We start from the raw sequence: 57,671 nt of genomic DNA on the forward strand, positions 1-57,671 counted from the left end.
TTTGTTAGCATAAGAATGGCACCTCCTTTGAATGATACGTCTATCGTACCGGAGGTGCCTGGCGTTTTATATGCGTTATTTGATTACGGGCTTACTTTTTTCTTACCCATTCCTTACGAATTTCTTAAGTAAATTAAGTAGGAAAATATAAAGCCTAATCCCCATTTTTAAATGAGGAATTAGGCTTTTGATTTACAACATTTATTTCTAACGATGTTTCATCTTTTCTTTAAGATTAAATAAAATTTTTAATCGTCCCGGCCAAATGCTTTCGTCTTAATACTTTTCTTATCCAGAAATTCTTCTATTTTCTTCTGCTCTTTTCCAGTTGCTGCTCCAACATTAGAAATTAGTGATTTAAGATTTACTTTTGGAATAACTCCTTCATTTGCGTCACTCATTACATCATCGAACATAACATTTATTTCATGAAGCATCTCATTTACAGCTGTAATGTACCCACTAATCCTCTTAGACTCTTCTTCATAACCTTCAGGCAATGTATTATTTAAAATATAGTTAGAAAAATTCTCATCATTTTCTTTTGTAAGTTTGCTAATTTTGTCTAACTTTTCTAGTTCTTCTGTAGTGAATTCCTCTTCCTCATCTATATAATCTTGAAATGGTTCTCTAGCATTAAATAATTCTTCAGAGCTATCTAGATATGTTTTGATACTTAATTTTATTTCTTCTTCGTCAATTATACTATTTCGTTTTTCTGAGATAAAAATAACATCCGGAATCTTCACATCCTGTATAGAAAAAACTTCATTCTCTTCCTGATCCTCAATAGTGTCAATATTTTCTCCCTGCGAGCATGCGCTTAATATAAACAGAAATAATAAACTAAAAAACAATTTTTTCATAATAATTTCTTCCCCCTTACAATTGACAAGTATTCTATAATCATACTACTGAAAATAGAATACTACGTTTTCAAGCTAAAACTGTATCCTCTTAAACATAATCGTAAAAATAGTTTTTTCATAAGGAATACTTGAGAGATGGATTTCACCACCTAGTGCCTCTACTAGCCGCTTCGTAATTGTCAATCCAAGTCCACTACCTTGATATATGCGATTTCTCGAATCTTCTAATGTATACATCCGTTCAAATACTTTGTCGATATGTGACTCAGAAATACCTTTTCCCTTATCCCATATATCAATATAGACATTCTTTTCATCACTTCTTAAAGTTATGCCAAGTGTTTTTCCATCATCCCCATATGTAATGGCATTCGAGATTAAGTTATTGAGCACTCTACTTAACACATCAGCATTGCCAAGTGTATAGTATTGATTTTCTGGAATATCGATTTGGACCCTAAATCCTTTTGCTGTAAGTAAATCATAGAATGCTAAAATATTTTGCTGACATACTTCATTCATATTGATTCTCGTTAACTCAAATTTTTTGTCCCCAGATTCTAATTTTGCCAAGTCGAAAAACTTATGAATGAGTTCTATCACTTCATTTGTTTTCGTTTGCACCTTTGTTAGCAATGCTCGTCTTTCTTCCTCACTCAGAGTGTGATCTGTATGCAAAATTTCCATATATCCAAGGACAACTGTCAGCGGCGTTTTTAAATCATGCGATACATTTGCAAGCATCTTGCGCATCGAAATTTCTACTTTTGAATAATCAGCCTGTGTTTTTTGCTTCGCTTCTAATAAAAGATTAATGGCCACTAACAACTTTTGTAATTGTGCATCATCCGTAAACACTAATAATTTTTCACCTGTTTGTTTTTCTACAATATCCTGCAGCTTTTCATATGTATAATTTAAATTCTGACTTTTACTTTTCTGCACGTGATATTGAAAAACAACTACACCTAGCAAGATGATTATGATGATTATTAAAAAAGGTACCATACTATATCACTTCCATCTTATAACCGATTCCCCATAAGGTTTTTATATATTTAGGGTTTGAGGGATCATCTTCAACCTTCTCTCTCAGTCTTCTCATATGAACATTAATGACATTTTCATCGCCATAATATTCTTCATTCCAAATATACTGATAGATTTGTGCTTTCGTAAATACGCGGTTGCAATTTTTTGAAAACAGCTTTAACAACTCAAACTCTTTAGAAGTGAGTTTAATGATCTCGTCTTTTTTCCAAACTGTATAGTTGATTATATCTATTTTCAAATCACCTACTTGAATAATGTCGTCCTGTTTCTGTAATGGCGCTGAATATTTTGTTGAACGACGTATGCCCGCCTTCACCCGCGCAGCTAATTCAATCATCGAAAATGGTTTGCAAATATAATCATCCGCTCCAAGGCCTAATCCAATCGCCTTGTCCACATCTGAATCTTTCGCAGACATCATTAAAATAGGAATAGCACTTTTTTCACGAATCAACTTCACAACTTCTAAGCCATCCATTTTCGGCATCATAATATCCAAAATGATTAAATCAAACGCCCCTTGCCAAAATTTAGTCAGACCAGCCTCGCCATCAGCAGCTGTCTCTACAGTAAAACCCTCTTTTGTTAAATAGGTCGCTACCATTTCTTGAATCGATTCATCATCTTCCACAAGCAAAATTTTAAATTGCATGCTCCGGTCCCCCTAACTTTACATACTTAATTATATCGCAACACTCAAATTATGTAAAAATTAGGTAATAAACCCTTTATATTTCTCACTATCCAGTAGAATGCTGCATATCTAGGCACAAAAAAAGGAAGTCGAATTCACTTCCTTTAGCAACTACCTTAAATTTTATATTTACGGAAAATTGGATTATTACTCTCGTTCGTGATGGATAATAGCAGCAAATTTTTGAGCAGCGATGAAAATGAATTAAATGAGCTATATTACACAAACTAACAATTCACTCACTGTACAAGTTTGGCTAGTGCATACATAACAGGTTGACATAACACCAAGAAAGGTTGTGCCAAATGAAAAAGATATTATTAGTGATAATTATATTGGGGGTTCTATCTTTCAGCTGTCAACTAGATAAGAAATTTAAATCTTCTACCTCCCAATCAAGTGTAACTAAAACGTCTGAAGTAGACAAGATTACAAATAATCACAAAGATTTTGAAGGTGCTACCCTAATTAGTTCTCTAAAAAGTCCATTAGACAAAGTTTTAGAACAATTTCTCTTTGGCACATGGAAAATTGAAAAATTACTTGGATTTAATTATATATACAATGATGCGTCAGAATATCCAAAAGGTCAAAAAATAATTGGTGACGACATTACGATAACGAAAAATTTATTCTCGTCGGAAGGTATTACTAACTATAAATGGTATCAGCATTCCATAAAAAACCCCAAAATCTTTATTAATACAATTTATTCGAATGCCAATGTATTTTTGCTTTATAGTAAAGTCAATCGATTAGAAGGAAACTTAGGACTAAAACCCGCTGATAGAATAAGAGCTATAACCATTACAAACGATAAAAATCATTCATATAATTTCAATTTTTTTATCGTGAACAATGAAAGACTTATTTTACAGCTTGAAGCAACCTATTTTGAGTTGAAAAAGATTAATGAGAATAAGTAACGTTTTTTATTTTTTACTAAACTCTATTAATTCTGCTATGTTGTACTGTTTTTCAATTTGTTGATTTTCATCGTCAGTCCAAGCCACTGTAATTATTGAATTATTAAACGCTTGCTTAATGTCCCCTTGGGATAGTCCTTTTGCATAATAGACAAGTTGATAGGAATATTCCGCAAAATTTTCAGATGTATTATCGAGTGACGAAGCACTTCCATACCAATAACGGTCGATATCATCTATACCATTCAGCACGTTCTTCCAATCATCAAAACTTTCAATTTGTCGAATTGTTACATCATCTGAATGTTCCATATGGAGTGTATATTCAAGTACTTTAAAATCCTCTTGCTTTGGTTCATTTAAATCTTTAGTGGCACCCACATTACTGTATTCATCATCACTAACTGGAGCAATCTTTACTTCAATTTCTATAGTAGGATCTTCATTATTACAGGCGGTCAATAATAGAAAAATGAAACTTGCGAATATCAAACTTAATTTTTTCATACTTCCCCCCATGAATGCGTTGATTTGTGTACTATTTTTTATGTCCCAAAATCCCAATTGAATTAAGAAATTTTTTAGTCAATATAATAATGAGACTACATACGATTGTTCCCCCAATAAACGAGATGCTAAATAAAACTACTGGTGAACCAATAAAACCGACCATCATCATATCGTTATGACTTGTAGCGACATAGCTCCCAAATATATTTAGCTTGGCGAATTTCATTTTCATATATGGCCATCCAAAAGTATACATGAAAATTATTATATGTATTAACAGCGTACAAAAGAATCCTTGTATAATCGTTTTCATTACAAACTCTCCCAGTTAAAGGTCCAAAGAAGGAATCTACTCCTCCCTTGGACCGTTAGTTAAATACTTAAAATACACATTTTTAAAAATTGAAAAATTGAAATTCCGAAATCAGCGCTGAGGAGCACAATTTCCGGTAAAAACAGCTCCACACAGAGGTCTACATTACAAAAAATCTTAATGCATTTAATAAATCATTTTCCCAAACACGCCAGAGATGTTCATCTTGCGTTTCTTTATAGTTCACATTTGCACTGTGTAAAAGAAAGCATTTATACAATTGACGGTTTCTCGTCAAAATATATAACTTTTAGTTTGACATGGGGGTTATAAATTCGTCCTCGTATATACCAACCGTTTGATATACATGCCACCCCGAAAGATTCATGTTCCCTATTCGCCCTATATCCTCTATTGACACAGCAGGAGATTGTAGCATTAAATGCGTCCATCGATCCGGGTTTTCCAATGCGATATTTAAACTAATATTACCTGCTAACGAATCTCCTAATAGCCCTCTTTTTAAAATCACTTCAACCTTTAACCTTTTCTCGAAAGTGGGGATAAATTCGTCGTTCATAAAGCGAATATATTGCGAAAAAAGCGCCCCCTTGCTACTAAATGATGCCCATCTTTCAAACGAATCTCCAGGATGAATGCACACAAACACAAGATGCTGTGCTAATTCAGGATTGTCACGTACTAAATGAAGCATGGCTTGTTCTAAATTTCCCAATTCCAAATAGTCAAATCCGTCCTGAACATATATTATATACGCATTTTTTATATCATTACACATAGTGAGAACTGTATAATGTATCGTTTTATTTAAATGAAGACTAGTGAACAAACTATGACCTTTATTCAACGCATTATGAACCTTTCAAATTCGCCCCACCATTGATAATCCTCTAAATAGATCGTGTCAAATAACATAACCCCATTTGTTTGTTCTTTACATAACTTTACAGCCTTCAGAAATTGCTCGACATTATCTTGATAATCTTTTAAATACAAACTAGCGATAACAGGTATTTGCCCATTAATCACTTCTTTGCTCATTTCAATTGCCCCTTCAACGCTGTACCAATTGGCTGGTCTTTGATTGTTTTTAGCCTCTTCAATCGTGACTTCTGGGTAATAGCAGCCTGTCATAATAAAATCAAATTCCTCTGCATACGCTACTGTGCAGTATGTATCAGAAACCCATTCGAAAGATGGCTGATACGTTTTACTACCCCAGTTGACACCTTCATTGTAATAAAGTGGGTACCACGAACCAACATATATAGTAAAAATTAAATCTGTATTTTTTGTTTTCACTACATTTCTTGCTTTTTTAACGAAATTCTTAATATTATTTGCTCGGAACTCTGCCCATTTAGGGAACAGTTTACCAAAAACGGGTTTTTTATGCTCAACTGTCATAATATCCGTTGGCCAATTTTCTATTTTTTGTTCAATATAAGCTCCAAATTTTTCTTTACTTAAACGGCTAAAATCTCCATAAATATTCGGATAACGGCATCTATCTAATACGATACCATCGATTTCGTAATGATTAATAATTTCTTGAATAATCGTTAATTCATAAGCCTCCACTTCTGGGTGAATTGGATTGACAAAAATGGTCGGATCATTATGATTTTCCAAAGCTGTTGGCATATTAGAAAATGCCTCATCATAGAGAGTAACCCTCCACTCCGGTCTGCTAAATACCATTCCTTCTTTATTTATGCCACTGCCTTCTGAAAACACATCAACATTTGCAATAATCTTTAAACCAGACCCTTTAGCATGTTCAATCATTTCTTGAAGAAAATCTCGGCCTTCCCATCTCTTATATTGTTCATCTTTCATTTCGCTTACATGATAGGCAAATTGACTTGGATAGGTTGTAAATCCATATGGAATTTTCGCATCCACTACTAAATGCGTTATTTTACAATTTTGGGCATGTTCGATTAACTCTTTCATTTTATTAGCATCTAGTAATCTAGTAGCATTCGCTAAAAAATCTACCCATAAAATATTCGATTGTTCCATTTAGTTCTTCCCCCTTATAAGTCAAGTTCCTCTGGCCAATGAAGCTGAATGCCATTAGCATTAAGTAACGTTTGGTACGCTTTCAAATACTTTTGTTCTTGCCTTACCTGATGAGGAGTCACTTGGTTCAACATAGAAAATGCCACTAAATACCCTGCTGATTCACCAATATTCCACTCTGTTGGATGAAGCCTATAGCAGCCATTTGTAATTTGTGTTGTGCCAATATTTTTACAAGCTGGAATTACATTTTTTACGCGGATAGGTAGTAAGGCACCTAACGGGATTTCATAAGGATAGTTTGGTATATAAAAGCTTCGGTTCGTTACCGTCGTATGATGTAGATCTAAATGATAGCTACCAACACCGACACTATCGAAATAGGTGCAAATGCCTTTGTCACCCCTTATTTCCTTACTAACTTCTTGCTCTGTTATTGTATGCATCGCTTTAATTCTTCTCGATTCTCGAATATATGGATACTTTGCTAGCCCATCCTCTGTACCCATAACATCCTTTCGAAGCCTTAAACTAGGAAAACCTTTTCCCCCATCTAATCTTGGCGCCTCTGTTTGAAGCCAGTATAAGAGGGATAAGCTTTGTTGTTTAGCATTTTTTAAGTTCTTCTCCATTTCCTCATTAGAAACATCAATAATTGGCCCTAGAAAATAATCATTTTGCGCCCAATTTATTAGTGATATATCACCCTCATATAGCGCTCCATCAATATTTTTAGTATCCAGTATTCTCCGATATGTAAACAAAGAGGGTATCTGTTGTTCATTGGGGAATAATGTGAATTCCTTTAATTTTGTCGTATCATTTGCATCTACGGCATACCAGCTAAATAAAGGAAGGTGCGAGAACTTTGGTATATAGTTACGCCAAAAATCATATTGCTCTGGCTTTTCAATAACAAAATTTCCACCCTCTATATAATCAACAGCAAAAACATAAGTAAAGGACTGCATATCTTTCGGATTTGATTCTTCTAAAGCATGAGGTTCTCCAGTAATTGATCTAGATTCAGCACCTGTTACATATTCAACCCCTGCAATTGGTAGGACATCACCACATTCAGTTGCATCCAAAAAATAGTGTCCACTCAATTCAATTTTTGCTAACTCATTGACATGTACAACTGTGATGGACTGTACCGTATCTCCGTCCTTTGTTGCCTCTATCGGTTTATAGTTATATAAAATTTTTATTTTCCCGCTATTTACAAAGGGTGCCAGCATATCGGAAATGACATGTAGCGCAACTTTAGGCTCATGTGCCAACCTACTCACCCATCCATTTCCAGGATTCAATAAATCATTTTCTTGTGCTTCCTTAGTGAGTGGATAGTTGTCACGGTAATATTGACGCACCCGATTCCTAAACTCTCGGTACATGCTCGTGCAACCAAAGCTTTCAATCCATCGATGTTCATCTGGCGGTACTCCTTGACTTGTAAGCTGTCCACCTAACCAATCTGTTTCCTCAGTCATAATGACCTGATAGCCCATTTTGGCAACAGCTAATGCTGCCATGCAACCACCAAGTCCTCCACCTATTACGATAACATCCGAATTTTCTTGTTTAATCATATAGAAGCAACCCCTTTATTCACTAGCTTTCTCATTCCCTGCCCCTTTGATATATTCAACAGTCAAGCCAACTTCAAACATTCGGCTCCATGGCATCGTACATTCATTGATTTGTATGCTGTTTTCATCATCGCTTAGATGCTCTTGTATAAATGAGGTCAGTTGTGATTGCACAATATTAGCAACCACACCTTTTTTGCTATCCACACGGAAGTAATTGTAACCAAGCTCAGGTAGTCTGTTATTCGTTACATTATTTCTTACATAGCTACAATATCCCGCATCTTCTACATAGCGCAATGCTAAAAAATTGCGATGGGCTTGTGATTCTCCAAAAATATTGTAAAACATCCCCTGCGCTATGCATGTTCCTAATGAATTTGAACTTGTATTCCAACCTGCATATCCAGCTAATGAGAAAAGAATTTTTTTGTTTTTCATTAGTTTTATAAGTTCTAAGTCTGAACCATTCGCGAAAGCTACATCCGCTACGATACAAGGAATAGCTCGTTTCTTCACTGTGAATTCGAGTTGTTCAACAAAATCAATCAAATTTCGATTCACTTGATAAGTTGTACTTAGGTCCTCTTGACAAGCAGCCTCTAACATTGGCTCTACAGGTGTATTTACAAATAAAACAAGATTCGCATCTTGCATATTTGTAGTCATCAGTCCCCCCGCGGCTACTATTTGATATTTAAGTGTCTCAAATAATGGCCTGTCTTCATATAGTGGCGTAACTGCTGGTCCTTGAAAACTTGAAAATACCGGATAAATCAAAGGTCTCTTGTCTTTAAAAGCATTCAACATTCTTGCGAGTAAAGTGCAACCAACTTCATCCGCACCTGGATACATGTAAACATCTAGTTCTAAATTATGTGTTGCAATAGCTCCTCTTACTGCCTGTTGATCCATAGCGGTCCAACCATAGGGTGCCGAATCATCTTGCGGAATAATAAGGAAATCAATGATTCCCTTGCTTACATATTCAAGTACAAGTTGATTGACACCGACATTAATCTTTCTTCTAGCTAAATAATCCTCAATATGCTCTTTAGGCAATTGACACTTTAATCCTTCACATTCTTTTTTTTCCTCCAATGATGAGAGGTTAGCAGATATTAAATGTGAAAGTTCGCCATACCTAAAGATTTCCTTTCCCCAGTACTCATAGTAATCGGGCTCTTCATCATTACTAGAATACTGAGGACATCTCATAATAAGATTAAAAGCATATATTTTTACTTTTGGGTTACAAGCTTTGATTTTCGAAAGCTTATTTAGTATTTTTTCGCAATTCTCTAACGACAGTTGATGCAGTCTTGAAGGGATAATCCCGCCAAATAATAATGTATCTATTGAAAGAATAAGACCATCTGCATCCACTGACTCCTTATATAACCAATCCCATAGTTGTTCCGTGTCTCCTGGTTTCTTTTTCTCCCCCATTAAATTTAAACTAGGGCGTACGAGATTTACTTCCGTTTGATCAGTTAAAAAGTTTGGAAAAGAATAATTACATGGCCGCTCATCTAATGGAACATAAACAATTTTTTGCATGTATACCCCCGTAATTGACGTTTTTAAAATTAGCAGATCAGCTATCCTTTTATAGCACCTGAAATGCCTTCCATAAAGTATTTTTGAGTTAACAAAAATACGATAATAATCGGAAGAACAGAGATCACTGTCCCAGCAGCTATCCATCCAAAGTTAAAAGAAAACTGTCCATTTAGGGTACTTAAAGCAGAAGCTAATGGATACTTGTCTGTATTCAATACAATAATTGGCCATAAAAAACTGTTCCAACTTGCCATAAATTCGAATAAGGCAACAACAGCAATCGCTGGTTTTATCATCGGCATCATTAGTTGCCACCAAATACGAAATTCAGAGGCACCATCCATCTTTCCAGAGTCCCTAATATCGCTAGGAATCCCCATAAATGCCTGCCTAAATAGAAAGACATTAAAAACGGTTACGAGGCTTGGAAGTACCACACCAGTAAATGTATTGATTAAACCGAGCTTATTTATTGTTAAATAATTGACAACTAGACCCGCAGCGGCAGGGATAATCATCGTAGCAATCAACGCTACAAAAATAATATTCTTCCCTTTAAACTTAAAGATAGCTAATGGATATGCGGTTAAACTACATAATAAAATACTGAATACCACACCAAAAAATGTGATAATGACTGTATTCCATATGTATTTAAGAAAATCCATATACCGCCAAACATCTACATAATTTTTAAAGTCAATAAATGTAGGAAATATAGCAGGTGGAAAAGCAAATACATTTTTTCCAGGCATTAACGAAACACTTAATAACCAAAGGAATGGTCCCATCATCAAAAGAGCAAATAGTGTTAACGGGATATAAATAAGGAATTTATTTTGAATCGCTTTTAGTACTTTTCTATTTTTCATCGCTTTATCCATCAATATGGATTTACACCACCCTTCTTATTAAATAGGAAGATGAAAATACTAAAGAACATAATAATAAAGCTAATAATTAACCCTAATGCGGATGAATAGCCAAATTCAAATACTTCGAATCCTTGTTGGTAAATATAGAGGCTACTCGTTAACGTTTCATTCCCAGGCCCCCCAGATGTTAGGACAAATACTTCATCAAACACACGTATCGCTGACATGAGGGAAATCAATGTGCAGAAAAACACATATGGTTTTAATAAAGGTATGGTGATTTTTCTAATGACTTGGAAGTTGCTTGCCCCATCAATCTTCGCTGCCTCAATGCAGTCTGTAGGAACTGCCTGCAAGCCTGCAAGATAAATCATCATATAATAGCCCAACCCTTTCCACAGGGTAATAAACATTAATGCCCAAAGTGCTGTGTCCTTATCAGATAACCAATTGATTTTTTCATTTAAAATACCAATAGACAGTAGCATGTAGTTCAAAACCCCATTTGAACTCATTAACCATCCCCAAATAATCGAAACCGCAACCATCGAAGTAACGACGGGAATATAAAAGGCAGCTCGGAAAAATTTAATCCCCGCTATTTTTCGATTGACTAATATCGCCATAAGTATCGATAAAATTTGAATAAAAGGAACAATAATCATGTATAACAGCGAATTTTTAACAGATGCAATAAAATTGACATCAGAAAATGCCCGTTTAAAGTTTTCAAAGCCTACAAAACTTGTTTCATCGATCACCGAATAATTTGTAAAGGCTAGAGGGACACTATAAATAATGGGCCAAAAGGTAAAAAGAGCGAGCAATATTAATCCTGGACCCATAAATAACCATGCTGTTTGGACCTCTGAAAATCTACTTAATTTTGCAACTCTTTTCTGTTTCAAAGGGCTCCACTCCTATCGAAAATGGGTAGAAACACATCTACCCATTCATTTTTTCTTCTTTAGCGACTTAAGATATCGTTAATTTCTTTTTCAGCTGCATCCAATTCAGTATTAAGATCTTGATCATTAATATAGATATTTTGCAGGCGCTTATTAAAGGCTTTATTTACATCATTCGCATTTTCAATACCTAGGTAAAAGTCTGACGCTTTATCTAAACTTTCAACAGATGCTGTTTTTGCTTGTCCCTCTAATGTTCCATCGTTTTGATAGAAGAATTCATCCTTCGCAGCTGCTTTCGTTGAAGGCAGCGTATTTGCTACTTTAGAGAAAGCCAATTGATTTGCGTCGTTTGTTACATAGTGTGCAAATGCAGTTGCTGCTTCAGCATTATCAGAAGCATTTGGTACAACTAGATTCATAGAATTCGTAAAACGAATACCTGCTTTTCCAAGTGGTGCTGGCACGGCAATCGTTTTCTTGTATACATCTGGTGAAGCCGTTTTTAATTGATTAATAAATGATGAACTCGAGATCATCATCGCTACTTGCTCACTACCAAATAGTTGAACTTGTTGGGCGAATGCAGGAATATCTTTAGGAATAACCCCATCTTTAATTAGCTCTATATTGCTTTGGATATACGCTTTTACTTCATCATTATTAAATGCAGCTTTTCCTCCTTCAGCCACTTTGAACCCTTCTTCAAGAATAGAGCGCGTTTCCATCGTGAAAACATAACCGAAAGAACCCGTTTTTTCTTGAATTTGTTTCCCCCAGTTAGCCAAATCTGCTTTTGTTTGTGGAGGAGCTTTTATATCTAGTCCAGCTTTTTCTACTAAGTCTGTGTTGATATAAAGCACTGGAATTCCTGTATACCAAGGCAATGCATATGCACCATTATCAACTACTGTAGAATTGTAGATTCCGTCAAAATAGATACTTCGCTGTTCTTCTGTTAATTGTTTATTAAAGTCTGTTAATGCACCTTTTGAAGCCATTTGACTTGCCAATTCAGTATTTAAATTGACAACATCCGGTGCTTGCTTACTCGCAATGCTTGTTAACAATTTATTTTGGATTGCGTCATACGGGAAGTCTTTCCAATCAATTTTTACACCTGGATTCTCTGACTCATAATTAGCTATTAAATCATTAAAGTAATCATTAAATGTCGGTTGAAGAGAAATCGTCCAAAACTCGACAGTCGTTGTTTCCTCCTTCTTTTCTTTCGGAGGATCAACTTCCTTTTCCTTTACAGTTTCTTTTGTATTATTACACGCAGCTAAGGTACCTAAAACTAAAATAAACATCATTGATACAAACAGTAATTTTTTTAGTCCACTCATAACTTTCTCACCCCATTATTTTTATACATTTCTACTAATCCCCCTATATTTTTTAAACACCACTCTAAAGCGCTTACAAGTAAGTGTTACTGTTAAGTTATGCCTTGTTAGGATATTTAATCCATAATTAATCTAGAAATATTTAAAACTCATACTATTCAATTGATATGAAGAATCCTTTTCTATACAACCTCTTTCAAACTTGAGAAAAAAGCTATATAAACTTTAAATACTATGATGGAAGAAGTAATGGTTGAATTAGTCGATGGTGGTCTTCTCATTAAACCAGTTCATAAAATCCCTGATGATTTGCAGAGCAGTTGTTGGCGATTTAATTGAAAAAGGATTCAGCGGACAAAATTTATTGAAGAAATTTAAAGGAGCGACAATTAATACTGGATGGACAACTTTTCGTGCGGTAAATGATGATGACGCTATATAAAAGAAAAAACTTATATTAAACGTGAAGGCGCGATTTCAATGAATGATGCAGTGGTATAAAACAGAAGAACAAATCTTACATCAAGTTGAGCGTGGTGTAATGTTACATGCCATTTTTGTAGGTAATCACCCATTTAGTGATGGCAATGGCCGCACAGCACACCTCTTACTCAACTTAGAATTGATGAAGGATGGATTCCCACAGGTTGATCTAGTAGAAATAATCAAATTTCATCAGGAACTTTATTAAGGAAATACTGGATGGTTTTGGTTAATCAATACGTGTGTTAAAAATATCATTATTACTTTTCCGCGCATTGTTTCAATGCCATCATTTGTTTCTCTAAGCCCTTTTTCATAAATATACGAAATAGAATACTTAAGATTTTTCCTGAAACCGTTTTAGGTGTTACTTCTTCTGCAATATAAAGAATACTGGAATGAGCACTAATTTCTTTAAGGCTATACGAAACATTAATTAAGAAAGAAGGATGATCCATTTGAATACTTAAATTATTATTTTTTGTGTACGCAGTAACTTGCCCTTCATATTCTTGAATACGGTTTCCTTCTTTTAACTTTTGCTTAAACTTAACTCCAACAGGATTACTACTATCAAAATCCGTTACATATTCCGTTCCTTCTAATCCTGTCATCCATTCTTTTTGTTTATCATTATCTTCTAAATATGAGAAAACTACCTCAATAGGGGCTTGTATCTCAATTTGACTTGTTATTAACAATGTTTTGTTCCTCCAATTAGCGGCAGTGATCAAATATATTCTGCACAGGTTGTAAAAATCAATAAAACTTGTGTTCTCTTATTACACATGACTCTTTTTGTCTTTTTGTTTATTTCTAACAAATGTATAAACATTTAAAATGACACCTATAACAAACATGATAATTGCATTTAATGCAATTATCAATATCATAAATGCTCCTGCAAAAGGAATTGTTTCGTCTTCTGATTCTAATTCAAGGCTCAAGATGTCGCCTACTCAAACCTTAAATATATAGAGCCATAGACGATTATCTGAACTAGTAGCGCCATACTAATTGCAGATACCTATATAGCTACTTTTAATCTATTTTAAATCCAAAGATATACACTTCTTCTTTTACACCAGTGCCATATCCCGTTGTTACTATTATGATTAATTTCTTGTTTGACTAAAGCCCCCATTCGTTGAACAAGGGCAATACAATATTTCTTAGTTAACGTACTTCAACTACAAATGTATAGGACAATTCACCATTTGACCATTTTGCTAATACCTCATAGATATATTCACCTTTTGCATTACCTCCATCATTTATTGAGTACGCTTAATCAACAGACTGAGGTTCAATACAAGCGGTTTTGGATATGATACATCTTATAAACATCATTTAACTTGGAGACTTTTTTACAATGCCATATAGTGTCGATGTAGATAAATTTTCTGATGTAAGGAGGCAAACCAATGCATAAAGTTTTCACTATTTTCAAACGTGATGTTCGTAACATCTCGACAAACTGGGTGGCTGCCATCTTAATTGGCGGCTTAATTTTCTTGCCTTCTTTGTACGCATGGCTTAATATTTACGCTTCTTCAGATCCTTATAGCAGGACCGATAAATTACCCGTTGCTATTGTAAACGAAGATAAAGCAGTCGATTTACAAGGTAAACATATTGACACGGGTGCACAAATCGTCTCGGCACTAAAGGAAAATCCATCGATGGAATGGCATTTTGTATCTCGGCAAGAAGCGATGGAAGGTGTTGAATTTGGAGATTATTTTGCCGTCATGATACTTCCCACTAATTTGTCGGAACAACTCGCTTCAGTTGTGTCTGGTGAACCTAAAAAAGCTGAAATCGAATACTATGTAAATGAAAAATTAAACTCCATTGCACCAAAAATCACTGAAAAAGGGGCAACGGTCATTGTCGATAAAGTAAATAGCCAATTCGTTTCTACTGTAAATGGCGTCATATTTGATTTACTGAATACACTTGGTCTTGAATTAGAAAAAAACTTGCCCGATATTAAAAAATTCGAGAATTACGTATTTGACGCTGAAAAAAGCTTACCTGAGATTAATGATTTATTGAAACGCGGATTGAAAGATGCGACAGATGCCCAAGCAATCATTCAACTAGCTGAGGGGAAATTACCACAAGCAAAACAAATTACAGAAGAAGGACTTGGCCAAATCAATAACACTGTTGGCTACCTAACAACTGCCGAAGAAAAACTAGACGAATTATCTCCAAAAATCAAAGCCGATTTAAAAAAAGTCAGTGAAATTTCAAATGAAGCAAATGACTTTTTGAAACAATTACAAGGCATGCAATTAGATTTCACAGAACTTGACAAGGCAAAAAAAGCGCTTGATTATCGGATGACTGAAAGTATCAATACGGTGGATGGCATCAAGCAAGACCTCGTTCAATTGCAAGGTTTAGTGCAACAGCTACCAAAACAGGGGGATAAATCTGATGAAAACCTATCAAATGATGCGGACAAAGAACAGGGAAGTAAAATCGGACCAACACCATCACTCTCTTCACTTAACTTAGCCGGTAAACTAGACGACGCGATTACGAAAACAGATAATCTAAAAAATCTATTACAAGAGGCACAAACGAATGCACGGACAGTAAACGATGCCGTTAATGGAAAAGCAGTTGAATTACATCAAGCTATTGACGATATACAAAATATCGCAGCCAATACATCCGTTGAAATAGATCAATTTATGAAGGAGTATGTCGCTACGATTGAACCAACCGTCAAGAAAGAAATCGCGAATGCTAAAGGAACAATAGGAAAAGCAAAAAAATTACTAGTGGAAATTCAATCTACGTTACCAAAAGTGGGGGAAATTCTTGGCACCTCCAATCATGACTTGACAGAGGCGAAAAAAACGATTGCAAAAGCGATTGCAGAGTATCCTTATATATCTGAAAAAGTGAATCAATTAGCGGCCAAGATTCGAACTATCCAAGGAGAAATTGATATTAATGAAATCATTCAGTTACTGCAAAATGATCCAAATGCCGAAAAAAGTTTCTTTGAAGAACCTATTCAATTAAAGGAAAACAGCTTATTCCCCATTGATAATTACGGGACAGGTATGACCCCATTTTATACTGTGCTTTCTTTATGGGTCGGCTGTCTATTGCTGATTTCATTGCTCTCGACCGATTTGCATGCCGAAGAGTATTCAGCTCGGCAGGTCTATTTCGGTAGGTTGTTAACATTTAGCGTCATCGGACTGTTACAAACACTTATCGTTGTAGGTGGCGTTCTTCTGTTACTCAATGTTCATATACGCGAACCTTTTTGGTTTATCATTTTTGGATTGCTCATTAGCGTTGTGTTTATGTCCATTGTGTACACCCTCGTTTCTGTCTTTGGGGATGTTGGAAAAGCGATGGCGATTGTTATGCTTGTCTTACAAATCGCAGGTTCTGGTGGAACGTATCCAGTGATGCTACTCCCCGATTTTTTCGGAGCAATTAGCCCATTCCTACCGTTCACGTATGCTATTGATATCATGCGTGAATCAACCGGCGGAATCGTTTGGGAACGCGCAGCAAAAGATCTCACTTTTCTCGCGATCTATGCAATCATTTTCATCGCGTTTGGCGCATTACTAAAAGAACGTATAAATAAATGGACTCATCAACTACTGAAAAAATCAAAGGAAGTGGACATTTTTCATTAAAAAGTACCTCTGTAAGCAAACATTTACCCTCATGCGATAGTCTTCAACATTGGTTTGTAAAAATTTATGATATGTACCTTCGGTTATCGTATGGGGAGTATTGTTTGATCAGTAGGAAATCTATATGGATAATATATATTGAATTAAGTGCCTTTTTGAATAACCTGCACCGGATGCAATTAATTTTAACAATACAAATGAAAAAGCTGTGCTGGGAAATCGCAATAAAAATTGGATTTCCCAGCATAGCTTTTTTAATAATCAAACAATCGCTAACTACGCCACCGTTTCACAATTTGGTGGGTTTAAGGTATTGACTAGATCCTTCCATTAAGAAAGCTAGTATTTATGCTTAAGTAGATAGACGGGGTTAATTCCCTCCCTATTTATAAATTGTTGTATAACCATTAATTTATAAACTAACACCAACCTCACAGCCGCTTCACAATGCGTCGAGTGTATAGTGGTAAATGCATGGGTTTTGGTGGGTTTAATTACCCCCGCCAACTTCCATTTTTATGAAGTTTTTAGAGTGCTATAAATAGGTACCCCCATGAAACGTTGCTATTTCAATTTAAGCTAGTGCCATTTTAAATCATTTGTTTTCGCCTTTTGAATGTCATACTTTATTTTTAGAAACTTCAGTCCGAAAATTTTCATTTCATGTAAAGCAGTTAATTGTGTTTCTGTCGTTGCCTGAATTGTAAAATGTTCAGAAAGAGGCAGTTTAATGATAAATTTATGAAAAGCTAAATAAATCCCCGCATCACCTGCAGCTTGAGTCGTTAAATAAAGCTTGCCATCTTCCACATGCAAATATAAAATACCGATCATCGTAGAAAAAGGAAGTGGTAATGCGATGTTCATATATGTATGATCTGTAGTATGCTTCGAATAAATGGCTGTGAAAACTGTTTTCTCATTAATTGTTCGGATCCATGCTCTTGGATTTTCTCTGCTATCCATTGTCGCATCTACTGTAACAATTTTTCCAGTCATCTCAATCTTTCTACTTGATAACGGCAAATTAATTTGTTGCGTTAGCGTGCTGATTCCTTTATAAAACAAAGCAAATGGCCAAAACCACGGCTGCCATCTTACACTTGCAAAAAGTCGATATTCATTCGTATGCTCATAAAAATGCTTAATTGCTTTATGCATCTTCTCAGTGCTTACAAAATCACTCATATCATCCACTAATCCTTGATACGGTTCATTTTTTGTTTTTAGTTGCCCTCTAATTTGACTTACAGGAAACGTAAATGAACACTGGTTTGTCGTTGGTGTATAAATGAGCCAGCCTATAATTGTGAATCCACCAAAAAATAGACAATTCGTAAAGCCATGGAATGTAAGCATATTAGGTATATCGACAATGGATTGCCCTGTAAAACTTCCGTACGCATAAAGAACGGACCAAAGTATTGAAAAGCAAACAGCTGCAATCGAAAGTCGAATCATTCCTCCTTGCAAACGATGAAATTTCGTTCGTAATGTGACAAAAAATAAAACGTAAATCGCAATAATATATAAAATGGCAGATACTATTTCAATCGTAGTGGATAACGTAATGCCAATTGCCATTAAAATCGGTCCTGATGCAATTACAACAACAATCGGTTTGTACAGCTTGCTTGTTGTAACTCGACCAATAAAACCGACAGAAATACATAATAGAAACGCCGAATAGTGAAAATGAATGGCGGTTAACCAAGTAATAAGTGGTGTAAATCCAGTATCAATTCCTGCAATATACGCAAAAAACCAAACACCGCCAATGACTAAATACATCAATCCGATATCAATTACAATTTCAGCTGTATTCGTAAACCCTCGTTGTAAAAAACGGCGCATGCCAATCCAGCTAATCAATGCTGTTGCTACTAAATAAAGCCCTGCCCCAGTAATCGATAGTACCTCGTTTATGTTAAACACGACCAGTGTGACCCCTAGCATTCCAATGGCTATTATTACCTTCTCACTTGTTTTTAACTCGACGATACATTGAAGTAGTAATGGCACAAATAAAAGTTGCGCAACTGTTAAATAAATAAAAAAATCAACATGATTAATCGGTATCAAAGTGATGATAAAAAGACTGATTCCAAGTAATGATAACGGACTATATAGCTTTTTTAAATTGTCCTGCATACATCATAAGCCTCCCTAGCAATGGATTATGAATTGATACATGAATGGTGTATACATCACGTTCATCATCATATGCTTCCTCTACAAGCACTCGCCCTTCCAATAATTTCGGCATAGGTATTTCTAGCTTGCCTAATACAAACCGTTGCACACCTGACCGAATGATTAAACGCCCTTCCTTAGACACCGAAAAATGCAAATCGGAGTAAAACAATGACGGTGATCCTAAATAATCTTTTACAATTTTCTTCTCTGTATCAATCGTCATTTTTGCATCAAATCGACGCACGATATCTCCAAAATAAAATGCTCGCTCCCATTCAACTTCATACTCATTATTCGGTAAAACGGTACATGTGTTGCGAATCGAAAATGGAATTTGTTCACCTGATTCAGGAAATAAGAAATTTACTTTAGTAGCGAGCGAATAAAAAGGCGTTAAAATTTTTGCGCCCGATTGGATTTTTTGCATAATACCCGTTGCTACAAAAGGTTCTTCCAAAGGCAATAAATAGCGTTCTTGTAATTTTGGATGTAGCTTTTGAAAATCATCACCTAATAATTTTTGGTAAATCATTTACTCACCGCGCTTTCTTTTACAGCTCTTGGCAGTTGGAATGTTTTGATGTAATACAAAACCAATAATGGATAATACGAATAAAGCTATATTTAATGTCAACACATTAAAGGGACCTGTTAACGTTGCACTACTTGCTGCAACTGCACTAATCAATAACATTGGAAATAAAGCAATTTGAAGAATGTATAATGGGCGCTTATTTATAGGCATGAGCCAGATTAAACTAAACAGTATTTCGGCAACCCCAATTCCTTGTACCACTAATTGTGCGGCAGTACCTTTTATTCCACTAATCGCTGAAAAAAGGGCGACTTCTTCTGGATGAACAACGATTAATTTAGGGACGAGCCCTTGATAAAACCAAATAAAGAAAAATAATACCGAAATAAGGATCGACAAAAAGAAGCGGCGATACTGAAGTGCTGGCGGTTCTCCCGTATCAATCCATCTCTTTAGTACATCAAAGCTAAGTGCTGTCGCCCACCCTATAAGTGGTCTGAAAACAACGTCTAAAGCCTGCCCTACTTTGCCATATCGTGCATCATAGTCATATTGCGTCAGGAAAGTTAATTGATCCCCCTTTGGTACATACTTCCAGTAACCTTTCCCCTGTACGATTGGCGATATTTTTTGTTCGGTTCCAAAGTGCAATGATGACGTTCTCGAGCCATTCTGTTTATGATGAGTTCCCTTACTTTCACCCCAGCCCTCGACAGAAATAAACGGTATTACATTTGTTTTATATGTAAAAGTTTGTGGTGAATCCTCCGCTTTTTTTGGAATGTAGTTAATTTCCGAAAATCGCAAATCCCACTGCTCGTGTAATTTTGGATTTTGTGTATATTCCCAAACCGTATCAATGGGCGCATTCATATTTATTTCCACATATATGGGTTTTTGTTTCACCTTTAATACCCCATTTCTCAAATTAAATTTTCTCATTTTAGAACCCTAAATTCAACACATCCCCCTCAATTATACCCTCCAGTAAAATCAACTATAAAGCTCGTTATCAAATTTTATATATGAAGCGATTGAACCTTGATATTATTTAAATATGTCTTTATATAAGGATAAAAGTACAAAATCACTCATATTACTTGGTGCTTTTTTAAGCATGACATTGATTGCCTCTATTTTACTGTCCCTCTTTAATCTCTTTCATTAAAAATTACCACTTCGAAAAAAGTATTAGTTGGAGTTATTATTTTAAATGCGCCTCAACTAAATCTGTCAGTCTTTCTTCAGCAAAATAAAAACCATAGAGCGATTTCCCTTTTTCAATTTGAGCGCGGTGTTCAGCTAGCTTTTTTGTCGCCAACGCTTCATTACCAGCTAGCTTTGCAATCATCCATTCACTGCGCTTATAACTAACCGGCTCAACCGGCATCATCATACGATGTAGCTCTCGCAATTGCTCTACCGTTACTCGTCCTTGCATTACCAAATCTAGTTGCTTTACATGCGTTATAAATTGCAACATCATTTTATTTTTCTTCGTCACTGGCAGTGTTTTATAAGCCGCAATCTCTTGCGATGCAGCCTCAAACCCACATGTAAGTAAATCATAATAAAACAGTAAGTAGCTATTGCTTATATTGCCTTCAGCCGCCTGTGCTGTTCTTGTCTGCTCAACTAAATGACTTGACCATGAAGTCGGATGCGCTGGTGACATCATTTCCTTCATTAATAATATCGAGCTAACAAGCTGTTCCTTGTTCGCACCATTTGCGAGTAGATCTAGCATGACACGCCCATCTGATTTAAACCCGCCTTTAAATGGAAGGGCTGTTACAATAAAAATCCCCAAATTCAGAAAACCGAATAACTCTATCCATTGTAAATCAAACAGAAAACCGAAAATAAATAATCCAATACTAACTAAAAGAGAAATAATGGGCCCGCCTGCTGCAAACCAAAAATGCTGACGACTAATTGTTTGTAAATCGTCCGTCTTCGGTGAGCAACTTGCTATACCACCGAAAAATGCCCAGCTTTTATTCGCACTTATTTTGCCGCGCTCAATCGTAATCGGTCCTGCTGTTAAAAAGTTAAATTGATACCCTGCCACAACACCAAATACGACATGCCCTAGCTCATGAATGAAAAACGTTACAATTGCTAGCAAAGCAAATCCACCAATTTCTTGCATGGTCTCTGCCTGATCCGTAAACTGAAGAGCTAGTATAACAAGTGCAAACAAAACAGTTGCACCTAATGGACTTTTCCAAAATTGCATAGCTATTCCCCCTATTGTAATCGTAAACGACGATATGTTAATGCAATATACATACTGATACATGGAACCATTAACATTAAAGAAACTACAAATACCACTTCAAACACTACGCTCATTGCCCCACCTGTGAACAACATCAATACATAAGTAATTACTGTGAAACATACTGTCATCCAAATAGCAGGCATAATCGAATTTTGTAGACGCAACAGCTTTTCCGCCTTCGTTTCCCTGTCCGAATAAATCGGCTCGGTCCCAACTGGTGCCTTAAATAAATGCGTATTATAACTTGTACAAACATGCTCCCAGCCGGCGTACTCAAACATCGCAAAATATTCATCTTCATCGCCTTTTGCTAAATGATGGATGTCGATACTAAAGTCGACTAATTCTGGCTCCCCTTTTTCTAACTCATAGCCCATTCCCCTATAACGCTTGACGTTCCAACCTTTACTAGCAAACTTTTTTAATCGCTTTAAATCACTGTTCTCTGAAAATGCAATGCCACCTGATGTGAAATATTTCGTTTTAGTCATGCGAATCTTCCCCCTGTAGTCCGATTTGTGCAAAGTGAATCATTTTTTGCCGTCGTACCAGATCATGATGTAGCACCGAGCGTCCTTTATCCGTCAATGTGTACACCTTTCGACGCGAATCACTCTCGTCATAGGGCACAATATATTCCTCGCCTATTAACTTTTTAATATTCGTATAAAGCGATGCTGGGCCAATTTTTACTTCGCCCCCTGTTAGCTCTTCAATTTCACTCATTACCGCGTAACCATGCTTCGGCTGTGCAAAAGCTGCCATAATATAAAAAACGGAATCCGTTAGCTGCACGAAAGATTTCATATTTTGTTACCTCCTTATATCACTTTATGATATATCTAAAACTAATATATCACAAAGTGATATAGTGTCAATGAAATTTCTAAATAATTGGATTTAAAACAAATCATGGGATCCCAACAAATAAGGATGGAATAAGATTTCAAAAATTTGATGATAATAATTCACAATTTCATTATGTTCAACCAAACAATATGCTATATAATGGTTCGGTCTGATAGTATAAAATGGTTGTGTATTTAAAATTTCAAAATTTTTTATATGATGGATTCGATTAAATGGATACAATTGCTTTTGAGTTTTTTTGCACCTACAGCAATTTTCCCGCCTGAAAATATAATAGTAAAGTTGGTAATAGCTGTAGAGAAAGACTAGTCAACAGTGGCGTTAATGACGTAGTAATTGATCCGAACGCTGAAGGTTATTTTAGTTCCGTGTGGAGTTGGAGATATGTATGCGGATGGTTCCGATTCGATTAATGGGCATGATTTTAATAAAAATTAGACACTAAAGGATTCAGAAAAACTGGAGGATCTTTTAAAGAAGAAGTTTTAACTTGTTTAGTTGGACATTATTCGCTGCATACTCTTTGCACCCATTATAATGACTAATCCTTCTATACTTTTATAAAACTGAGGAGGATAGGTATATGAAGCAACGCAAATTCCTAATTATGATTTTATCAATTATTTCAGTAATGTGGATAATGCATACACTAACAAAGAATTTTGTAGTTGATCCAAGTTTTCGGGGATTCCTATCAAAAAAAGATGAACTTCTTTCTAATCAAATGCTATGGTTATTGATGATACGAGTTCATATTATTCTTGCGATAATTACACTCCTTACAGGACCTCTCGGAATAATTAAGCGATTACGTTTGAAATTCTTAACATTTCATCGATGGAATGGTCGAGTCTATGTTTTATCTATTGTGTTAAACTTTATTCCCGGTTTATACGTTTCTTTCTTTGCGACAGGTGGCTGGCCAAGTACAATAGGGTTTCTTACCTTAAATACACTATGGCTTATAACAACAATATTCGCTTATATATACATAAAAAGAAAAGACGTCTTACGGCATAGTCAATGGATCACTAGAAGTTTCTTTCTATCCTTTTCCAATATGACTATTTATATCATTGTCGCAATTACACATAGTGGATTAGATCTTTCCTACAGTCTTTCATATACAATCGCTGTATGGCTTTGCTGGATTTTCAATTTAGCAATAGCAGAAATTGTGATTAGAAAAAAATACTTATATGATATTAAATAACTACGAGCCTTTTTAACATTTTAATTTGGAGTAAAAGGTCTCTTAGATCCTTTAAGACCATTAAACATTCCTTAATATTGTTAAAATTGGGGTAATCGTTTTGAAAATATGCTTATCGCTGAAAGTCCGCATTTTCTTGACGCTACCCCTAATTTCTTTCATCCCCCATTTTTCTACCTCTAGATTTAGTGCATAACGCCAATATTTAATACAGTTTATTCTATTTCCTACTTAAAATAAACTGCACTGTTAGTTCAATAACCTCAATGAAAAAGAACGGATTCCACCGCTTGAAATCCGTTCTTCTTTCATTCTTTATATTAGCTCTATCCCGTGACCACTTCACAATGCGTTGAGATAAAAACACCCATAATGGATAATTTTCCACTGTGGGTTATTTCTTATCATTTTTAATATCACGAATAATCCATTGTACTGCCTCTTTTAAATTTGGATACACTGCATTTGCTAATGGATCACTCTCACCTATAAAAACGGTTCTTGTACCTGCTTTTTTACCTGCCTGAATATCCGTATCAGTATCTCCAACCATATATGATTTTTCAAGATCAATTTTGTGTTTTTCTCCTAAATCTAAAATCATTTTGCTATTAGGTTTTCTACATTCACACCCAGCCTTTGGTTTATGCGGACAATAGGCAATCTCATGAATCGTTGCTCCCTTTTTCTCCAGTTCAGCCACCATATAGTCATGAATTTTATGTAACTGCTTTTCCTTCATATAACCTAATCCAATTCCACCTTGATTTGTTACGACAAACACAAAATCAAAATACTCATTTAAACTTTTAATTGCTTCTTCTACACCAGGTAAAAAATAAAATTGATTCGGTTCGTTTACAAATTTCACTCGATCAGTTATTACTTCATTTATTACTCCATCTCGATCTAAAAAAACTGCCCTTTTCAATCCAATCACACCCTTAATTTTTAACATTACTTTTATTATGTGAAAAATTAAAGGATATAAGCAGTCTTATTTCAGATGTCCACTAATTTCCATAATGAAATCAATCCGTTAAAAAAAATTTTAAAATATTTCTTTCATTTTCTTATATCTTTTTTGTGAAAAACTTCAATTTTACTTCAACTACAATTATTTCAATAAGTGCAACTAACCATACAAATAGAAGACTTTAAAATTTGTTATAGATTTCCTTTAATAACATTCTAGTAGATTAATTGCCCCTTCTAATACCTAATTAACCTTCTCTCTACAACCCAACTGCTCCATCAATAAATTCATTCCTTATGCATTTACCCTTCGGTAATAGAAGTACCATGTTAAGTTGGATGGTATACTGATCTTCAATTGATTGGAAACAAAACAGCAGTAAATCACCAGATGAGTATTTAGAAAATCAAGTTTGATAATTAGGCATCTATTAAAGAATGAAATATCATAATGTAATTTAAAAAGCGTTATTTTATTGGGGTAACGCTTTTATTCTACAGCTACTACCCTATTTCAATAGTTGAATATGAATTATTTTATAAATTGTTATTCCATTAAATGGCCCGATTGTTAAACAAAAGTTAAACAACGATCTTCAACTAATTGCTGCGTTAGTGCAATATGAAAATAGTTCTTTCTATTACGTGATTAGATATTTTTCTTTGAAAATTGGACTTAATTCACTCCACACATCAAATTTATTACCATCTAAATCAAAGAAAACAAAGTTCCTACCAGAGTGTCCTCTGTTTTCAATTCCTCCAACTCTTATCTCTTTAACAATAAAATCTCTATGAATTGCCTTAAATGCAGTTAGTCCATTAACTTCAAATGTTATAGAAAAACGTTTTATACCATAACAATCATAGAAGTTAGAACTTTGATTTTCTTTAGATTTAACAAGAAAAATACTTTGGTTTGCAAAATTAAGTATTGCTTTGTCTTCGTCTTTATAGCTTAACTCTGCCCCCAATTTGTTTACATACCATTCAGAAGAATTTTCTACATTAGTTACTGGAATATAGGTAGTTCCTACCCTTAGCAACTTTTCGCTCATTTTATCGACTCCTTCTAATATCCCTTTTTTCTTATTGAACTAAACTGCCCTGTTAGCCATCCATGTAGAGCAAAACCAGCGCTACACCACAGAGAATGAAAGATTATGACGTTCTTTCATGAGAGTTCAATAAAGAAAAAAAGGCTGCATATACAACTCAATGTTCTTCAAGTAAAGCCCCCATTACTTAAATAAGTTATAAATTATTAATTCTGATTCTTCATAGCCCTTGTTACAATACGGGACACTAAATAACCCATACCCCCAAGCCCTAAAATGCCTACTATAATAAGCAAAGGAGTTTGTTCAGCATACAGCATACCTACGACAAATAAGATAAAACACAGTATTATTCCAACAATACTGAACATGGTGTTTTGTTTAAAACCCAATAATTTTACCCCCTTTATATTTTGCACATCATTTTAAACTAAACTGCGCTGTTAGTTCAATTACTTCAACAAAAATATCTTTAATCCTTTTTTATTATACTAACTCCAACCAAACCACCGCTTCACAGTGTGTTTTAAGTGTGAACATATTATAGAATCTAATTTTGGTGTTGAGCAAAAAAGGTGACTACAAAAAAACGAATTATCCTAATGTGAAAATACACCCTTTCATCGAGCTCGAAAGGATGCGTTTTTCATATATTGTTCGTAGATTTTTCAGAGTAATAGCTATTCCTTATTCATCCAAATTCCCTTTAACCGTACTATAAACTACTTTCCATACTCCATCTTCCTTTTTCATTGGAAGTTGGTAAATAATTTCTTTTGAAAATTCGTCGGTCCAACGTATTTTTTGATCATCCGCTGTTAACTGTGCTTTTCCTGCCGCATAAATTTCAAATAATAGGCGTTGCTTCATTGATTTTGTAACTGCTTTATTAGTCAGCTGAATCCACGTATCATAATCCATTAACTCCTCACTTTGAGCAAACAACGCATACATCGCCTTATAATCTTCCAAATAATTCGCATATAAATACAATTTCGCTACCGTTTGTGGGGCTATGTCTTGTAACAACGGCTTGATCGCATCCTCGTTAAAATTAGCGGAATCCATCCCCTGCACAATTTGCTGAAATTCATTAAATAACGCTAATTCCTGCTCGGTCATCGTATTGGTCACATTGTCTAAATCATAACCGAGTACCTTGCCTTTAATGTCATACTTGGAAACCATCCCGCGCAGTCCATCACTTGCCCAGTGGTCTGGATAAACCATCACTTCATCACGGTTCGGACTGCCGTAAGACTCATAATTTTTTTTATAAATACCCGTATCTCCATCAAAATTGGCGTGCATATAAAAAGGCTGCGGTGTGTTAAATTTATGCCAAACTAATGTATTTTCAATTAACGTAACTTCCGTCGGATTATCCATAATAATTCGTGTCACTTCAAGCTCCCCATCGCGCTCAATGACAATAACATCACCTATTCGATATTGATTTCCCGCATAATAATACGGATCAATGAGTAGCGGAAATTTATTATATTCCTCATTTCCTCGGAGCATCGTATCCCCTTTATAATCAAGAGTTTGCTCCTCACGATTTCCCTCGATTGCAGGCACATAAACCGAAGTATTCGTATAGTATTCCGCCAAATGCTGTCGTTTCCCATCTGATTGTGCATAGACTGGAGTATGCTTGGAATTCGCTGCTCCGAACCATACACGCAGCCCATCCTTCGCTTCTACAATCTTAGCTTCTTCATCGCCAATAAAGATTTTTTCCGTTGATTCGTCTTGAATAAGACCAACTTTATAAGGTAAATTATTTAATTCAAAGTCATCCCAATGATTCAAGTTTGATGTAAATAAAACGGTATGCTCCTCAAATTCCCAGTTGTTATTTATAAATTTTGCTCGTTGGAAATGAATCGTATCCCCTCCATGCTCTATATCCTTTACAATGAAAAACCCGTCATTGTTTATCGTAAAAGGAACTTCTGTATAGAGTACTTCAACATTGTTCATTTGCCATTGTTGCTTAAATGCTTCCACTAGCGATTCCTCTGAAAACTTTTGATTTAATTCCGTCGTTTGCGCGGGCAGTTGCTGAGCTGGGGGTACAGTTAATAAGAATGAGCCTATTCCAATCGCTGCTGTCACAACAATTGCTGGCAACCATTGCTGTTTTTTGCGTTTTTCCTTTGCATGAACGCCTTCAATAACCGCGCGTTTTTGCCCATCACTTAGCTTACGTTCACAAAAGATTTTCTCACGTTCTTTTTGGAATTTATTCATTTAAAAGTTCCTCCCACCCCAACGTTTCGACGCGCACCTTTAACATTTCACGTGCCCGGCGCAATCTTGTTTTTACGGTGTTTTCTGAAATACTTAGTAGCCCAGCCATTTCGATCGTCGTCATGTCTTCATAATAAAAAAGAACAATACTTTCACGATATTTTATAGGTAGCTGTAGCACGTGCTTCATTAATTCACTGTGCTCGATTTGCGCCTCAAATTCATAGGAATGCGTCTGTTTTTGCCCAAATAATTTGCCTAGTGTTCGCTTTCGTGATGCCCAGCTACGCAAATAATCGGTGCATTTATGTATGGTGATTTTCGTTAAATATGTTTTGATGCTCGCCCTACCTTCAAAGCTTGCATAGGACTTAAAATATTGAATGAATGATTCCTGAACAATATCCTCCGCAGCCACCCAGTCTTTGACATACATAAAACTGACTTGCAGCAAATACGGGCTATAGATATCCATCAAATCATGCATTTCCTCATTCGTTAACATAACGCACCTCCTTTTTTCACTACTTAGACGGAAGTAGTTGTTAATTTAGTTTCATGAAAATAAATGCTATTTTTAATTTAGAAGAAGTGCATAAAAAAAGACCTCTATAATGAGGCCAATTTTATCAGTTATTAGCCCATTCGTTAATAAACAGCTCATCAACCGTGGTAATAAGTACAGAAGCGATACTAAAGGCTAATTGTAAAGTTGGATCATATTTATCATTTTCAATCGCATTAATCGTTTGCCTTGTAACATTACAAAGTTTAGCGAGCTCCTCTTGTGACAACTTTGCAGACTTTCTTAATTCCTTAATATTATTCTTCAATTAACCACCATATTTCTTCTTTAATAATAGTAAAGCAAGTAAATATATAACTGAAATTACCACAAGAAAGGGTACCGGATCAATCCCATCGTAGGAAGTATCAGTCCAAAAAGTTAGATAAACGCTTTCAATAATTTCAATTAATAGCATACCAATTACCACCGTAAAAGCATATGACTGAGCTTTCATTCGAATAGAGTTAGTCCTTTCATCCCCCAATTTAGGCAATGACGCGAGCGTAATAATTATTAGCAGGACACAAATTGCTAAAACAGCAAAAAGCAAAACAGCGATCCAATCCATACTTCCAGCCTCCTTATTTTCTTGAAATGTCAAAAGTATTTGACAACTCAACTGTAAACATCTCCCTTTCAAATGTCAAATTTATTTTACATAATAAACGTATAAAAAATCAAAAAAGGGGGTTCACCATATTGATGAACCCCCTTTTTAAAATTTCGACTAAGCTTCCAGATATAGCATTTTTTTCTCGTGACGGTAGCCTTGAATGGCCTTGAAATAAAAGTAGACACAAAAAATACTGAGCACAAAATTGATGCTGGTTAAAATCGTAAAAAAATTCCATTCCAAAAACAATCCATTTATCTGAAATTGTGTGTAGAAATTAAATCCATTTACCAATAATAAAAACCCAAAAATTATTGTCGACATTTTTAAATTACGTTTCATTCCTTGCAGTCTCTCTTCCAAAACATACGTAATTTTAGGTTCTGGCTCCACCGCATTGTAAGGCATCCCCCAAATGCTGCTATTCCAGTAGGATGTATTCGATGTATGTTTTAGTTGCCAGCCCATCTCTTGATGAAGCTGATAATAGGAGCTGTTCACCGAATTCTCATACAAAATTTCATAGCTAATTTTTTCACTCGTTCTCGGTACAAAATAAAAAAATATGTTTGATGCACGCTCTAATTCATAACCTTCTTCAAATAATTGATTGAGCCACTTTTTTGTATAGTACGGCTGATAAAACCAACCAATGCGCAATTTTCTCTTCGCTTTTATACGCCGCTGACTCATCGGCAAACCCAAATATTTTTTCTCCTTTTTACGGAAATAGGAGTAAACGGCCCAAACACTGCCCAATTGAAACGCATGCATCGCAAAAAACGCTAATAATATCATCTGAAAGGATACTCTACCCGATAACATAGTCATCATCAATAACGGCAAAATAATAATTGGAATAAGGAATGATAGCAGGATTGATAATACTAAAAAGCGTGTACGCAAACGTTTAAATGCTTTTTCTCGTGACGGGAATATTGTTGCTTGCTCTGATGATAATAATGTCCATTTCTTTTTTCGCCAAATAAACTCCCAGTCCGCTTGTGTTAATCGCTCTACGTCTGAGGCATAATCAAGTAAGTACGTGCACTGCTTTTTTCCACCTTCCTCAAACTCATATTGACTCAAATAATTTAACCGTGTAACATGCTGTCCTTTACTCGCCATGTCACTTAGCCATTGTTCCGTTTCCTCAATTCGGTAACTCCAAAACGGTCGCCATTTTTTCATTCCTTGCCCTCCTCGAATTGAATAATATGGTCATATAATTCTTTAATTCGCTTCATTTCCTGCTGTAAAATTTGTTGCCCTAATGTGGTCATTTCATAAATCGTTTTGCGCTCTTCATCCGAAAAGAGAACGATGAGCCCATCAGTTTGCATTTTCATGAGCGTGCCATAAATTGTGCCCGATCCAAGCTTTAGTCGTCCATTTGTGAGCGTTTCAATATTTTTTATAATGCCGTAGCCGTGTCGTGGCTCTGTTAGTGAAAAGAGTATATAGAAGGCCGTTTCTGTCATCGGATGATATTTTTTAAAGATTTTGTCCATAAGCCCCTCCTCTACTTCGTACCTCGACTATATCACGATGCGACATATTAATTCAATAATTTTCCACAAATTATTACTTCTCCATTGCAATGTAACCATACTTTCCATTACGATAAATGAAACATCGATGGGCAGTCTGTGCTCACTGATCAAAATAAGTAGGTGGCTAAAATGACACAAATATTAATTATTGAAGATGAACAGCAAATTGCACGCGTACTGCAATTAGAGCTTGGCTTTGAAGGCTATGAAACAACGATTGCGCACACAGGAACAGCTGGTTTATTGGCATTTCATGAAGGAAATTTCGAATTAATTTTATTAGATATTATGTTGCCTGAATTAAATGGACTTGAGGTATTGAAGCGCATTCGTAAACACAATGAAACGATTCCGGTCATTTTATTGACAGCTAAAGGTGAAATTCAAGATAAAGTAACTGGTCTTGATTACGGAGCAAATGATTATATGACAAAGCCGTTTGAATTTGATGAGTTACTTGCCCGAATTCGTGTGGCGCTGAGGTTTTCACTTAAATCGGCTGCTCCAGAAATACCGACGCATACATACGAATTTGCTGGCTTAACATTAAATGAAAATACTCGTGAAGTATGGCGTCAAAACAATCCAATCGACTTAACCCCACGTGAATTTGATTTGTTGACACATTTTATAAAACATCCGAAACTCGTGCAGTCACGTGAGCAGCTACTAAATGCGGTTTGGGGCTATGGCTATTACGGGGATACAAATGTTGTGGATGTATATGTTCGTTACTTACGTCAAAAAGTTGAAGTACATGTAAACCTTTCTCCCCTGCTGCATACCGTTCGTGGCGTTGGCTATGTATTAAAGGAGTCGGCTGCAAATGAAACTTAACACAAAGGTCAATATATTATCCACATTGCTGACGACTGTTATTTTGATTGGAAGCTTTACAGGCATTTATTTTTTATTTGAGGAGCTTGCTATTACGACTGAGGTGGAACAGTTGCAGGAACGGGCTTATGAGCTTTCGACTGCAGTCAGTTCTTTACAGTCGACTGATGGCATTGATACTATTTTTCGAGCGTATATTCCTACGAATGGCGCAATAATCGTTAAAGATCATGCTGCAAGAAAATTACTCCACCTCCAAATGACTTCAAAAAACATTGATTTTACTACGAATAGCAACGACCATTATTCGATGAAAATGATTGACGGCATTCCGCATATTGCGATGGATTTCCCACTCATTTGGCCGACACAGCAAGTAGTCGAGGCAAAATTCATTCAGCCTTTGCCGACCATTACGGAAAATTTAAATCGTTTACAAATTATATTACTATTAATAATGCTTATTGCGCTCATTCCCATTTATTTAGCCAGCCAATTATTAATTCGGCTTATTGTCAAACCAGTTCAACAATTAACCGCCACGATGGAACGTAATATTCAACAATCGAGCTATGAGCAAATTACGGTAAAAAGAAAGTCACATGATGAAATTGCGATGATGACCGTCACGTACAATAATTTAATGGCACAACTTGAAGTGCATCATGAAAAACAGCAACAATTTATTGGCAATGCTTCACATGAGTTAAAAACGCCTTTGACAGTAATTGAAAGCTACGCGAAATTATTAAAGCGGCGCGGTACTGAAAATCCTGAGGTAACAAATGAAGCACTCACTGCGATTATCCATGAAACAAATATGATGAAGCAAATGATCGAGCAAATGTTAGCATTAGCGAAAACGAGTGAAACAGCAAAAATAACGCTATCTCATATCGATTTCCAACATTTTACGAAGGACATTGCACAAAGTTTTCAGCAAGCGTATCACCGAACAATTGTCATAGACGTTCCAAATGTCATCATTGAAACGGATGTAGCCAAGCTTAAACAATTATTATTTATCTTTTTGGATAACGCACGAAAATATAGTGATGAGGAAATTAAGCTGACTGGTCTCGTAACGGATAGGATTGAAATACAAATTCAGGATACGGGCAAAGGCATTCCCCAAGAGGATATACCACATTTATTCGAACGCTTTTATCGCGTGACAAAAGACAGAAATCGTCAAACAGGTGGTGTTGGCATCGGACTTTCAATTGCCCGGGAAATATCGAGGCAGCTAAACGCGAAAATTGATGTCGAAAGTACACTTGAAATAGGGACAACAATCAAGATTCAGTTACCTTTAATCGGAGGTGCAACCATTGAATAGAAAGCGTATTTTCGTGATTGTTTCTTTCATTGTCCTAGTCATTTTTATGATTTATGCCATGCAACAGCTCCAGTCGAACACTGCATTAACGAAGGAACAGATGACTATCCAAATCGAAAAGGTGTATCAAGGTACTGTCGGATCCCTCATTAAAAAGAACGACTATTATATCGCAGATTTCGAAAAAAATGGATCAACCTATGAAGTGCAAATCAATCCTTACAATGGAGAATTTTCGAAGTTGCAGGCGATTTATATTGCGGAAAATACCGTAAAACCTGCTGATACTGCTGTAGAAGACATGGCACAGCAGCCACTACTTACGGAGACACAGGCCATCGATATTGCATTAAAAGAAATGAAGGGACATGTGGATTCCGTCAAATTTAAAGAAACGACTGACGGAGGAAATTACTTTATCGAAATTGAGCAGGACCATGATGACGAGGTGAAAATTCAAGTTCACGCAATTACAGGGAAAATTTTATCCATTCAATATGATGATTAATTTGCTTCAGCAAAATTCCTCTACTTCTAAAAGTGTGAGATGAATGTCCAGTATGCCATTAATTCAGTACCGGTTCAAAAAACCAGCTGAATCAAATTATAGCCCCAGCGGATGTCACAGATTTTGAAGAGGAGTTTTTCGAGCAGGCTCGAAAAAAATCTGGACGCACTTACGCCAAGGCGTAAGTGATTATTCTCATCAAATTCTAATGTTTCTCTCAGCAAGCTTTCATGTTGATGTTTTAAACTAAGGTTACAACAACAAAAAGGAGCGAAATAATATGAACAAAAAATTATTAGTTATTCCAGCATTATTAATAGCGATCGGTGGTGGTGCAGCTTTAGCACAAACCGATTTATTCGTAAACGCAGAGGAAAACCCGACCATCACTGCATCCAAGGCGAAGGAAATTGCTTTAAAAGAAGTAAAAGGAAACATTGTCAGCTTTGAATATGATGGAGACGACCGTACACCGCATTATGAAGTCGATATTGTAGATGGCAATGAAAAAGTTGAAATCAAAATTAATGCCGCAACCGGGGAAAGTAAAATTACTGAACGTAAGACAATTCAAAAGAAAAACGAAATATCTACACAACAAAACAATGCAATCACTACACAAAAAAATTATCTTTCATCAGAAAAAGCAGTTGAAATTGCCACATCAAAAACAAAAGGACAAGTTGTAAAAGTCGAACTTGATGAAGATGACAATGTCGTGCACTATGAAGTTGAAATCCGCAATGGAAAAACGGAATACGAATTTAAAATTGACGCTATAACAGGTGACGTTTTAGAATATGAGGAAGATTTAGAGGATTAAACTTTCTAGCTTGTGGTGAAATTCTCAAAGTAAAAGGTAAGCGAAAAGAGTATTTTCGCTTACCTTTTGATTTATTATTGAATATAATTTCCCTGCAAAGCATTTTGCAAAAATGGGCTTGGTTCCCCTACACTGTATAGCTGCAATTCATGCATCGCTCTCGTGCAAGCCGTGTAAAAAATTCTACGCAAGCTCTCCTCACCAAATACTTTTTCCGATGCATCATAAATGATTACGGCTTCGAATTCAATCCCTTTCGCCAAATAAGTCGGGATGACGACAACACCTTGTTCATATTCCAGGGAGCCATTCTTTAACAACTTCATCCCATCAATGCTAGATAACGCTTCATAGGCATACTTACTTTCCTCCGCAGATTTACAAATAATTGCAATACTCACATAACCAGCTGCCTGTAAAGCCGCCACTTTGGATGTAATTTCGCGGTGCAACTGTGCATGATCTCTTACTTGTGTCAGCACAGGCAATGCCCCATCCCGTTCGAATGGAATAATTTTTTCACCATTTGCCACGAGTTTTCGTGTAAAATCAATAATCGGTTTTGTCGAACGATAGCTACGCGTCATGTTGATTACTTCTGTTTCATCTTGTCCGTACAAGCTACTTAGAACATGGAAATCCACCATTTCACTTGCATGTGCGAAGATTGCCTGATTGAAATCCCCAAGTACCGTCATTCTTGCCGCTGGGAATAAACGCTTGATAAATTCAAATTGGAATGGCGAATAATCCTGCGCTTCGTCGATGAGAATATGCTTAATAGAGCGATTCGTTTGAAAACCTTGAATTAACTCTTTCATAAGTAAAAATGGTGTCGCATCCTCATAAAATAATTTGCCCTCATTAAGTGTTTCTCGCGTTATTTGGCAAATCTCCTCCCACTCAGCAGGTGTTTCCCCTTCAATCCACTCATTAATTTGTAACGGATTAGAAAATAATTGCTTATAAATTCCAAGTATATCAACGAAATCAAACGTGCGAATTCGTTTGCGTAACGACTTTAATTTTCGCGTCACGATCAACCTTTCAAGCGCTTCCGGTTCCATTTCATAATCAGCTAAATTTTCACCTTCAAAACCGCGCTTTTTCGCTAAGTAAATCGTTGCCTTATGGTATTCTTCATTGCTCAGTAACTCGATTTCCTCTTGCACCCACGGCTTCATCCGTTCGATTTTCCCGACTTCTTTTATAATGTTCAAGAGCCAATCCTTCAAATTTTCAAGTCTGTTTTGGAAGTGGATTGTCGTGTCACTGCTATAAAATTGATGCGCGATTTGTTTTGTAGTAATAATCGTCTGACCTCTGAAAATAATATCCTTGAATAGCATTCCTGACACTTCTAGTGACTCTCTATATGCTTTAATTACCTCAAAAAACACTGTAGATGCTTTGAACTGAATACCTGCAACTCTCGTCTGATATGTTGGTCTATTTGTACCCGTTAACACAAATTCCAATTGATCGTATGGATTTTCGACTTGAAGCTCGTTACTCAGGCGGTGATCCAAGTATTCTTGAAACGTCACTTGCTGCATATTTTCCTCACCAAGTTCTGGTAGCACATTGGATACATAGCTGTTAAACATCGCATTTGGTGAAAATAAAATAATTTGATCCGCCGTTAAAGTGGCGCGATATTTGTATAGTAAATAAGCAATTCTCTGCAAAGCTGCCGACGTTTTACCACTCCCCGCTGCACCATGTACAACGAGTAATCTCCCGTGATCATGACGAATAATACGATTTTGCTCTTGCTGAATGGTCGCAACGATACTGTTCATATGTTTATCCGTACCTTTGCCCAACACTTGTTGTAAAATTTCATCGCCAATCGTAAGACTCGTATCGAACATGGAGTGCAAAACGCCATCTCGAACAAGATATTGCCATTTCTTCTCCAATTGCCCTTGGATGGTTCCACCCGGCGTTATATAGTGAGCAGCACCCGGCTCGTAATCATAGTAAACACTCGAAATCGGTGCGCGCCAGTCGTAAATAAGGAAGTCCTCACCACTTTCGTCCATCAGCGAAGAAATGCCAATGTACACTTGCTCCTGCGTTGAATGCCCTTGTTCCATAAAATCAATACGACCAAAATAAGGAACCTTCTGCATACGATGTAGTGTAGCCAATCGTTTGGATGCATGTTTATGCGTACTTTGACTAATAGACAGTGCTTGCGTTTCTTGTCTTAAACTAATAATGGTTTCTAAAAAATCATCAAACGTATCAGTGTTCACTTTAATTTCATCCCAGAAATGTTTGCGAATGTTAATGACTTCATTGCGGCGCTGAGACGTTTCATTTTCTAAGTGGTTCATTTGCTCTGTAATGACCTCCATTACATCATCCACTCGTTTTTGCTCCTGCTGAAATTTTAAATCCATCGCAATCACTCCTAAAAAAGTTAGTATGGGGGTTGACTATTAAAAAATCATATTATATAATTAACGTAGGAATAATATATAGTCAATACCCTTATATTGTTTAACTATATAAACTTACCATGATTTCACGTTTCTTTCAATACATTTGACGTGGATTTTTTGCGTTTTCTAACTCCTGTTTTCTCCCTAGTTCTAATAACATCCTCCAAAACAAAAAAGGAATACTAACTCTCTTAGTATCCCCACTATCTTTCAGAGCACTATCTAGCACAAAATATCCATCAAAAATTTATATATTCTCCATCTTTCCTCACCCAAACCGTATCATCCTTGGTAATCTGTACAATGTCAATCTCACCACCAACCGTCTGCTGCTCCTTGCTTTTCTTCAAATTTTCCTTCATCACTTCCTCAATCACATCATAAGCAAATTCAATTAGCTCTTTGTCAGTTTTCTGTCCAATTATCGTAGCCAATTCGAACTCACTGATGGATGGATACTGTTCACTAATTTTAATCATGCTGCTAAAAATTTGTGCTTGATCACTGCCATTATATATGTAACCGTATTTATCAATTGGGATGGGATGATTTTTAATATGATTTCCATCAATAAATTCCATTAGTACTAAAAATAATTTCCCACCTTCAGACCCACCTAGATGAATTTGCGTCGTAAATCCCGCGAAATAGCTACAAAATTTTCTAATGATATATTCAATCGTATCGTTTATTGTCATCTTTTCACTATCAGGATAATGCTCTAACCCGTAAACTAAATCGTTAATATCCATATATCTAGAAATAACTTCATTCGTTTCCTTATTGAAAATAACGCGCGTTAAGCTACCCGAAAAAGAGATTGCCACTTTATTCGGTAAGATGAATATTTTTTGACATTGATCATTATGAACCGGGCTATTCTTCCATGATGCCCTACTATCAATTGCCATAATGATGGAATCCTTACCTTTTACGTTTAACGCAACAGTCATTAAACCGTTCTCCTTTATCAAAAGATACAGCTATTTTATGATTGTACGCTTACAAATATCAACAAGGCTTTCCTCGTTGTAAATTATTATGAATCCAATAATATTTGTACTAACAATAAAAGTATTCTACACTTATTTTTCAAGCGCTTTATTCACCGCTTCAATCGCATGAATAACTGTTGTATCAAATAATGGAATGACTGAATGTTCTTGTTTTACTAAAAGTCCAATTTCTGTACAACCTAATATAATTCCTTCTGCTCCTTCATTTATCATATTTTGAATTACCTTTTTATAATACGCTCTAGAGGCTTCTTGAATATCTCCTAGACATAACTCGTCATAAATCACTTTATTCACCATCACTCGTTCGTCCTCATTCGGAACAATCACACGGATTCCGCTCGACTCAATACGAGATTTATAAAAATCTTGCTCCATTGTATATTTCGTACCTAATAAACCGACTTTTCGAATGGTTGATTTTTTTATTTGATCTGCAGTCGCATCGGCTATATGTAAAACAGGGATTGTTATTTTCCTTTCAATATGTGCGATTACTTTATGCATCGTGTTTGTACAAATAACAATGAAATCTGCCCCGCCCTTTTCTAATGCTAATGCGACATCACCTAACAACTCTCCCGCTTTATCCCATTCCCCTTTTGCTTGAAAGCGCTCAACTTCTTCAAAATCAACGCTATATAATAAGCATTTTGCCGAATGTAAGCCACCTAATCGAAGTTTTACTTCCTCATTAATAATGCGATAATACTCCGCCGAAGATTCCCAACTCATCCCACCGATTAAGCCAATCGTTTTCATGCAAACTCCTCCATTTCACCAAAAAATTTTAGGCAATTAACAAGAAAGATTAGCTGCCTCTTCTTAAAAGACCTTTTAATATAACAGCAAATAAACCAATCCCCATTAAAGAACCTACGACAAATGTTAAGGAATACCAATCAAAAAGGAAATATGTTATTAAAATAGCAGCAAGATAACCTATTGAATAAACTAAAAGAAATTTTGTGAATCTCAATTTTATTCCTCCTCACATTGAATAAACTATCTATTTGAAGTGAAGGTAACTAACGCATTATTCGGGACTACTCTCAAAACATTTTATAAACACTATATCCAACAAAAAGGACGACAAAAATCAAAATTAATACGCCAATTTCTTTAACACTCATGCCAGAAGTATTGGGCATCCCCGCTTGTGTACGGTTAAGATGATCATTGAAATTGCCAGCTGGATTCTTTTTGTGCTCTTCTTGAGTTAAACGTTCCCTTTGTTTTTCAGGTGTTTCTTTTTTTGAATTCATCTAAGCACCTCTATACATTGTTATATTACTATTTCTATATACTTACCCTAAAAACCTTTATTGTTTGTGTAGCTGGTACAGAATAGTCCAAAATAACTTCTTTTAAATGGTGTAACTTCATTTTCATTTTGCTGTCTAATGGAGTACGAAATCATACAATTCCCATATAATAAATAAACACTTTCCATACATATTTACTTTTAGGAGGTTTTAAATTTGTACGCATCTACCCTATTAAGAAAAATCGCTTTAACAGCACTAACTCTTCTCGTTATTACGGTTCTTTATTCTTTCATTTTGAATAAGGGAAGCTTTGATCGACCGATTTGGCTACAAGTTGTCATGACTATTTGCTTTTTGATGTTGAGTATAAATAATTTCAAATTAAAAAAATACTTGATGGGCTGGATTTTCGCCGGGATCACGCTCATTTTTGGCATTAGTATATTTTGGATTGTTACCGCTATGTGACATGGGTTTACCTATAAAAAAGGTGCACAACTAAAAAATCTAACTGTACACCTTTCTACTCAAATTACTACAATAAAATAAAATAGAAGATACCCATTACCCATACGCTGCTAACGATAAAGTCCATTTTCCTCCAAATATTATTGCCATGTAATGTTTCCAATATAATATTGATGACTGCCAGTAAACTTGCCATACATACCACATAAAAGAAATGGATGTTCGGAACAATAAATATTATTAAACATGCGACAAATACTAAAACAATCGTTGCAATTGATTGTTTTACTGTTGAATGTCTTGGAATACGTCGTTTTTCGTCATTTGGGTCACGCATTTTTCGACCAATAAACCAACTCGAAACCATATAACCTACTAAAAAAATCGGAAATACGATATCCTTGACATGATTCTTTTCCGAAGACCATAAACCCGGTGTTTTGGCATCTTCCCCAACCGAATACAAAATATCATTCGTTTTATCATAAAAATAAGAACTAGATGTACTATCGTATTCAACAAAAACTCGAGATGAACCGTCATGATAATTCAGTCGGTACGTATTTCGAATAGCTACATAATTTGGAAGTGATTCCTCTGCTAAAGTTAGCTCACTCAAATATTCTTCCATCCGCATTATGTTATTCTGCCCAGTAAATTCATCCACACCCATTTTCCATTTCGAACTCGGATTCCCTTTACCATAAAGCGCATAAATCGCTACAAGCTGCGGTTCTTCATCGGCTTCACTCGTAATCATTTGTTGCTTTGGCATGGAGGCGACGAGAAAGACGATGATACATAGAACCCCAATAACCGCTGCTGGCACTTGCCAATGGAACTTTTTTCGGTTAGTGCGTGCTGCGATTTGTTGAAAGTCGTGCTCTTTTTTCGCCGTATCCACTTGAATTTCCTTTAATTGCTGCAATCGTTTTTCTTCACTCATCGTCTACACCTCCTAGCAATATTCGCAATGCCTTTAAGCCGCGCGCCGTATTATTTTTCACTTTCACTTCACTACAATTTAATATTTCAGCGGTTTCCTTCACCGAATATTCCTCAATATAGCGTAGTACCACAACTTCACGGTAATGCCATTTAATGCGCTGCAATGCGGCATATAATTTTTCAAGCTCGTCATTTTGAATAACGACTTCTTCAGGTAATTTCTCCTGCGCTTCAGGCTCTGCTTTCAGCTGGAAAAACGATAAAATCTTTTTCCTGCGATAATGATCGTATACAATGTTGCGAGCAATTTTTAGTAAATAAGTTCGCTCATGCTCGGTATATTTTTTTTGATAATAGCGATAAAAGGTTTCCTGCAAAAAATCATGCGCTAAATCTGCATCATTTGTTAAATATCGTATGTACTTATAAATTGCCTCATAGTGTGCATCAAAAAGCTCACGTCGCATCCATTCTCCCCCCTCTCCCTTAAAGACGAACGACGCATTCATTGGAATCACTTTTTATCATTTATTTTTTCGGCACACAAAAAAATTGCCCGAACGAATCAAATCGTTCAGGCTTTTTTAATTCAATTATGCGGGATTAAACACCCATTTTTCTGCGCGTGTTGCTCGTTTTTTTCGTTTGCTGGCTCTTCATTTTTTTCGTTGAAGTATCGCCTTTTGAGCTTCCTTTAGCTGATGCAGATTGATTTTTTTTATTTTCAAGCTGCTGCTTAACTAGCTCCTGTAAACTCAATTTCTTTTTCGGTGCTTCTGATTGATTGTTTTCAGTCATGTTGATTTCCTCCTTTTGAAAGTAGACGTTCTTGATTACAGAACTACCTTAACTCTAATTGTAAATGACCATTTGTTGTAAATGCAAATGATTCTATCAGTCAGTTTGGATTGTTGCATCCATTGACACGTCTACTTATTATACTACAAAAACGCTCCGAACCCCTTATAAATCGAAAAAACGCATCCCCGATTTTTAAAAAGGAATGCGTTTGATTGTTTGGTTTATACTTCTAGTAATTGAAGTGCTTGTTGCACTTGCTCTTCTGTTAAATTATGGCGCACGATATAACGATTGCGCTCATGCGTTGTACATTCGGGTGTACAGCCACCAAGATGCTTGGCTTCATTTTCCTCAGAGGCGATAATTTGCTTATTACACTCTGGGTTCGCACAATTAACGTAGCGCTCACATGGCTCCCCATCATAGTGATCACGTCCAACTACGACATGCTCTACCTGATTAATTGGCACCGTTAAACGCTCATCAAATACATACATTTGACCATCCCAAAGCTGCCCTTTTGCAACTGGGTCTTTCCCGTAAGTTGCAACACCGCCATGTAATTGACCGACATCGCCGAATCCTTCACGCTTCATCCAGCCTGAGAATTTTTCACAACGAATACCACCTGTACAATACGTTAAAACATTTTTACCTTCAAAAAGCTCTTTGTTTTCTCGTACCCATTCTGGTGTATCGCGGAAATTTTCAACATCTGGTCGAATCGCACCACGGAAATGACCGACATCGTATTCATACGTGTTGCGCACATCTAAAACAACTGTATTGTCATCTTGCATTTCTTCTAAAAATTGCTCAGGTGTTAAATAACGACCCGTTAATTCATGTGGATTAACATCTGCTTCTAACCCTAAATGTACTAATTCAGGGCGTGGGCGTACATGCATTTTCTTGAATGTATGACCTTCTGCCTCGTCGATTTTAAAAACAATCCCGTCGAATAATGGATCAGCATTCATCATGTCCATATAAGCCTTTGTTTGCTCTTTTGTACCTGATACCGTGCCATTAATACCTTCTGTCGCCACTAAAATACGACCTTTTAAACCAATTTCTTTACACGCTTGTAAATGCACCTCTGAAAATACTGCTGGATCTACAATCGTTGTGTAATGATAATACAATAATACTTGATAATTCATATTTTCCACCTATCATTCATATATTTGCAGGATATACCTGATAGTCTAAAACTACCTTATAATTATAAAGCTTTTGCGCGATAATTTCTATCAGTAATAAGGCTGAAATATTTGGGTGATTATGGGCTGGTTTATATGGTATATTTAGGAACCAATTTTATTCAAACTATTTTTATTTTTGATTTATTCATTAATAATCTGTGTATTTTCAATCCAACAGTCGTTGTTTAGCAAATTCGATTGTTTGCTATTTAACACAACTTGTACATTAAACTCTGCTGCTTCTTCCAATATTAGCACTTGATCATGTTCTAAATGAATTGTTAATCGTTCGTCTCCCTCTAAGGTATCATCAAAAATCCGCTTTAACATTTCAAAATCTACTTTTGTGAACTGACCAGCAATTTGAACCTGTTTTATACCAGTTATATTATTTCCCCTTGAATTTGGAACCATATACTTCTCTAATTTCGTTCTCGTTTTTTCATTATTCATTTGTTGAAAGCCAATTTGCATCGGTACATTTTGAAAAAAATCTAAATAACTATTGGTCCAAGGCATTGTTTTTGAAATTAATTTGAAGAAGAATTCAATTTTTATACTTTCAGGCTGTGAAATTGGAATTTTTTCAGATGTTACTTTTTGCACCAATTGATTCAAATCTTTTACATCTAGCATTAAACAAATTAATCCTCTTTCACCATTATTGTAGGCATCAACCCATTCTTTTTTCCATCCCCCGCCATCTTGATTTTTTATAGAAATCATCTCAAAATACTCTTTGCCAATCCAAATATTAGTAGCTTTAAACCCTTTTGTACCCTTACCTTTTTTAGGGCTATAGGGTAAACCTACATCCCTAATATTTTGCGTAAATTGCCCTTCGTTTTGATAGTTTTTATCAACATTTAGTACTAGATGGTCGAATTTCATATTTCATGCCCCCTTTGTTATTTGTATATAAATAATTATGTTCTATAGTCGAGTGAACGTTATTATTTTGATAATGCCATTACATCTTTAATAAATTGTATTTGTCCCTGAACGATTTCAATCATATTTTTTGAAACTAAACTAACAATTGGTGATAAACCTTCAGGAAGATGCTGTTTTTTTATTTTCATTCCATTTCCAATTAAATTTACTAAATGTATTAATTGTTGTTCTAATGCCTCTTTAGCCTGTTTAGGTGAAAGTTCTTCAATAATAGATAAACCTGCATAAAGAGAAATAGATATGGAACAAAAGAACAGGTAATACTATCAGTTTTTCAGCTCAATTTGTGAGATTTATATTAAAATTTCACCCCATAATACCCGAACAGCTGATCCTGCAATGGCAACATCTTTTTCATTCGGTGTAACGTATAATAACCCACCACGTTTTGAAAGTTGTTTACTAACGATACTTTCCTTTGATAATTTTTCACACCAGTAAGGTCCTAATGCACCATGAGTAGAACCATTTACATGATCTTCATCTATGCCCTGTGCTGGAGAAAAAAACCTAGAGACAATATCAATCCCCTCATCCTTAGACATGCTCGTTATACAAACACCACGTACAGGAAACTGTTTCATTGCAAAGAAATCAGGTTCAAACTCTGCAATGTATTCTTCGTGACTTAGTTCCACTATATAATCCAAATCGGTTTTCCCTACATATTTTGGTTTCATACCAAGCCATTTTTCAAGCTCTAAAGGGCATTCAATCTCTTCTAACTCGTACTTTTTAATTGTTATTTCAACCAGTTCATTAAACCAACTTGCTTGCAAAGGTCCGCTTAATGTATGGAATATAATAGAATTATCAATAGGGACAATCCCTTGTTGCCAGAGAAGAAAAGCACTTGCAATAGTTCCGTGTCCACAAATCGGTATTTCCTTTACTGGAGTAAACCACCTAAGATAAAAGTCATTATCCTTCTTTTGGACAAAAGCTGTTGTTGGTACGGGGATCTCCTGGGCAATTTTCTGCATGGTCAAATCAGGGATTGTAGAATCCAGTAAACATACTGCCGCGGGATTACCCTTGTAAAGTTCTGTAGTAAAAGCATTGACAATAAAATATGAGACTCTATTCACTTTTTCCACCTCATTCTTCGTTACTAACAAAATAATAACTTATTTCATTCTTTTCGGTTAGTTAAATCACGCATAATATGTATATTATTTTATTAATTTTTCAACTCCCATAATATTACTTTTAGAGAAAATAGAATTGTTCCTACCAAAATATTTTTCTTCCTTTAAAGATGGTAAACGTATACAATTTTTTCGCTGCAATCATCGAAAGCATACCTGTGGACCTTCCATCATTCGAGCATAAAAGCCCCCATCCTACATACAATTTATAATCTGCATGTCGTTGCAAATCAAATATGAAAATATGTTCATCAATGTGTTGCATGAATCATCATCTTACAAAGGGAGGATTTATATGGTAGTAACACCGGGGATTGAAGATTTACCGTATGTTATGCAAGCGAATGGAACAAAATTTTTCACTTTGATTGCTGAAGAAATAACGTGGGAGCTTGTAGATGGCATTTTTGTTAAAGCATGGGGTTATAACGGTTCTACACCCGGTCCAACGATTCGTGTTTTCCCTGGAGATCATGTATGTATTCGCGTTATTAATCGTTTACCTGAAAAAACGAGCGTTCATTGGCATGGTTTAATTGTACCGAATAATATGGATGGGGTTCCGCCAATCGAACCTTCCCCATTTATTGAACCAGGGCATTATTTTGATTATCATTTTACTATTCAAAATCCCCCTAGAACGTATATGTATCATTCTCATGTCAACGTTGCTGTCCAAGATAATGCAGGACTATTAGGTGGCTTCATTGTTGAAGATCCAAACTTGCAAAACATTCCTAAACATCGAGACTATCTTTGTTTACTGCAAGAATGGGCTGTTGACGAGCTTCCTTGGGGTAATTAAACAAAAGGGAAATATAACTTAAATTTTGTAAAACCAGAATTTAATTTTTTTACGATTAATGGAAAGTGCTATCCCTTTACGAAGCCATTACTTGTAGAATACGGCGATTCTGTTCGCGTTCGATTTGGCAATATTCAAATGCATCACCATCCCATGCATTTACACGGTCACCAGTTTCAAGTTGTAGGCGCAGATGGCTTTCCGATTGCTGAACATAGCCAAATTTGGAAAAATACGATTCTAGTAGCTTCCGGAGAAACTTGGGATATTCATTTCCAAGCGAACAATCCCGGTATTTGGCCATTCCATTGCCATATGCCACATCATGTCACAAATAATGGCGCACCTGGTGTAGGTGGTATGTTTATGACGGTTAATTATTGTTAATTAGTTTTTGGAAAAAAAACAAACCTCGTATCTTAATCTAAATACGAGGTCTGTTTAGTGCTGTTCATTTTATAATAAAGTTTAATTGTTCTGGGATGCAAATATTCCACCCGTAAGTTGGAGTACAATTTTTCTAAGCCTCTAATTACAAATACTATGTACAAAGTAGCTTACATTCTACTGTTAAATTAGGTAACCAATTAATAATCCAATTGATAACAGGAAGCAGAAAATCGTATTCGTCAGCGCTGTTGATTTCATTGCGTCACGCATATACTGAGGTTCCGTTGCGCCTTTTTTGAAACTTTGAATAGCAGAGATTGGTTTTTTCACACCGAGGAACAATACCAATGACCATGGACTAATATATCCCATTAATACGATGACGATAATCCAGAAATAAGAAACGAAAAATGCAATTGCTAAAAATTGAACAGACTTCTCTCTCCCAAGAAGAATCGGCAACGTTTTTCGTCCACCTTTAATATCCTCTTCAATGTCACGAATATTATTGGACATGTTAATTGCCCCTACTAAAATCCCAACTGGTATAGAAATTAATAAACTTTCAATGGTAACAGTATTCGCTTGAATAAAGAATGCAATTAATACAAAACCTGTCCCCATCGATAAGCCAGAAAATAACTCTCCAAATGGTGTGTACGCAATCGGGAATGGGCCACCTGTGTATAAATAGCCAATTGCCATCCCGCATAAACCGATGACCGCTAACCACCAAGTAGTAGCGATACAAATATAGACACCGATAATTGCTGCCACAATATACAATAAAATCGCAACTGTTAAAACATTTTTTGGCTTCAATCCATGACGGACGATTCCACCACCAATGCCAACTGATTCAGCCGTATCTAACCCACGTTTAAAATCATAATATTCATTAAATAAATTCGTTGCAATTTGCAATGCTAAACATGCGAATAACATACTAAAAAACAATAACCAATTAATTTCCGTTACATACAGTGCTACAACTGTTCCTAAAATGACAGGAGCAAATGTCGCCGTTAATGTATGTGGGCGGGTCATTGTCCACATTAATTTAGCAGAACTCATCTCTTTTTCAATTTCCATAAATTATTATATCCTCCTGCAAGATCATAAATAAATTAGTAGAATCGCTTTGCCCATCTACTTCCTTTTCAAAGGATACATTATATCACATAAATCAAAACTTCAACTATCTTGTACCATTAATTAACCATCCATGTAGCTCAAAACCAACGCTGCACCAAAGAATACGTTTTTATTTCTCCCACAGCTCGATCAGTCGCCCTTCAGGATCTGTAATCCAAATAAACGTTCCAAATTCACTACTCTCTTTTTCCTTTTCAAGAGGTACACCAATATGTTCAAGATGCTGAATCATCTCGTTTAAGTCATGTACTTCGAAGTTTAACATCACTTGTTGTTCTGTTGGGAAATAGCTGTCATTCTCAGTAAAGAATGAAAAGATTGTCTCATTTCCTAATTGAGGTTTAATGACAGTTCCATTCCAACTTTCTAGATCAACTTTCAACACTTCACCGTACCACTTTTTCACAACATCCATATTTTTAGTTCTCCAAAAAATTCCTCCAAAACCCTTTATCATCATATCTAGCTCCTGTCTGTTTTTAAATTTTCAACACTTAATAATTCCTTTAATAATGATTGTAGCCTTTGAATAAAGTTCAGTAAAAGTATGTTGTAAACGTTGATTTTATACAGAAAGAACCCAACAGTTTTATGCCTATCTCGGGAGAACACTTCTACATTTTACTCATATCCATATACAACACATTCCAGCGGTGACCATCTAAATCAGCAAAACCGCAGCCATACATCCAACCTTGGCTTTCTGAGGGCTCACCAAAAATTGAACCGCCAGCCTCTACTGCCCTCTTTGCTATTTCATCTACTTCTTCTCTGCTCTCTGCATCAATAGAAAATAATACTTCAGTCGCTTGTTTTGTATCGGCTATTTCATGTTTCGTAAAACTCTCAAAGGTGGCAACAGGAAAAAGCATTATGTTCGCATTATTATCCCCGATAACTAATTGCACTTGATCGCTATTCCCATGTGGTGTATTCGTTGAAAATCCTAGTTTGCTATAAAACTCTTTTGATTTATTTGTATCTTTAACCGGCAAGTTGATCCATAATTGTTTTGGCATAGTTATTTCCCCTTTTTAAATCAATTTTTACTCTCCCATTTAGGATGGAGGAAATACTTCGTTATATACCCGCTATCAATGTAAACACAAACAAAATATTCCTTTTATCAGGGCTGAATCTTCACGACTTTTTCACAAGTGATAGAACTAACCTTCTTTTCTTAAAAAAAGGGGAACTAATATGGCAGCAGCGACGAATAGATAAATAACGACAAATACACTATCGAATACTATGTATTTATTGATTAGTAATGGATTGTCATCTTCCGTATAACCAACCACCTTAAACACTGGAGGAAATACCCACAAAATCCATTTAGCAAATGCCATTATTTCAATGATTGACTTTGAAGCAAGTGAAACGACGATTATAAATACAGAAGAAAGCCAAGCATATTTTTTGGTCGCGAATGTAGTAGCAGAAAGTAACGTCCCGACTAATACCCCAAATATTACGAAAACTAAGTGGCTGTAAAACGTAAAAATATATAGCTTGAGCGACATTTTTCCTTTGAAGCTTTCTGTAATAATCGGGAAGAAGACAGCAAATAAAAGTAAAGGTATCATTATTACTAGAAGAGTTAGCCATTTACCATATAAGTAACTCAACTTACTTCTAAGATGAGAAATTAAAATATGCTTTTCGCTTTCTTCATCCAATGTAAATATGGACATTGTCATCCACGTCATGATTAAGTACAATGCAATGGAAGATACTGCGTAACTACTGAGGATGGGAACATTTTTATAGGCATATAATATAAATATCCATGCAAAAAAGAAAGCAACAGGTGGAATAAATTTTAGAGAGCGAATAAAGCTTATTAATTGATATTGTACGAAAGCTGACAACTTACTCCCCCCTTTCCATTAATCCAACGATTGAACAGCCTCGTTCAAGTAACATGGACAAAATTTGATCAGACTCATTGGCTGAAACAATTATTTCAACAAAATCTTCCCCTACAAATTCATACCTAATAGACGGGATCTCTGCTAGTATTACTCTGTTTAGAGTTTTCGCTTTTATTATTCTTACTTTCTCTTTTTTGTTTGTTGTAGAATCCGAGATAATTCTTCCGCTTTCTACAGTTAAAACCCTACCAGCAAAACTTTCAATTAGTAGTGAGTCATGTGTAGTAAAAACTACCGTTACATCCCTTTGAAGTGAATTCAGTTGATTTAAAAGTTCAATTTTTGCCTTATCATCTAACCCAGTTAGTGGCTCGTCTAATAGTAGTAAATTAGGTTTTTTTAACAACGCCTGTATAATTCCAGCTTTTTGCTTAGTCCCTTTTGAGCAATTTTTTAAAGGGGTATTAAGGAATTCTGTAATTGCAAACAGCTTAGCATATTTCTCAATTCTTTTTAGAAATCCTTCATCCACGTTTGAAGACATTTTGCCCGTTAACATTAAATAATCTTGTATTTTAAATCGGATATTTTCTGGAAAGTGTTCTGGAACATAGCCAATGTTAATTTGGTTTCGCTTCACTTGCCCGTCTGTTTCTGTAAAGATACCACCGATAAATTTCAACAGACTGCTTTTTCCAGAACCGTTTATCCCCGTTATCGCCACTTTTTCCCCCTGTGATATGCTTATAGAAACATCTTTTAAAAGCATTTTTCCTTCTATCTTTTTACTAGCTTTCTTTGCCTCGAATATTTTCATGAAACACCCCTTCAGTTTCCCTTTATTTTACTCAAAAAATTCCCTAGTGAATTAAGAAAATGCTTTCCACCCGGAAGTAACCGTTATAGAGAATAACACGCCTATAATTATACAACAATTACCAAATTTGCAGTTGTACCAAATTCATTACTCTACTAAATTAAATGAACCCTTTCTGAATAAAAGCTTTATAATTATAGATTCATTAATACTATTAGAGCAGTTTTTCCAATGATATAAGTGTAGTACCTATTGCTGACTTGGAATAAAGAATGATTAAAACACTGCTATAAATGATGATTCTTATAGAAAATCATAGCCCCTACTTTGAACAAAGATTGATCAAAATAGGGGCTATTTTTCATATCTGTATAGTGCTTTTTGTAATAAGGATTGATCATTTCGGAAACCGAATATTCAACTAAAGCCCCCGTTAGTTGAATAACATTTGTATTAGTAAGGAATCTTTTTTGTTGCGCTAGCGCTCATTCAGACACTCAGTATCACCTTAATTTAAGTATTACTTTCCCCTTAGCTTTACCTGTTTCTGTATACGCTAACGCATGTTTAGCATCTTCAAAAGGAAACACTCGGTCAATTGTTGGTTTCACTGTTCCTGCTTCTAAAAGTTCTGATAAAATTTCTAACTGTTGCCCGCTATGTTTCATAAAAAGAAAGGTGTATTTTATATCATTCTTTTTTTCCAATCCAGTTATTTTTAAACTGACTAATGAGAGAATTGTTTTCTTAATTAGACCAAGTCCCATTTCTTTTGCGAAACGACCATTTGGAGTTCCAGCGATAGAAACAATTTTACCCCCTTTTTTTACTGTCAAAAATGACTTCTCTAATGTTTCACCTCCAACACTATCAATTACTGCGTCATAATCTTTAATGACGTCTTCGAAATTCACAGATTTATAATTAATGATTTTATCTGCTCCAAGTGATTTGGTTAATTCAATTCCTTCGCTAGAAGTCGTTGCAACATACGCTCCCATTTCTTTTGCTAGTTGTATAGCAAAAGTTCCTACGCCTCCTGAGCCAGCATGAATGAGAACTTTTTGACCGTTTTTCACACTCAATATATCATGAAGAGCTTGGTATGAAGTTAATCCAACTAAAGGGATAGAAGCTGCTTCTTCAAAACTAAGGTTTTTAGGTTTTAAAGCAATATCTGCTTCATGAACAGATAGATATTCTGTAAATGTACCCATCTTTTCTGAACGAGGACGACCGAAAACTTCATCACCCACATTGAATTTGGTTATCCCATTACCAACTTGGATAATGGTTCCACTAAAATCGTTACCTAACGTTAAAGGCATGTCGTATTGCAACAAAAGTTTTAATTCGCCCTTACGTATTTTTGTATCAAGAGGGTTAATACTCGCTGCATGTACTTCCACTAAAACCTCATTATCTCTTATTTTGGGCATTGGTCGTTCAATAAAAGTAGGATCTTTTTTATATCCTTCTATTACAAATGCTCTCATGCCAAAACGCCTGCCTCTCTACATTAATTACTAATGAATTCCTGATTTTATTGTAAAACAAAATATCCTGAAACTTCATTATTCTCTTTTAACGCAAACATTATGAAACTCCCCCAAGAATTGAATAGATATGGGAAAGTTTCATTAATTGTTCCTGCCGTTTATATGCCAGTTATTGTTTCATGGAAGGATAATCGATATATCCTTCCGCACCGCCAGCATACATTGTATTTCGGTCAGGTTCGTTCAATGGTGCGCCAACTTTTAAACGTTCCACCAAATCAGGGTTTGAGATTAACCAAGTTCCTACGGTAACAACATCAGCCACTTCACTATCTACGTCTACTCCTAAATGCTCTAAAGGTCGTCCTGGTCGGTTAATAAGAAGCGCTTGCGACCATAATTCGCGAATTTCCTGTACTAATGGTTCATTTCCAAAGTGCATGACATGAAGATAGGCAAGATTATGCTTATCTAACTCCGCAATTAAATAACGATACATATCAATATTTGTTTCCCCTTCTTCTATCCCGTTCAATGTTCCTTGTGGGGAAAAACGAATACCTGTCCGTTCTGCACCTATTTCTTCAACTACTGCTTTAGCTACCTCAATCGCAAATCTGGAACGGTTTTCAATAGAACCACCATATGCATCTTGACGGTGATTTGCATTTTCGCTTAAGAACTGTTGAATAAGGTAACCGTTAGCACCATGAATTTCAACACCATCTGCTCCAGCTTCAATAGCAGAGCGTGCTGCTATACGAAATTCATTTATGACTTCTTTAATTTCTCCTTCTGTTAACTCTCTTGGTGTAGGAATTCCCTTCATTCCTTCTGCCGTGAAGATTTCCACATTCGGTGCAATAGCTGATGGTGCAACAGCTTGACGGTGATGTGGTGTGTTGTCAGGATGAGAGACTCTTCCGACGTGCATCAGTTGAATAAACAGTTTACCGCCTTCACTATGAACTTTTGAAGTGATTTTCTTCCAACCATCAATGTGAGCTTTAGTATATATACCCGGTGTGTTTGTATAGCCTTGACCGTCGTCAGAAGGTTGAGTACCTTCACTAATAATTAAACCAACTGATGCTCGTTGACCGTAATATTCAACCGCTAAGTCACTCGGTGTCCCGTCTTCTAAGGCACGACTTCTGGTCATAGGTGCCATACCTATTCTATTCTTTAAGTTGAAATTCCCAATACGTACTTCATCAAATAATTTACTCATAATCAAGCTCCTTTTTTTGTTTGCTTATTATAAATCTTATAGTGATATGGCATCTAAAAATGAATTCACATTCTCAGCAAATAACTTTGGGAATTGGAATAAGTGTCCGTGACCAGAATCGGGATAAATGATCAATTGGGCATTTGGTAACTTCTCAGATAAGATAAAACTATTTTTTGTTGGTACCATCACATCTTCGATGCCATTCGTCACAAGTGCTGGGTGAGGGATATTTTTCAACCAGTCATAATCTTGATCAGGCTTCGGTTGTGCCCATTTTGCAACAGCGTTTAGTTGAGCAGCTTGAACTTGATCTGAGCTTTCAAATTGTTTCTGGCTCATAATTCGTTGCAAAGAATCCATCCCAGCAGATTTACTTGTTTCAGTTGATTTGTAGAAGAAGAACATGAAATCGTCTAATGCATTGTCTAAATTCCCTCCATGACGTTGCATTCTTTCAAAAATCACTGGTTCTGGGTTTACCCCTGCTTCTGGAGAAGAACCAGCAATTATAATTCGACGAATAAGGTCTCCTTCCTGTAAGGCTAATTCTTGTGCAACCATTCCACCGATTGAAAAACCTAAAAGATCAACTTTATTTAATTCCAGTGCTTTAATGAACGTTGCGGCATCCTGAGCCATTTCACTAATAGTTTCTGGTGTTTGCCCATTTGTTTCCCCCACACCTTTATTATCAAAAAGAATAACTGGTCGTTCTTTCGCGATTGGAGCAACCATATTCGGGTCCCAGTTTTCCATTGTCCCTCTAAAATGCACTAAGAAAACAACAGGTGTACCTGTTTCAGCCCCAAATTTTCTGTACGCAAAACGAGTACCATTCACCTCTATAAATGTTGATTCTGTCGGTATTGTGAAGTTTGACATATGAATTCTCCTTATTTTTAATTTTGTTTTATCACATTAACATTTAAGAACGACCGTTCTAGAATTAATAAAGAAAAAAGAAAGCGCTAATCTAACACTTTCAACATTAAATCAAGGATACTTTCTAATTCCTCTTTTGAATAGTTTGTTTTAACTATGACCCTTAAACCAACAAGGTTATTATGCAGAAATTGGGCAGTAATTTGAGGATTTAGCTCTTCATTCAACTCACCTTTTTTTCGACCTTCTTTAAGCATTTGCTCGAACATAACCTCTGTATCTTTAAACATTTTTGTCACTATACGTTTAATATCTTGATCTAGTAAGGATAGCTCTACAGCAGCATTTACTGATAAGCAGCCTGTTGGATAGACGTCTAATTCAGCTGATTGTATAACATAATTAAAAACATCCCGAATAGCTTTCTTTACTGTTGTAGAGTTACTGATAATTCCAGTAAATGTTTCGATAACAAACGTTTCATAGAAAGTTAAAGAAGCTAAGAACAGTGAGCGTTTATCTCCAAATGTATCATATATACTTCTACGATGAATACCCATATAATCAACCAAATCTTGCATTGATGTTTTTTCATAACCTTGCTTCCAGAAGAGTTCCATCGCTTTTCTAAGGACGACTTTCTCATCAAATTCCCTATTTCTAGACATTGTACTTCCTTCTCCTTAATGGACAATTTCCTTTAATAACATTTTAGAACGATCATTCTATAATTAGAGTACACCATTTAAAATGTTTAGTAAAGAATCAATTAGTTTACTTTTTATTTTGTATAACTGCTCCATTAACGTAAAAAGAAATTTATTCATCGTAACCACAAAGTGTCTGGTTACTTTTTCAGTTAACCTGCTCCGTTAGTTTAAGAAGAAAAAGCTACCCTAAAGGCTGCCTTTTTATGCTAAAGCCGGGGTAGCGTCATATTCAGATTTAAAACGTTAAGAAATATACACGATTTTATGCAACGTGAAAAACAAACCAAACAAGTAAAAATACGGCTACATCAATCGTTTGCACTACTTGTATTAAAAGATGAATAAGCAATGTCAATAAGAAAAGCCACGAAACGTTGATTTAATAACATTCGTAGCTTTTGGTGTATCCCCAAACTTGGATTTGGGAACGTTATTTAATTGTATTTTGTATACGTTATAAATACTTGTTGCACTAAAAAAGAGTTACAATGTTTTTCTAAAGGAATAACACCATTTGTCGTATTCAAATTTATCCTCATAAAATCGGTGTGCATCACTTCTTTGTATACCTGATTCTAAAGCTACATACTCAGCCCCATTTTCATCAGCCCATCCATGTATGTATTTTAACAATTTCTCTCCATAACCAAATGAACGATAAGATACATCTGTTACTAAATCGTAAATAAAAATATGACGTTTATTATAAAAATTAATTCTCCAACTTAGTCCAACTAATGAAACTATTTTATCTTCAACGTACATTGCGTATAGCTTATATCCATCTTTATTCATATCTTGAAGTAACTTTATATAGGTTTCTTCTGTTAAATCCGTTCGTAATTGTTTCATAATAGGAAAAGCTTCTAACCACTGTTCTATATTTGTTAATTCAACTATAGTTTCTAATGCAGAATTCTCCATATTTAAGACCCCCAAGTTTTAAGTCAATAACCAAATTATACCACAAATTACTAAGTTAGTTGGAGAATAAGATTCCCAAAGCGTCCTTTGATAACCTTTCATTGAGATTCTATTTATACGTTACCAATACTCAGAACAAGTGGATCGAACAGCCTTCATTCAAATCATTTTTCGCTGCGTCTCAGAGTGTTATTTTCTATAAAAAATAGCGATAAAAACCGATTTAACAGTGTTTGTCGCTGTTTGAAATGTTACCAAGCTTTAATTTGGGAACGTTATTGAGTAATTAGTATGTATAAAAATTTATGTTAAAACAGTTCATTCCATGGATTATTTTCTAAGTTTCGTTAAAGATACTGTTATGACTAATTAGTATAGCAGGCTATTAAATTAAAGAAATAACTGTTTCAGATTAATCAATTGAAATGTAGCCAACCTTTTCAAGTAACTTTAAAGTTGTATAATTTAGATTAGGAAGTTTGTCTAAAGAGAAATATTTTAATGCTTTGCTTTCTTCATTTTTCTTAATAGGACCAGTTACTTTTGTAGTTTTATAAATCGCAGTTGCATTGTAAATTTCATCCCCATGAGGGAACTTATAATATAATTCTTTCCCAGAAGCTAATCCGACTAATATCAATTCTTGAGCGATTAATCCCGTTTCTTCAAATAACTCTTTTTGAGCGGTTTCTTCAAAACTATCCCCAATTTCCATACCGCCACCAGGAAGCCCCCAATCATTTGTATCTGAACGTAATTGTAATAATATTTCATTCTTTTCATTCAAAACAATAATTGCAGACCCTGGTGCAATTATCGGTCTTGTACCAATGTGTTGTCGTAAAGATTTAATATAATTCATTATGTTCCTTCTTTCTTGAAAAATTTACTAAAGTTTAGCATAAGTTATTTATGTTACCAAAGCGTCGTTTGGGAAGATTCTTGAAATGGCCTTTCACTAAAGCCCCCGTTAGTTGAATAAGAAAAGGGACGCTTATTCCACAATCGGGCGCGATTGTGGAAGTTTTGTTCAGATATTTAATCTTTTGCAGAATACAAAGCCGTTATGATTTCTCTCCAATTTTACTCAGGATCACATTGGCAGCTTCTAACGCACCACCAGCTTCCCTAAAGCTTTCTGACAGTTTCTGCGCTTCTTCCTGATATGCTCGATTTGTAAGCACTTCAGCTACCGCTGTTGCTATATACTTTGGATTTTTTCTATTAAGTTTTAATCCTGCGCCGAGCTGGGCAACTCGGTCAGCTACAATTCTTTGTTCGCTATGTTGCGGAAATAAAACCATTGGAACTCCAAAATATAGACTTTCATTCGTACTATTCATCCCACAGTGGGTAATAAATACATCTGCTCTCTGTAATACCGAGATCTGATCCACAGCGTTTTTCACTATGAAATTTTCTGGTACGCTATCAAGAGACGATATCTCAGTTTTTTCGCCAACTGACATCACAACATCATAGTCTGTCTTTCCAAATGCTTTGAGACAGTTTTGGTAAAAATCCTGATTCTGATTTAGTACAGTTCCAAGAGAGATGTATATTACTTTTCTAACTCTTTTGTCATTCTGTATCGGTACAGACTGCCTTATGGATGGTCCAACAAAGGCATAGCGCTCAGAAAAGGTATCCGCCATCGGCTGAAATTCTTTCGACGTGTAAACAATGGTGTCCGTTTCATTATCATTTTGAACTAGCGATACAAAATTCTCTACTCGATAACCATGATCGTTTAATAGTTTAATTTTTCTGTTAATCCTCCGCATGCCTACAATCATTCTCCAGACTTCCATGAAACCCCGCTTCATTAATTTTACTGTATACTGATTAAAGGCAAACGAAGTAGTCGAACAAATATATGGAATTCCTAGTTTCTCAGCAAATAATTTTCCCCAAATACATAAAGAGTCAGATACAATGCAGTCTGGCTGAATTTCCCTTAATTCTTTACACACCTTTTTATCCAAAGCAATTGTGGTATCCGCTACCATTTCAATCAATGCTGCAAAATCTTTGCCAACCTTACGGTCCAATTCTTTATGTGAAACTTTAGGTAAGAATTCATCACAAGCCATAAATAAAGCACCTGTATCCCCTATTTTTTCCTGAAATTCTAAAAAGGAATAATACCAAACTTGATGACCTTTCTTTATTAATTCGGTTACTACCGGAATAGTCGGGTTGGTATGACCATGTGCGGGTAACGAAAAAAAGACGATTTTACTCATTCGATCTCATCCTTCGATTCCGCATTTCGAATCATCTCTGCAAATTCTAGGAAGCCGTCACTTTTTAAGACAGCAATTCCTTTTGTCGCATCCTCTCCCAAAACAACCAGTTTATCACCTGCATGAATCTGATACATTTCACGTGCCTGTTTTGGAATTACAATCTGTCCGCGTTCTCCTACCTTCACAACACCAAAGAACTGCTTCCCTTTAGGACTTATCTGGTTTGCTTCTTCTTCATTCATATTGCGAGATAATTGATCTATGGTTACTTGAAAAATATCACCGAGTATCTTGCATTTATAAATATCTGGTAGGGCCTCCCCATTTTCCCACTTCGCTATGGTCTGCCGTGATACGTTTACCTTTTCAGCCAATTGTTCTTGACTTA

At 35.6% G+C, this 57,671-nt stretch carries 65 protein-coding genes and 1 pseudogene (1 of these 66 running past the window's edge); 12 read left to right on the forward strand and 54 right to left on the reverse strand.

Annotation, left to right across the window (positions count from 1 at the left end; translation table 11 throughout):
• Positions 1-248: 248 nt before the first annotated feature.
• The 3 genes from ACQKIH_RS14980 to ACQKIH_RS14990 form a co-directional block, all read right to left on the reverse strand.
• The gene (locus ACQKIH_RS14980; RefSeq protein ID WP_427767412.1) at positions 249-866 is read right to left on the reverse strand and encodes an NDxxF motif lipoprotein; all 618 of its coding nucleotides are present in this window, start codon (positions 864-866) and stop codon (positions 249-251) included.
• A gap of 75 nt (positions 867-941) precedes the next feature.
• A complete protein-coding gene (locus ACQKIH_RS14985) occupies positions 942-1,877 on the reverse strand; it encodes a sensor histidine kinase (RefSeq protein WP_427767415.1) in 936 nt (311 codons plus the stop codon).
• A 1-nt stretch (position 1,878) separates the two neighbouring features.
• Positions 1,879-2,574 (reverse strand): response regulator transcription factor, encoded by a 696-nt coding sequence (locus ACQKIH_RS14990; protein WP_427767418.1) that lies wholly within the window; start codon positions 2,572-2,574, stop codon positions 1,879-1,881.
• Between the two features lie 347 nt (positions 2,575-2,921).
• Here ACQKIH_RS14990 and ACQKIH_RS14995 point away from each other — a divergent pair, with 347 nt between their 5' ends.
• Entirely contained in the window at positions 2,922-3,542 is a 621-nt protein-coding gene (locus tag ACQKIH_RS14995; protein ID WP_427767420.1) for a hypothetical protein, read from the forward strand.
• Positions 3,543-3,548: 6 nt separating this feature from the next.
• Here ACQKIH_RS14995 and ACQKIH_RS15000 read toward each other — a convergent pair whose 3' ends face one another.
• The 9 genes from ACQKIH_RS15000 to ACQKIH_RS15040 form a co-directional block, all read right to left on the reverse strand.
• Positions 3,549-4,049 (reverse strand): hypothetical protein, encoded by a 501-nt coding sequence (locus tag ACQKIH_RS15000; RefSeq protein WP_057987678.1) that lies wholly within the window; start codon positions 4,047-4,049, stop codon positions 3,549-3,551.
• A 31-nt stretch (positions 4,050-4,080) separates the two neighbouring features.
• Complete coding sequence (locus ACQKIH_RS15005; protein ID WP_057987676.1) at positions 4,081-4,365, reverse strand: hypothetical protein; 285 nt, start codon at positions 4,363-4,365, stop codon at positions 4,081-4,083.
• A 310-nt stretch (positions 4,366-4,675) separates the two neighbouring features.
• Positions 4,676-5,164, reverse strand: coding sequence for an alpha/beta hydrolase-fold protein (locus ACQKIH_RS15010; protein ID WP_427767422.1), 489 nt, complete (start codon positions 5,162-5,164; stop codon positions 4,676-4,678).
• Positions 5,165-5,229: 65 nt separating this feature from the next.
• Positions 5,230-6,411 (reverse strand): alpha amylase family protein, encoded by a 1,182-nt coding sequence (locus ACQKIH_RS15015; protein WP_427767424.1) that lies wholly within the window; start codon positions 6,409-6,411, stop codon positions 5,230-5,232.
• A gap of 14 nt (positions 6,412-6,425) precedes the next feature.
• The gene (locus tag ACQKIH_RS15020; RefSeq protein WP_427767427.1) at positions 6,426-8,003 is read right to left on the reverse strand and encodes an FAD-dependent oxidoreductase; all 1,578 of its coding nucleotides are present in this window, start codon (positions 8,001-8,003) and stop codon (positions 6,426-6,428) included.
• A 15-nt stretch (positions 8,004-8,018) separates the two neighbouring features.
• Positions 8,019-9,563 carry a DUF4127 family protein gene (locus ACQKIH_RS15025; RefSeq protein WP_427767430.1) on the reverse strand — a complete coding sequence of 515 codons (1,545 nt, stop codon included), beginning with the start codon at positions 9,561-9,563 and terminating at the stop codon, positions 8,019-8,021.
• Positions 9,564-9,604: 41 nt separating this feature from the next.
• Positions 9,605-10,438, reverse strand: coding sequence for a carbohydrate ABC transporter permease (locus tag ACQKIH_RS15030; RefSeq protein ID WP_236706837.1), 834 nt, complete (start codon positions 10,436-10,438; stop codon positions 9,605-9,607).
• Positions 10,439-10,449: 11 nt separating this feature from the next.
• Entirely contained in the window at positions 10,450-11,349 is a 900-nt protein-coding gene (locus tag ACQKIH_RS15035; RefSeq protein ID WP_427767434.1) for a carbohydrate ABC transporter permease, read from the reverse strand.
• A gap of 59 nt (positions 11,350-11,408) precedes the next feature.
• The gene (locus ACQKIH_RS15040) at positions 11,409-12,698 is read right to left on the reverse strand and encodes an ABC transporter substrate-binding protein (protein WP_427767437.1); all 1,290 of its coding nucleotides are present in this window, start codon (positions 12,696-12,698) and stop codon (positions 11,409-11,411) included.
• Between the two features lie 304 nt (positions 12,699-13,002).
• Between ACQKIH_RS15040 and ACQKIH_RS15045 the strand changes: the two genes are divergently transcribed.
• Entirely contained in the window at positions 13,003-13,140 is a 138-nt protein-coding gene (locus ACQKIH_RS15045) for a hypothetical protein (protein ID WP_427767439.1), read from the forward strand.
• A 42-nt stretch (positions 13,141-13,182) separates the two neighbouring features.
• On the forward strand, positions 13,183-13,389 hold the full coding sequence (locus ACQKIH_RS15050) for a Fic family protein (RefSeq protein WP_427767441.1): 207 nt from the start codon (positions 13,183-13,185) through the stop codon (positions 13,387-13,389).
• Between the two features lie 52 nt (positions 13,390-13,441).
• Here ACQKIH_RS15050 and ACQKIH_RS15055 read toward each other — a convergent pair whose 3' ends face one another.
• Both ACQKIH_RS15055 and ACQKIH_RS15060 read right to left on the reverse strand, forming a co-directional pair.
• A complete protein-coding gene (locus ACQKIH_RS15055; RefSeq protein WP_427767443.1) occupies positions 13,442-13,882 on the reverse strand; it encodes an SRPBCC family protein in 441 nt (146 codons plus the stop codon).
• 81 nt (positions 13,883-13,963) lie between these two features.
• Positions 13,964-14,128: a hypothetical protein gene (locus ACQKIH_RS15060; RefSeq protein WP_160320463.1), complete on the reverse strand. Its 165-nt coding sequence runs from the start codon at positions 14,126-14,128 to the stop codon at positions 13,964-13,966.
• 477 nt (positions 14,129-14,605) lie between these two features.
• Between ACQKIH_RS15060 and ACQKIH_RS15065 the strand changes: the two genes are divergently transcribed.
• Positions 14,606-16,858, forward strand: coding sequence for a YhgE/Pip domain-containing protein (locus ACQKIH_RS15065; protein ID WP_427767446.1), 2,253 nt, complete (start codon positions 14,606-14,608; stop codon positions 16,856-16,858).
• A gap of 579 nt (positions 16,859-17,437) precedes the next feature.
• Here the strand turns inward: ACQKIH_RS15065 and ACQKIH_RS15070 are convergent.
• The 6 genes from ACQKIH_RS15070 to ACQKIH_RS15095 all read right to left on the reverse strand — a co-directional run bounded on the left by ACQKIH_RS15070 (position 17,438) and on the right by ACQKIH_RS15095 (position 22,680).
• Positions 17,438-19,009 carry a YndJ family protein gene (locus tag ACQKIH_RS15070; protein WP_427767449.1) on the reverse strand — a complete coding sequence of 524 codons (1,572 nt, stop codon included), beginning with the start codon at positions 19,007-19,009 and terminating at the stop codon, positions 17,438-17,440.
• Entirely contained in the window at positions 18,981-19,586 is a 606-nt protein-coding gene (locus ACQKIH_RS15075) for a DUF4166 domain-containing protein (protein ID WP_057987652.1), read from the reverse strand. The genes ACQKIH_RS15070 and ACQKIH_RS15075 overlap by 29 nt, the downstream gene beginning before the upstream one ends.
• The gene (locus ACQKIH_RS15080; protein WP_427767451.1) at positions 19,587-20,495 is read right to left on the reverse strand and encodes a DoxX-like family protein; all 909 of its coding nucleotides are present in this window, start codon (positions 20,493-20,495) and stop codon (positions 19,587-19,589) included.
• A 298-nt stretch (positions 20,496-20,793) separates the two neighbouring features.
• Entirely contained in the window at positions 20,794-21,828 is a 1,035-nt protein-coding gene (locus tag ACQKIH_RS15085) for a M50 family metallopeptidase (RefSeq protein ID WP_427767453.1), read from the reverse strand.
• Positions 21,829-21,839: 11 nt separating this feature from the next.
• Entirely contained in the window at positions 21,840-22,364 is a 525-nt protein-coding gene (locus ACQKIH_RS15090; protein WP_427767456.1) for a DUF2812 domain-containing protein, read from the reverse strand.
• The gene (locus ACQKIH_RS15095; RefSeq protein ID WP_427767459.1) at positions 22,357-22,680 is read right to left on the reverse strand and encodes a PadR family transcriptional regulator; all 324 of its coding nucleotides are present in this window, start codon (positions 22,678-22,680) and stop codon (positions 22,357-22,359) included. The genes ACQKIH_RS15090 and ACQKIH_RS15095 overlap by 8 nt, the downstream gene beginning before the upstream one ends.
• 646 nt (positions 22,681-23,326) lie before the next feature.
• Here ACQKIH_RS15095 and ACQKIH_RS15100 point away from each other — a divergent pair.
• A complete protein-coding gene (locus ACQKIH_RS15100; RefSeq protein ID WP_427767461.1) occupies positions 23,327-23,956 on the forward strand; it encodes a DUF2306 domain-containing protein in 630 nt (209 codons plus the stop codon).
• Between the two features lie 394 nt (positions 23,957-24,350).
• Here ACQKIH_RS15100 and ACQKIH_RS15105 read toward each other — a convergent pair whose 3' ends face one another.
• The 9 genes from ACQKIH_RS15105 to ACQKIH_RS15145 all read right to left on the reverse strand — a co-directional run bounded on the left by ACQKIH_RS15105 (position 24,351) and on the right by ACQKIH_RS15145 (position 30,937).
• A complete protein-coding gene (locus ACQKIH_RS15105) occupies positions 24,351-24,887 on the reverse strand; it encodes a D-glycero-alpha-D-manno-heptose-1,7-bisphosphate 7-phosphatase (protein ID WP_427767646.1) in 537 nt (178 codons plus the stop codon).
• A 685-nt stretch (positions 24,888-25,572) separates the two neighbouring features.
• The gene (locus tag ACQKIH_RS15110; protein WP_427767464.1) at positions 25,573-25,989 is read right to left on the reverse strand and encodes a VOC family protein; all 417 of its coding nucleotides are present in this window, start codon (positions 25,987-25,989) and stop codon (positions 25,573-25,575) included.
• Positions 25,990-26,195: 206 nt separating this feature from the next.
• Positions 26,196-26,381, reverse strand: a complete 186-nt coding sequence (locus tag ACQKIH_RS15115) for a hypothetical protein (protein ID WP_057983820.1) — start codon at positions 26,379-26,381, stop codon at positions 26,196-26,198.
• Positions 26,382-26,676: 295 nt separating this feature from the next.
• Complete coding sequence (locus ACQKIH_RS15120; protein WP_427767467.1) at positions 26,677-28,245, reverse strand: hypothetical protein; 1,569 nt, start codon at positions 28,243-28,245, stop codon at positions 26,677-26,679.
• Positions 28,238-28,750, reverse strand: a complete 513-nt coding sequence (locus ACQKIH_RS15125) for a sigma-70 family RNA polymerase sigma factor (protein WP_427767469.1) — start codon at positions 28,748-28,750, stop codon at positions 28,238-28,240. The genes ACQKIH_RS15120 and ACQKIH_RS15125 overlap by 8 nt, the downstream gene beginning before the upstream one ends.
• A 124-nt stretch (positions 28,751-28,874) precedes the next feature.
• Positions 28,875-29,078 (reverse strand): helix-turn-helix transcriptional regulator, encoded by a 204-nt coding sequence (locus ACQKIH_RS15130; RefSeq protein WP_427767472.1) that lies wholly within the window; start codon positions 29,076-29,078, stop codon positions 28,875-28,877.
• Positions 29,079-29,381 (reverse strand): hypothetical protein, encoded by a 303-nt coding sequence (locus tag ACQKIH_RS15135; RefSeq protein WP_427767474.1) that lies wholly within the window; start codon positions 29,379-29,381, stop codon positions 29,079-29,081.
• A 159-nt stretch (positions 29,382-29,540) separates the two neighbouring features.
• On the reverse strand, positions 29,541-30,617 hold the full coding sequence (locus ACQKIH_RS15140; protein WP_427767477.1) for a DUF2812 domain-containing protein: 1,077 nt from the start codon (positions 30,615-30,617) through the stop codon (positions 29,541-29,543).
• Positions 30,614-30,937 carry a PadR family transcriptional regulator gene (locus ACQKIH_RS15145; protein ID WP_427767479.1) on the reverse strand — a complete coding sequence of 108 codons (324 nt, stop codon included), beginning with the start codon at positions 30,935-30,937 and terminating at the stop codon, positions 30,614-30,616. The genes ACQKIH_RS15140 and ACQKIH_RS15145 overlap by 4 nt, the downstream gene beginning before the upstream one ends.
• Positions 30,938-31,108: 171 nt before the next feature.
• On the opposite strand from ACQKIH_RS15145, the gene ACQKIH_RS15150 reads away from it, so the two are divergent.
• The 4 genes from ACQKIH_RS15150 (at position 31,109) to ACQKIH_RS15165 (ending at position 34,486) form a co-directional block, all read left to right on the forward strand.
• A complete protein-coding gene (locus ACQKIH_RS15150) occupies positions 31,109-31,816 on the forward strand; it encodes a response regulator transcription factor (protein ID WP_427767482.1) in 708 nt (235 codons plus the stop codon).
• Positions 31,806-33,155 carry a sensor histidine kinase gene (locus ACQKIH_RS15155; protein ID WP_427767485.1) on the forward strand — a complete coding sequence of 450 codons (1,350 nt, stop codon included), beginning with the start codon at positions 31,806-31,808 and terminating at the stop codon, positions 33,153-33,155. The genes ACQKIH_RS15150 and ACQKIH_RS15155 overlap by 11 nt, the downstream gene beginning before the upstream one ends.
• Positions 33,148-33,663: a PepSY domain-containing protein gene (locus tag ACQKIH_RS15160; RefSeq protein WP_427767487.1), complete on the forward strand. Its 516-nt coding sequence runs from the start codon at positions 33,148-33,150 to the stop codon at positions 33,661-33,663. The genes ACQKIH_RS15155 and ACQKIH_RS15160 overlap by 8 nt, the downstream gene beginning before the upstream one ends.
• Positions 33,664-33,943: 280 nt before the next feature.
• Positions 33,944-34,486, forward strand: coding sequence for a PepSY domain-containing protein (locus ACQKIH_RS15165; protein ID WP_427767489.1), 543 nt, complete (start codon positions 33,944-33,946; stop codon positions 34,484-34,486).
• Positions 34,487-34,560: 74 nt separating this feature from the next.
• Here ACQKIH_RS15165 and helD read toward each other — a convergent pair whose 3' ends face one another.
• The 5 genes from helD to ACQKIH_RS15190 form a co-directional block, all read right to left on the reverse strand.
• A complete protein-coding gene (gene helD, locus ACQKIH_RS15170; protein WP_427767492.1) occupies positions 34,561-36,894 on the reverse strand; it encodes an RNA polymerase recycling motor HelD in 2,334 nt (777 codons plus the stop codon).
• 281 nt (positions 36,895-37,175) lie between these two features.
• On the reverse strand, positions 37,176-37,889 hold the full coding sequence (locus tag ACQKIH_RS15175; protein WP_427767495.1) for an Ntn hydrolase family protein: 714 nt from the start codon (positions 37,887-37,889) through the stop codon (positions 37,176-37,178).
• A gap of 132 nt (positions 37,890-38,021) precedes the next feature.
• A complete protein-coding gene (locus ACQKIH_RS15180) occupies positions 38,022-38,714 on the reverse strand; it encodes an aspartate/glutamate racemase family protein (protein WP_427767497.1) in 693 nt (230 codons plus the stop codon).
• A 49-nt stretch (positions 38,715-38,763) separates the two neighbouring features.
• On the reverse strand, positions 38,764-38,931 hold the full coding sequence (locus tag ACQKIH_RS15185) for a hypothetical protein (protein WP_427767500.1): 168 nt from the start codon (positions 38,929-38,931) through the stop codon (positions 38,764-38,766).
• Between the two features lie 73 nt (positions 38,932-39,004).
• Complete coding sequence (locus ACQKIH_RS15190; protein ID WP_427767503.1) at positions 39,005-39,217, reverse strand: DUF6366 family protein; 213 nt, start codon at positions 39,215-39,217, stop codon at positions 39,005-39,007.
• A gap of 216 nt (positions 39,218-39,433) precedes the next feature.
• On the opposite strand from ACQKIH_RS15190, the gene ACQKIH_RS15195 reads away from it, so the two are divergent.
• Positions 39,434-39,688 carry a hypothetical protein gene (locus ACQKIH_RS15195; protein WP_427767506.1) on the forward strand — a complete coding sequence of 85 codons (255 nt, stop codon included), beginning with the start codon at positions 39,434-39,436 and terminating at the stop codon, positions 39,686-39,688.
• A 67-nt stretch (positions 39,689-39,755) separates the two neighbouring features.
• Here the strand turns inward: ACQKIH_RS15195 and ACQKIH_RS15200 are convergent, their stop codons facing one another.
• The 7 genes from ACQKIH_RS15200 to ACQKIH_RS15230 all read right to left on the reverse strand — a co-directional run bounded on the left by ACQKIH_RS15200 (position 39,756) and on the right by ACQKIH_RS15230 (position 44,693).
• Positions 39,756-40,634 carry a hypothetical protein gene (locus ACQKIH_RS15200; RefSeq protein WP_427767509.1) on the reverse strand — a complete coding sequence of 293 codons (879 nt, stop codon included), beginning with the start codon at positions 40,632-40,634 and terminating at the stop codon, positions 39,756-39,758.
• On the reverse strand, positions 40,627-41,103 hold the full coding sequence (locus ACQKIH_RS15205) for an RNA polymerase sigma factor (protein ID WP_427767511.1): 477 nt from the start codon (positions 41,101-41,103) through the stop codon (positions 40,627-40,629). The genes ACQKIH_RS15200 and ACQKIH_RS15205 overlap by 8 nt, the downstream gene beginning before the upstream one ends.
• Before the next feature lie 136 nt (positions 41,104-41,239).
• Positions 41,240-41,434, reverse strand: a complete 195-nt coding sequence (locus ACQKIH_RS15210) for a hypothetical protein (RefSeq protein WP_057983856.1) — start codon at positions 41,432-41,434, stop codon at positions 41,240-41,242.
• A 224-nt stretch (positions 41,435-41,658) separates the two neighbouring features.
• Complete coding sequence (gene trhO / locus ACQKIH_RS15215; protein WP_427767513.1) at positions 41,659-42,600, reverse strand: oxygen-dependent tRNA uridine(34) hydroxylase TrhO; 942 nt, start codon at positions 42,598-42,600, stop codon at positions 41,659-41,661.
• Between the two features lie 183 nt (positions 42,601-42,783).
• A complete protein-coding gene (locus tag ACQKIH_RS15220; RefSeq protein WP_427767515.1) occupies positions 42,784-43,533 on the reverse strand; it encodes a VOC family protein in 750 nt (249 codons plus the stop codon).
• A 62-nt stretch (positions 43,534-43,595) separates the two neighbouring features.
• The gene (locus ACQKIH_RS15225) at positions 43,596-43,724 is read right to left on the reverse strand and encodes a hypothetical protein (RefSeq protein ID WP_427767517.1); all 129 of its coding nucleotides are present in this window, start codon (positions 43,722-43,724) and stop codon (positions 43,596-43,598) included.
• Between the two features lie 165 nt (positions 43,725-43,889).
• Positions 43,890-44,693, reverse strand: a complete 804-nt coding sequence (locus tag ACQKIH_RS15230) for a PhzF family phenazine biosynthesis protein (RefSeq protein ID WP_427767520.1) — start codon at positions 44,691-44,693, stop codon at positions 43,890-43,892.
• Positions 44,694-45,039: 346 nt separating this feature from the next.
• Here ACQKIH_RS15230 and ACQKIH_RS15235 point away from each other — a divergent pair, with 346 nt between their 5' ends.
• Positions 45,040-45,549 (forward strand): multicopper oxidase domain-containing protein, encoded by a 510-nt coding sequence (locus ACQKIH_RS15235; protein ID WP_427767522.1) that lies wholly within the window; start codon positions 45,040-45,042, stop codon positions 45,547-45,549.
• 42 nt (positions 45,550-45,591) lie between these two features.
• Positions 45,592-45,936, forward strand: a pseudogene (locus ACQKIH_RS15240) (multicopper oxidase domain-containing protein); the annotation flags it as partial.
• A gap of 183 nt (positions 45,937-46,119) precedes the next feature.
• Here the strand turns inward: ACQKIH_RS15240 and ACQKIH_RS15245 are convergent.
• The 13 genes from ACQKIH_RS15245 to ACQKIH_RS15305 all read right to left on the reverse strand — a co-directional run.
• A complete protein-coding gene (locus tag ACQKIH_RS15245) occupies positions 46,120-47,031 on the reverse strand; it encodes a 1,4-dihydroxy-2-naphthoate polyprenyltransferase (RefSeq protein WP_427767525.1) in 912 nt (303 codons plus the stop codon).
• Positions 47,032-47,203: 172 nt separating this feature from the next.
• The gene (locus tag ACQKIH_RS15250; RefSeq protein ID WP_427767528.1) at positions 47,204-47,551 is read right to left on the reverse strand and encodes a VOC family protein; all 348 of its coding nucleotides are present in this window, start codon (positions 47,549-47,551) and stop codon (positions 47,204-47,206) included.
• A 157-nt stretch (positions 47,552-47,708) separates the two neighbouring features.
• Positions 47,709-48,113 (reverse strand): VOC family protein, encoded by a 405-nt coding sequence (locus ACQKIH_RS15255; RefSeq protein WP_427767531.1) that lies wholly within the window; start codon positions 48,111-48,113, stop codon positions 47,709-47,711.
• Between the two features lie 147 nt (positions 48,114-48,260).
• Positions 48,261-48,965 (reverse strand): hypothetical protein, encoded by a 705-nt coding sequence (locus tag ACQKIH_RS15260; protein ID WP_427767533.1) that lies wholly within the window; start codon positions 48,963-48,965, stop codon positions 48,261-48,263.
• A gap of 1 nt (position 48,966) precedes the next feature.
• On the reverse strand, positions 48,967-49,785 hold the full coding sequence (locus tag ACQKIH_RS15265; protein ID WP_427767536.1) for an ATP-binding cassette domain-containing protein: 819 nt from the start codon (positions 49,783-49,785) through the stop codon (positions 48,967-48,969).
• A 503-nt stretch (positions 49,786-50,288) separates the two neighbouring features.
• Entirely contained in the window at positions 50,289-51,281 is a 993-nt protein-coding gene (locus ACQKIH_RS15270) for an NADP-dependent oxidoreductase (protein WP_427767539.1), read from the reverse strand.
• Between the two features lie 172 nt (positions 51,282-51,453).
• Positions 51,454-52,515 (reverse strand): alkene reductase, encoded by a 1,062-nt coding sequence (locus tag ACQKIH_RS15275; protein ID WP_427767542.1) that lies wholly within the window; start codon positions 52,513-52,515, stop codon positions 51,454-51,456.
• 36 nt (positions 52,516-52,551) lie between these two features.
• Positions 52,552-53,400, reverse strand: a complete 849-nt coding sequence (locus ACQKIH_RS15280) for an alpha/beta fold hydrolase (protein WP_427767544.1) — start codon at positions 53,398-53,400, stop codon at positions 52,552-52,554.
• Positions 53,401-53,486: 86 nt separating this feature from the next.
• Positions 53,487-54,068, reverse strand: a complete 582-nt coding sequence (locus ACQKIH_RS15285) for a TetR/AcrR family transcriptional regulator (protein ID WP_427767546.1) — start codon at positions 54,066-54,068, stop codon at positions 53,487-53,489.
• 525 nt (positions 54,069-54,593) lie between these two features.
• Positions 54,594-55,034 carry a GNAT family N-acetyltransferase gene (locus ACQKIH_RS15290; RefSeq protein WP_427767548.1) on the reverse strand — a complete coding sequence of 147 codons (441 nt, stop codon included), beginning with the start codon at positions 55,032-55,034 and terminating at the stop codon, positions 54,594-54,596.
• Between the two features lie 412 nt (positions 55,035-55,446).
• Positions 55,447-55,896, reverse strand: a complete 450-nt coding sequence (locus ACQKIH_RS15295) for an NUDIX hydrolase (RefSeq protein WP_427767550.1) — start codon at positions 55,894-55,896, stop codon at positions 55,447-55,449.
• Positions 55,897-56,098: 202 nt separating this feature from the next.
• Positions 56,099-57,280 carry a macrolide family glycosyltransferase gene (locus ACQKIH_RS15300; RefSeq protein WP_427767552.1) on the reverse strand — a complete coding sequence of 394 codons (1,182 nt, stop codon included), beginning with the start codon at positions 57,278-57,280 and terminating at the stop codon, positions 56,099-56,101.
• Positions 57,277-57,671, reverse strand: partial view of a helix-turn-helix domain-containing protein gene (locus ACQKIH_RS15305; RefSeq protein ID WP_427767554.1) — the 3' portion only. The gene runs 43 nt beyond the window's last position; the window shows 395 of its 438 coding nt (coding positions 44-438); its start codon lies off the right edge, out of view; it ends in the stop codon at positions 57,277-57,279. Before ACQKIH_RS15305 ends, ACQKIH_RS15300 begins: the two co-directional genes overlap by 4 nt.

This window comes from Solibacillus cecembensis, assembly GCF_050272495.1.
In the GTDB taxonomy this organism is placed as follows: Bacteria; Bacillota; Bacilli; order Bacillales_A; family Planococcaceae; genus Solibacillus; species Solibacillus cecembensis.

Coding starts and splice junctions, on each gene's coding strand:
- ACQKIH_RS14980 (WP_427767412.1), bottom strand. CDS start 866: ATGAAAAAATTGTTTTTTAGTTTATTATTTCTGTTTATATTAAGCGCA.
- ACQKIH_RS14985 (WP_427767415.1), bottom strand. CDS start 1,877: ATGGTACCTTTTTTAATAATCATCATAATCATCTTGCTAGGTGTAGTT.
- ACQKIH_RS14990 (WP_427767418.1), bottom strand. CDS start 2,574: ATGCAATTTAAAATTTTGCTTGTGGAAGATGATGAATCGATTCAAGAA.
- ACQKIH_RS14995 (WP_427767420.1), top strand. CDS start 2,922: ATGAAAAAGATATTATTAGTGATAATTATATTGGGGGTTCTATCTTTC.
- ACQKIH_RS15000 (WP_057987678.1), bottom strand. CDS start 4,049: ATGAAAAAATTAAGTTTGATATTCGCAAGTTTCATTTTTCTATTATTG.
- ACQKIH_RS15005 (WP_057987676.1), bottom strand. CDS start 4,365: ATGAAAACGATTATACAAGGATTCTTTTGTACGCTGTTAATACATATA.
- ACQKIH_RS15010 (WP_427767422.1), bottom strand. CDS start 5,164: ATGTGTAATGATATAAAAAATGCGTATATAATATATGTTCAGGACGGA.
- ACQKIH_RS15015 (WP_427767424.1), bottom strand. CDS start 6,411: ATGGAACAATCGAATATTTTATGGGTAGATTTTTTAGCGAATGCTACT.
- ACQKIH_RS15020 (WP_427767427.1), bottom strand. CDS start 8,003: ATGATTAAACAAGAAAATTCGGATGTTATCGTAATAGGTGGAGGACTT.
- ACQKIH_RS15025 (WP_427767430.1), bottom strand. CDS start 9,563: ATGCAAAAAATTGTTTATGTTCCATTAGATGAGCGGCCATGTAATTAT.
- ACQKIH_RS15030 (WP_236706837.1), bottom strand. CDS start 10,438: ATGAAAAATAGAAAAGTACTAAAAGCGATTCAAAATAAATTCCTTATT.
- ACQKIH_RS15040 (WP_427767437.1), bottom strand. CDS start 12,698: ATGAGTGGACTAAAAAAATTACTGTTTGTATCAATGATGTTTATTTTA.
- ACQKIH_RS15045 (WP_427767439.1), top strand. CDS start 13,003: ATGATTTGCAGAGCAGTTGTTGGCGATTTAATTGAAAAAGGATTCAGC.
- ACQKIH_RS15050 (WP_427767441.1), top strand. CDS start 13,183: ATGATGCAGTGGTATAAAACAGAAGAACAAATCTTACATCAAGTTGAG.
- ACQKIH_RS15065 (WP_427767446.1), top strand. CDS start 14,606: ATGCATAAAGTTTTCACTATTTTCAAACGTGATGTTCGTAACATCTCG.
- ACQKIH_RS15070 (WP_427767449.1), bottom strand. CDS start 19,009: ATGCAGGACAATTTAAAAAAGCTATATAGTCCGTTATCATTACTTGGA.
- ACQKIH_RS15075 (WP_057987652.1), bottom strand. CDS start 19,586: ATGATTTACCAAAAATTATTAGGTGATGATTTTCAAAAGCTACATCCA.
- ACQKIH_RS15085 (WP_427767453.1), bottom strand. CDS start 21,828: ATGCAATTTTGGAAAAGTCCATTAGGTGCAACTGTTTTGTTTGCACTT.
- ACQKIH_RS15090 (WP_427767456.1), bottom strand. CDS start 22,364: ATGACTAAAACGAAATATTTCACATCAGGTGGCATTGCATTTTCAGAG.
- ACQKIH_RS15095 (WP_427767459.1), bottom strand. CDS start 22,680: ATGAAATCTTTCGTGCAGCTAACGGATTCCGTTTTTTATATTATGGCA.
- ACQKIH_RS15100 (WP_427767461.1), top strand. CDS start 23,327: ATGAAGCAACGCAAATTCCTAATTATGATTTTATCAATTATTTCAGTA.
- ACQKIH_RS15110 (WP_427767464.1), bottom strand. CDS start 25,989: ATGAGCGAAAAGTTGCTAAGGGTAGGAACTACCTATATTCCAGTAACT.
- ACQKIH_RS15120 (WP_427767467.1), bottom strand. CDS start 28,245: ATGAATAAATTCCAAAAAGAACGTGAGAAAATCTTTTGTGAACGTAAG.
- ACQKIH_RS15125 (WP_427767469.1), bottom strand. CDS start 28,750: ATGTTAACGAATGAGGAAATGCATGATTTGATGGATATCTATAGCCCG.
- ACQKIH_RS15135 (WP_427767474.1), bottom strand. CDS start 29,381: ATGGATTGGATCGCTGTTTTGCTTTTTGCTGTTTTAGCAATTTGTGTC.
- ACQKIH_RS15140 (WP_427767477.1), bottom strand. CDS start 30,617: ATGAAAAAATGGCGACCGTTTTGGAGTTACCGAATTGAGGAAACGGAA.
- ACQKIH_RS15145 (WP_427767479.1), bottom strand. CDS start 30,937: ATGGACAAAATCTTTAAAAAATATCATCCGATGACAGAAACGGCCTTC.
- ACQKIH_RS15150 (WP_427767482.1), top strand. CDS start 31,109: ATGACACAAATATTAATTATTGAAGATGAACAGCAAATTGCACGCGTA.
- ACQKIH_RS15155 (WP_427767485.1), top strand. CDS start 31,806: ATGAAACTTAACACAAAGGTCAATATATTATCCACATTGCTGACGACT.
- ACQKIH_RS15165 (WP_427767489.1), top strand. CDS start 33,944: ATGAACAAAAAATTATTAGTTATTCCAGCATTATTAATAGCGATCGGT.
- helD (WP_427767492.1), bottom strand. CDS start 36,894: ATGGATTTAAAATTTCAGCAGGAGCAAAAACGAGTGGATGATGTAATG.
- ACQKIH_RS15175 (WP_427767495.1), bottom strand. CDS start 37,889: ATGACTGTTGCGTTAAACGTAAAAGGTAAGGATTCCATCATTATGGCA.
- ACQKIH_RS15180 (WP_427767497.1), bottom strand. CDS start 38,714: ATGAAAACGATTGGCTTAATCGGTGGGATGAGTTGGGAATCTTCGGCG.
- ACQKIH_RS15190 (WP_427767503.1), bottom strand. CDS start 39,217: ATGAATTCAAAAAAAGAAACACCTGAAAAACAAAGGGAACGTTTAACT.
- ACQKIH_RS15200 (WP_427767509.1), bottom strand. CDS start 40,634: ATGAGTGAAGAAAAACGATTGCAGCAATTAAAGGAAATTCAAGTGGAT.
- ACQKIH_RS15205 (WP_427767511.1), bottom strand. CDS start 41,103: ATGCGACGTGAGCTTTTTGATGCACACTATGAGGCAATTTATAAGTAC.
- ACQKIH_RS15210 (WP_057983856.1), bottom strand. CDS start 41,434: ATGACTGAAAACAATCAATCAGAAGCACCGAAAAAGAAATTGAGTTTA.
- trhO (WP_427767513.1), bottom strand. CDS start 42,600: ATGAATTATCAAGTATTATTGTATTATCATTACACAACGATTGTAGAT.
- ACQKIH_RS15220 (WP_427767515.1), bottom strand. CDS start 43,533: ATGAAATTCGACCATCTAGTACTAAATGTTGATAAAAACTATCAAAAC.
- ACQKIH_RS15225 (WP_427767517.1), bottom strand. CDS start 43,724: ATGAAAATAAAAAAACAGCATCTTCCTGAAGGTTTATCACCAATTGTT.
- ACQKIH_RS15235 (WP_427767522.1), top strand. CDS start 45,040: ATGGTAGTAACACCGGGGATTGAAGATTTACCGTATGTTATGCAAGCG.
- ACQKIH_RS15245 (WP_427767525.1), bottom strand. CDS start 47,031: ATGGAAATTGAAAAAGAGATGAGTTCTGCTAAATTAATGTGGACAATG.
- ACQKIH_RS15250 (WP_427767528.1), bottom strand. CDS start 47,551: ATGATAAAGGGTTTTGGAGGAATTTTTTGGAGAACTAAAAATATGGAT.
- ACQKIH_RS15255 (WP_427767531.1), bottom strand. CDS start 48,113: ATGCCAAAACAATTATGGATCAACTTGCCGGTTAAAGATACAAATAAA.
- ACQKIH_RS15265 (WP_427767536.1), bottom strand. CDS start 49,785: ATGAAAATATTCGAGGCAAAGAAAGCTAGTAAAAAGATAGAAGGAAAA.
- ACQKIH_RS15270 (WP_427767539.1), bottom strand. CDS start 51,281: ATGAGAGCATTTGTAATAGAAGGATATAAAAAAGATCCTACTTTTATT.
- ACQKIH_RS15275 (WP_427767542.1), bottom strand. CDS start 52,515: ATGAGTAAATTATTTGATGAAGTACGTATTGGGAATTTCAACTTAAAG.
- ACQKIH_RS15280 (WP_427767544.1), bottom strand. CDS start 53,400: ATGTCAAACTTCACAATACCGACAGAATCAACATTTATAGAGGTGAAT.
- ACQKIH_RS15285 (WP_427767546.1), bottom strand. CDS start 54,068: ATGTCTAGAAATAGGGAATTTGATGAGAAAGTCGTCCTTAGAAAAGCG.
- ACQKIH_RS15290 (WP_427767548.1), bottom strand. CDS start 55,034: ATGGAGAATTCTGCATTAGAAACTATAGTTGAATTAACAAATATAGAA.
- ACQKIH_RS15295 (WP_427767550.1), bottom strand. CDS start 55,896: ATGAATTATATTAAATCTTTACGACAACACATTGGTACAAGACCGATA.
- ACQKIH_RS15300 (WP_427767552.1), bottom strand. CDS start 57,280: ATGAGTAAAATCGTCTTTTTTTCGTTACCCGCACATGGTCATACCAAC.